Consider the following 56,426-nt stretch of genomic DNA (forward strand, 5'->3'; position numbering starts at 1 on the left):
GCCGCCTCGGTGAGCGAGACGACACGAAGCAGTTCCTCGGCGCGCATCTCCGCCTCTTGTTTCGTCATCTTGAACAACCGCCCTTGCAGGACGAGCAGTTCCCGCCCGGTCAATACTTTGTCGATCCCGGTCTCTTGTAGGGCGACCCCAATCGATAGGCGAACGTCTTTCTCTTGTTTGACGACATCGAATCCGTTCACCCGCGCCTTACCCTCGGTCGGACGGACGAGCGTCGTCAACATTTGCACGGTCGTCGACTTCCCGGCCCCGTTCGGTCCTAAAAATGCGAAGATTTCCCCTTCCTGGACCGAGAACGAGATGCCATCGACGGCAGGGACATCTCCGAACGTCTTGACGAGTGACTCCACTTCAATCATCCTCACACACCTCCTGCCCTTCCTTTCCCGTTCTGCGTGCATTATAAATATGTAGGAACACATCAAAAAAGCCGCGGACATCACGTCCGCGACTCGAGAGAATTAAGGTTTCATGACCATTTTCGGTTTTTTCTTCAAGGAGTGGATGCCTTCGACGAAGCGGACCGTCCCCGACTTGGCACGCATGACGACCGAATGTGTCTGACCGCCCTGTCCGGTGAACTGAACGCCGCGGAGAAGCTCCCCGTCTGTCACGCCCGTCGCCGCGAAGATGCAGTCTTCGCCTTTGACGAGGTCGTCTAGAAGCAAAATCCGGCCCGTGTCGGCGATGCCCATGTCTTGGCAACGCTTCTCTTGGGCTTCGTCTTCAGGAAGCAGACGGCCTTGGAAATCACCGCCGAGGCACTTCATCGCGACGGCCGCGATGACACCTTCCGGCGCTCCGCCCGAACCGAGCAATAAATCGACCCCCGTTTTCGGGAACGCCGTGTTGATGGCCGCGGCCACGTCACCGTCTGGAATCAATTTGATGCGAGCACCGGTCGCCCGGACGCGTTGAATCATCTCTTCGTGACGGTCACGATGTAAAATCGTGACGACGACGTCTTCGACGTTCTTGTTCTTCGCCTTGGCGACGATGGCGATATTTTCTTCAATCGAATTATCGAGACTAATCAATCCGGCCGCTTCCGGACCTACGGCAATCTTGTCCATATACATGTCCGGCGCGTGCAGCAAATCACCGGCATCGGCGACAGCGAGGACGGCGAGCGCTCCCCACGTTCCGGTCGCGACGATGCTCGTCCCTTCGAGCGGGTCGACGGCGACGTCGAGACGTGAGCCGTATCCATTCCCGACTTTCTCACCGATATAGAGCATCGGCGCCTCATCCATCTCACCTTCACCGATGACGACGACCCCTTTCATCGGGATCGTATCGAACACTTCACGCATCGCGGTCGTCGCCGCGTCGTCCGCTTCTTCTTTCAAGCCTTTACCCATCCAGCGAGCCGAAGACAGCGCTGCCGCTTCTGTGACCCGGACCAATTCCATTGATAAACTACGTTCCACCCGAATTCTCCCCTTTGTTACTCGGACACCTCATCGACCCAGGCGAGGGCGCCGAGTTGTTTTAGTTTGCCGACGAAATCGACATAAGAATCGTTCAATTTTTCCGCATGGATCACCGTGGATTCGCCACTCGCCTGAAGTCCTGCCAAGACGAGTGCCGCCCCGCTCCGTGCGTCCGCACATTCCATCTCCGCATTGGCGAGCGTCGACCCACCACGGATGACGGCCGAAGCGTCCTCGAGCGTGATCTGTGCGTTCATCCGTCGCATTTCCGCGATATGGCGGAAGCGTTGGGCGTACAGTTTATCCGTGACGACACTCGTCCCGTCTGCTTTCAACAGCGCGGCCGACATGATTGGTTGCAGGTCGGTCGGATATCCCGAATAGTGGAAGACGCGAATATCGATCGGACGGAAGGCGTTCGCCCGTACTGTGATCGATTCCTCGTCCACTTCGACTTCAGCCCCGTAATCCATCAACTTTTGGATGACACCTTCTAAGTGGGTCGGGATGACGTTTCGAACCGTCACTTCCCCTGCCACCGCACCAAAAATCATAAATGTCCCGGCCTCTAAGCGGTCAGGAATGAGTGTGTGCGTGCAGCCGTGTAATTTGTCGACCCCTTTAATGCGAATCTCGTCGGTCCCTGCCCCGATGACATGTGCCCCCATCGAAGTGAGCATCGTCGCGACGTCGACAATTTCCGGGTCGATGGCCGCGTTCTCGATGACGGTCGTCCCGTCTGCGAGTACGGCCGCGAGCATGGCGCTCACCGTCGCCCCGAACGAACGAAGGTCGAGATAAATCCGATTCCCTTCCAACTTTTCAGCGTTCACATGATAGAGTCCCGATTCGTTCTCGACTTTAATCCCGAGACGTTCGAGTGCTTTCAAATGTAAATCGATCGGTCGTGGACCAATCGCATATCCACCGGGAAGCCCGACGGCCCCTTTCCCAAAACGAGCCGCAAACACCCCGAGCAAATAGACAGCGGCTCGGACTTTACGCGTTTCTGAGCCGAGTAGCGGCATGGCGACAGCGTCTTTCGCATGAAGCGTCATCCGCTCCCCGTCCCGTTCAATCGCGACCCCGAGTTCTTGTAATAGACTGAGCATCACTTCGACGTCCTCGATCACGGGGACGTTTTCAATCGTCACCGGTTCTTCCGTCAACAGTGCTGCGACGAGACAAGGCAAGGCGCTCTGTTTGGCACCGCTAATGTCGACTGTTCCTTCAAGCTTTTGCTGTCCTACGATATGGAGAATTTCCACGATGATCAAACCTTTCTGCGACAAACTTATTTGGATTGAGCGTTGTTCCAATCCGCTAAGAATTGCTCGATCCCTTTGTCAGTGAGCGGATGTTTCATCATCTGTTCGATGACTTTGTACGGCACCGTGGCGATGTCAGCGCCAAGAAGGGCTGCTTTCGTCGCGTGAACCGGATGGCGAACGGAAGCCGCGATGATTTCCGTCTCGATCCCATGAATAGCAAAGATATTGGCAATCGTCTCGACAAGGTCGAGGCCATCTTGACCGATATCGTCGAGGCGACCGATGAATGGCGAGACGTATGACGCGCCGGCCCGAGCCGCAAGTAAGGCTTGGTTGGCGTTAAAGATGAGTGTCACGTTCGTCTTGATGCCGAGCTGTGAAAACGTATTGACCGCTTCCATACCTGCTGGCGTCATCGGTACCTTGACAGTAATATTCGGCGCGATGGCCGCAAGTTCCTTTCCTTCTTCCACCATACCCGCTGCGTCGAGCGCAATAACTTCCGCGCTGACTGAGAGATCCCCGACGATCTCACAGATTTCGCGTAGCCGTGTATGGAAATCGACGCCTTCTTTGGCGACGAGCGATGGATTCGTCGTCACGCCCCCGATGACGCCCATCTGATGAGCTTTCTTGATGTCTTCCACGTTTGCCGTATCAATGAAAAAACGCATGTACAATTCCTCCTCGAATGGTGTTGTGATCGCTTACACTTCTTATTATGAGGAAATTGTCATGGAATTGCTACACCCTTTACGTCAATGCGGCGATGGCGAACATCGATCCGATGAGTAAACCAACGCCGACAAGCGTCCCCACTGCCGTCCATCGTTTCACGTTTTTTTATTTTGTCTCAAACTCTTGATACGGCCCTTTCTTCAAGCGCTCCGATCCATGCGTCTCGATCCAAAGTCCGACCGCGGTCTCTTCGTCGGTCACGAGGTTGCCTGTATACGTGAACGGGATGATTTCTTCGGGTCGACGGAGCATGTCGAACCGCTCCCGCCGTGTCGCGATGTTCGCCCCGATCCAGTAGAGCCGTTTCGGTGTATAGAAAACTGGCACGCTATCTCCGATAAAATACTGAATCCACTGTTCGAACGCGGCGAGATCGCGTTGGTCGAACAAGATTTCCATTGAATCCTCCTCGGTCATGATGGCGAGCATCGGGCACAACTCAATCGTCCGTCGTCTATAGGGATGCGGCATGGCCGCTTCTGTCTTTCGGACGATGGCCGGGAAGAAGACGACTTGCTTGATCGCATCGAGCGGGAACGATTGCTCGACTGACTCACCTAGCTCGTGCCGATACGTCGTCCCCTCAATATGTGTCGCGGTCACTTGATAGTGCGATTGGTGCCGCTCTTTCCAGAACAGCTGGCGAAACAGTTGCAAGAACCGATACACGCCGTAACCGCCGAGTGCAGTGAGTGACAACAGCGGAATCAACCACGGTTTCGGATTCATGAGGATGAGAATGACCGGCAGCGCGGCAAAGGCCAACGTTATACCAATTATAATGATGGGACCGACGATATAAAAAATGCGCCAAAATGATTCTGTCGAACGTTCTTGATACTTCATGCAAACTCCCCCTTTTCATCTATATACGGTACCCTAACCGCTTACGTTTCAATAAAAAAAGCCGGTTCTCACAGGGAGAACCGACTGATGTGACAGGATTATGCTTGGTTGCTTGAACCGAACTCACGCATTTTTCCAGTAACGACGTTGTAGATCGCTTCGACACCAGGGCCGATGACTTTACGTGGGTCATATACTTTCGAGTCCGTGTTGAGCTTCTCACGTACGGCACGAGTCCATTCTTGTTGGCACTCTGTGTTAACGTTGATTTTGCTGTGACCGAGCTCGATTGCTTTTTTGATTTGGTGCTCAGGAATACCTGAACCGCCGTGAAGAACGAGTGGAGTTTTAGTCGCTTCTGCGATTTCTTCCATCTCTTTGAAGCCGAGTTTTGGCTCGCCTTGGTATTCTCCGTGTACAGAACCGAGTGCTGCCGCAAGAGCGTCAACTTTCGCTTCTTTAACGACACGTACACACTCGTCGAGGTCAGCGTATTGTACGCCGCCGACAACGCCGTCTTCTTCGCCGCCGACTGTGCCGACTTCCGCTTCAACTGAAGCGCCTTTAGCGTGTGCATATTCAACGACTTGTTTCGTCATTTCGATGTTCTCTTCGATCGGGTGGTGTGAACCGTCGATCATAACAGACGTGAAACCAGCGTCGATCGCTGCTTTACACTTGTCGAAAGATGAACCGTGGTCGAGGTGGATTGCAACTGGAACAGTGATGTTGTAGTCGTGCATGAGACCTTCAGTCATTTTAACAACTGTTGTGAAGCCACCCATGTACTTCGCTGCACCTTCTGATACACCGAGGATAACTGGTGATTTCTCGTCTTCCGCAGCGCGAAGAATCGCTTGCGTCCACTCGAGGTTGTTGATGTTGAATTGGCCGACTGCATACTTGCCTTCGAATGCTTTGTTAAGCATTTCTGTCATTGATACTAATGGCATAATGACATCCTCCTGTCTGTTCGCTATTGTGCACTATGGGAAAAGTGCTCCCGTGCAATTCGTTCCCATTATAACACACGTCGAAACGTGTGCCTATGCTATTCGGGCATAGAAATGGCTCTGCGCAAGCGTTTACATATGTCATCTTCGTGACGAATCACTAGATTTTTAGGACTTCTTTCACTTTTTCAATCATGCCATAAATATCGAACGGCTTTTCGAATTGCGCGGTGATGCCCAGGCGTTGCACTTCTTCGAGTGTCGATTTCTCGCCGAACGCGGTCATGATCATGACCGGGGTATCAATGTCTCGTTGACGCATGTTTCGAAGCACCTCGTGGCCGAACATGCGCGGCATGTTCATATCGAGCAATACTAAATCATATCCGTTCTGTTCAAGCATTTCCCAAGCACTCAGTCCGTCATTCGCCGTGTCGACCTCAATGCCGAGGTTTTGGAACACCTGCGCCAACATCAACCGAATCCCGTCTTGGTCGTCTGCGATCAACATCCGTGACATCCATCTACCTTCTCTCCATATTTTGCAATACTCTAACCATACCAAATCCAATTTCATTTGGCGACGCGACTATTTTGAAATCAAGGCAACGGTATTGCTACCGGTTCATCGGTCTGTTCGTCCTTCAGCTGGGCCGGCACTTCCGACTCGGCTACCGGTTCGTACGCGGTCACCCGTCCCTCATCTTTGACATATACTTTCAAAAAATCACCTTCAGCCAAGCGCGTCGGGTCCTGGAACGTAATCGGGCGTTTTTTCCCATCTTCGTCATAGCCGATCATCTCATACGTGTATGTCGTTCCTCGGTCGATCACTTCCGCACTCGGTACTTTCGCGTAGTAGACGTCGGCAAAGAGCCGATTCGTGTCGACGAATTGCCAGCCGAGAAATAAGATGAGAACGATGCCACTAATCGTAAGTCCTCGTTTCATCGCATATCCCCCACTCTCCTCGTTTCCATCTTGTTCAATACCATCGTGTCCCCATTTCTAAACACTCGGCACGCTGATATACTGAACACATGAAACGAATGGGAGTTACATGATGAAGCAATATTTGTTATACGTGTTGTTCGTCTTGGTGCTTGGAAGCATGGTCGCACTTGTGGTGAACGTCTTCGGGGAAGACAAAGAAGAGACACCGCTCGCCGCGGCCATCGAGACCGATCTCGAGGAATTGCCGGAGACGTTCGCCGTCTTGTCCGAGACGTTCGATGAGCCAATCGCAGACAGTGACATCGCCCGCATCAAAAAGCTGGCTTCTAACCCGGACCTCGACGAAGCGGACGTGCACGCGCTCGGCACAATCGATGTGATCTTCGAAGGACGACCGACCACGCTGACACTCGAAACAGAAGTGTACCGTGAGGACGGTATATATCTTTATCTTTATTTTCTCGGCGAACCGGACGTCGTCGAGGCGCTCGACGAACGCATCATGGCGTACTATGAAGAACTGGGCATATGAAAAGGAACCTCGCCGCGGCGAGGTTCCTTTTGGTTCATTTCATTATTCAACGGTCACTGGGACAACGGCGAGATCAATCTCTTTCTCGACTTCGGCCCGTTCTTCGGCGAGACGAGCGTCCGACCATTTGAAGACATCAGCCATGCAACGGAGCACGCCGTCTTTATAGTCGCGGACGAAATCGATGTCGAAGAACATCGCCCCGGTCCGGCGTACGAGGAAGTCGATGGCCCGAACGACCGACTCTTCTTCAATGCCGTACATGAGTTGTGCATAGACGTACTCTGGAAGGTCGTACGCGTTCGAGTCCATCCGCTCGATGACACGATCGATGTTCGATCCGTATAGACGAACGAGCTGCTCGGCTTTGACGTCATCGAGACCAAGGTTTTTCAGTTCAGCCTTCTTCTTCGTCAAGAAGTCATCGAACCCTTTCGAGCCACCGACATGGCCGCCCGACATCGGCATATGCTTCGTACGCGAGGCGAGGAAGACGATGCCCTCTTCTTGTTTGAGCAGTTTCGCCACCAAATCGACGACCGTCTCTGACATCTTGCGGTAACCCGTCAACTTCCCGCCGGCGATTGTAATCAAGCCACTCTCTGACTGCCAGACCTCATCTTTACGTGAAATCTCAGACGGGTCTTTGCCTTCTTCATAGATGAGCGGACGAATCCCGGCCCAGCTCGACTCGACGTCGTCTGCCGTCACGTTGACATCTGGGAACATATAGTGAATCGCCTCTAAAATATAGTCACGATCCTCGGTCGTCATACGTGGGTGAGCCTTGTCCTTATCGAAGAACGTGTCCGTCGTCCCGACGTACGCCTTGCCGTCACGTGGAATCGCGAACACCATCCGTCCGTCCGGTGTATCGAAGTAAATCGCTTGCTTGAGCGGGAATTTCGATTGGTCGATGACGAGGTGAATCCCTTTCGTCAAGCGGAGCATCTTCCCTTTGTTCGAGCCGTCCTGTTCGCGGAGCACGTCGACCCAAGGACCGGTCGCATTGATGACTTTCTTCGCATAGACCTCATACGTCTTGCCGTCGATTTGGTCCTCGACGTGCACGCCGACGACTTTGCCTTGCTCATAGATGAGACCGGTCACTTTCGAGTAGTTCATTAAGAGGGCACCGTGATTGGCCGCCTCTTTCGCAACTTCAATCGTCATCCGAGCGTCATCCGTCCGATATTCGACGTAATATCCGCCACCGACAAGACCGTCTTTTTTGACGAGCGGTGCTTTTTGAATGACTTCATCCGGTTTCAACATCAACCGGCGCTCTGCGCGTTTAACGCCGGCCAAGAAGTCGTACACCATCAAGCCGACTGCGGTCGAAAGTGGTCCGAACGTGCCGCCTTTATGCATCGGCAACAGCATGCGCTCCGGTGTCGTGACGTGTGGCCCGTTCTCATAGACGATCGCCCGCTCTTTACCGACTTCAGCAACGAGTGCGACTTCGAACTGTTTCAAATAACGTAAACCTCCGTGGACGAGTTTCGTCGAGCGGCTCGACGTTCCGGCCGCGAAGTCTTGCATCTCGAGTACGGCCGTCTTCATCCCACGGGATGCGGCATCGAGCGCAATCCCGGCACCAGTGATGCCTCCGCCGACGACGAGAATATCATGGCGTTCCCCCGTCAATTGTTCGTATCGTTTGGCACGTTCTTTCGCTGAGAAATTTCTGATTTCCATCTTGTCCCCTCCTATAATGAATCCGGTCAGATGTATATGAAAAGAGACCACAACAAAACAAGGCTTCGCCCCCCATGTCGTGGTCTCTCTGTAGTCTCCAACCGGTTATCAACTTTTCTCCTGTATTATACCCTATTCTCACGTCTTCAACCATCGACCCGCTCACCGAGTGTGCAACCTGCCCCTCAGAAAGCGTCCTGCTCGCAATTTCGAAAAGAGACGACTAGACTTCAAGGTATCACCAACAAGGAGGAGTTTTTATGAAACGCATGTTACAACCTTTCCAATTTAAAAACGGCGTCGAGCTCCACAACCGGCTCGTCCTCGCGCCGATGACGCACTATTCGTCTGAACCGACGGGTGAAGTGTCAGAGCACGAACTCGCCTACTACCGGAAGCGGGCCAAGAACGTCGGACTCGCCATCACGGCATGTGCTTACGTGACCGAGGACGGCAAAGGGTTCCCGAACGCTTTCGGTGTGAACGACGACAAGTTCATTCCAGGGCTGCGCCAGCTCGCCGAAAGTCTAAAAGCGGAAGGCGCGAAAGCGATTCTCCAAATCTTCCATGCGGGACGCATGTCTCCTCCGGAACTCGTACCGAACGAACAACCGGTAAGCGCAAGTGCCGTCGCACCGGTCCGTGAAGGGGCCGCCACTCCACGTGCCCTCGAGACCGAGGAAGTCGAAGCCATCATCGAGGCGTTCGGCGATGCGACACGTCGTGCCATCGAGGCCGGCTTTGACGGCGTCGAGATTCATGGGGCGAACACATACTTGATTCAGCAGTTCTTCTCACCCCACTCGAACCGACGCGACGACCGCTTCGGCGGCGACGTGAACGCACGTCTCACATTCCCGCGTGAAGTCATCCGCTCGGTGAAACGTGCGGCCGAAGGCACAGACGACTTCTTGATCGGTTACCGCTTCTCACCGGAAGAAGTCGAAAAGCCGGGTATCACGCTCGACGATACGGACGTATTGATCGATATGTTGCTCGAAGAAAACCTCGATTACCTCCACGCCTCGCTCTGGAACTTCAACATCGGTTCAATGCGGAACGAGAACGTGACGGAGCGGTCGATTGATCGCATCGCCAAACGCATCAACGGTGCCATCCCGCTCATCGGAGTCGGACAGCTCCAGCGCCCAGGTCAAGTCGAAGACGCACTGAACGTCATCGACCTCGCCGCGCTAGGTCGCGAACTCATCATCGACCCGGATTGGCTCGAGAAAGTGAAAGACGACCGAGAAGACGAGATCGAGACCGAACTCGACTTGAACAAGCAAGCCGAACTCGCCGTACCGGCTCCGCTCTGGAACGCCATCACGACACGCGCCGGCTGGTTCCCAATCAAAGACCAAGCCGTCAAATAAACCATGATCCGCAGACTTCGCGTCTGCGGATTTTTTTGTTTCCACCCAATCCATCGAGCGGTGTGAGAAATAAGATATGCTATGGACACAATTCCGTCACATTTTTCATCTTTTTCACCACTCCTTTCGTGTTGACCTAACTTTGCAAGCCTTCTCCCCCTTCGTAAGCTAAGGACAGGAACCGTTTCCTCCATGAGACTGCTGGACAAGCCACGCTTGCGCCACGACTGTCTGTTTGACCGTCTTTTGAAAGGGGCATATGATGTATGACAAAAAAGCCAATCGATCTCGATGCGTACAACAAACAGCTCAATCAACACCAACAGCGGACGAAACAAATCGCTGAAACGTATCGACAAAAAAGCAAGGAACTCGAACACCACCTCGAATCATCCACTCGTTCCCGTGAAGAAACGCTCGCACGAGAAATCGCCGAGTTGAAACAAGCGACCAAGCGGAACGTTCCACGCGATAAATAAACAGTTCCGAACTGTACGACGAAAGAAGTGAATCATCCGGTGGAAAACAAAATCAAGCGCCAATTTCTGAATCACCTGCATCGTGACAAAAATTTGTTCGATGACTTTCAGCATGTGGATAACTTTTATACGCTCGACCAACAGATCGTGAGCGCGCTCCGCAGCGCCCACCCGATTCGGGCCGAGCAACTGCTCGAGACGCTAACGCTCGACCTACTGAAACTCCCGGTCGCGGATGAATATATGAGTGTCCGTTTCTATTACCGCGGTCTCGTCTATCACGTCATCCGCTTGATCCCGGTAGACAATCCGAACGTCCAAACCGCACTCAATTACACGAGCGCACTTCTCACCTTAATCGATGAACTGACGACGACGCTCGATTTTCTCTACGCCATTCCCGTCATTGTCGACCATTTGACGAAAATGATGGCGTTTCTCTCCCCTCCCGTCTCGACCAATCCGAATGTCACGACGGCCATCCATTTGATTGAAGACCACTTGAAAGAACCGACGTTGTCACTCCCGTGGATCGCCCAGCAAACCGGGTTGTCGAACAATTACTTGTCGGCTCTGTTCAAACAGGAAGTAGGCGAGAGTGTACCGGAACGAATCCGGCGGCGACGCATCGACGCGTCCATCGCCGACTTGCTCGGGACGAACTTACCGATCTGTGCCATCGGCGAGAAATATTGTTTCGCCTCGTGCACGGCCTATATCAATACGTTCAAGACATATAAACAAATGACCCCGCTCCAATACCGCCAACTGTTCCACATATGAAAAGCGCTAAGCCTCTACCGAGTCTTAGCGCTTTCTGTCATCCATTCTTCTCGCAACATGCCCATGCGAATCGAGTCGTAACGCACGTCGTCGACGACGCGCACCTGACGAATCCGACCTTCGAGTTGCATGCCGACCTTCGTGGCCACTTTCATCATCCGCTCATTGCCGGACCACGTCGTCAATCCGACCCGGACCGTCGGCAACGTCTCGAACAAGTGCGTGACCCATAGCTTGAGCGCCCGCGTTCCGATGCCCCGATTCCAGCGATCGGCTTGATGGAGGATGATCCCGACCTCGAGCCAGTTCTGACCCGCATCTTCATAATAGAAGGAAACCGTCCCGTAGACGGTCCCATCGACCTCGATGACCCACATGTCGTCACGCCCGACGTGCTCGTCGGCGCTCTCGCGATACACCTCATACGTCTGCGCCCGATGTTCAAAATACGGCGCGTCCCACTTCTTGAATTCTGGTGCCTCATCCTTATACATCAATTCCCATAACCGATCCAAGTCGCGTACCTCGATCGGTCGAATCAGTAACTCCTCATCAAGAATCATACCCTCGTCCTCTCTATCAGTGCTGCTATACTCTTTCAAGGAATCAGTTCGAATTCCCTTTTTTCCGCTTTCGCCAGACGAGCGCCAAGATGACGAGCAAGAGACTCGCCGTCACCGAGACGATGGCGAACGGACTCGCACCGGTGATGAACAATTCGCCGAGCGAGACCGAATAGGCGAGACCGAACGACGTGACGAGCTTCGCCCCAATCGCAATCAACGCGAATCGAGGGAACGGTACTCGGCTGAACCCGGCCGCGAGACAAATGATCTCGTCAGGCAAGATTGGAATGATGAACAAGACAAGTAAGACACCGAGACCATATTTGTCCACATACCGGTCATACGTCGCGAGCTTGTCAGCATCGATGAGACGCATGATTCGTTCTCGTCCGAACCGGGCAAGTCCGTACATGACGAGAATGCCGAGCGTCGTCGCGACGCTTCCAATCAAGGCCGCTCGGAGCGGCCCAAGGGCGACACTGCCAATCGGGACACTGACCGCTTCCGGGACCGGGAGCGCGATCGGTTGCAGGAAGCTGAAGGCGGCGAACAACCACATCGCCTGGTCCTCGTACTGTTCGAGCAGCCGCTCGAGCCCGTAAGAATCGTATAAAACGAGACCGAACGAGACGTAATACACGAAGACGAACAATAGGAACAACGTGAACGTGACTTTGAGCATCTGTTTCAAGTACGTATTCGACCCTTCACGAATCGATCGCAACAGACCGATCGAGAGTGCGAGCAACACGATCCCGGTCCATCCAAGTTGATAAGGGAGCAATAGCGTCGGCAAGACGACGAACGGCAACAGGCTGAGCGCGACGAGCGCGCCTCCGTATCCGATATACACCATCATTCGTTTCTGCATGTCGCATCGCCCTCTCCCCATTCTACTCTTAGTGTACCCGGATTCCTGCCTCGATGTATCCATCTGGGGCTACGGAATGTATCAGCCTTTTGCCCGAGAAAAAAGGCCACAGTCTGATGAGAGACTGTGACCTAACACTCACTCGCCGAGTGAAGCTTGGATGAAATCGTGGAACAAGCGTTGTGGACGCTCCGGACGCGAAATGAGTTCTGGATGGAACTGTGACGCGACGAACCACTTGTGCTCTGGAATCTCGATGATTTCGACGAGACGGCCGTCCGGGCTCGTTCCTGAGAACTTGAACCCTTCCGCTTCGAACGCCTCACGGTACTCGTTGTTGAACTCGTAACGGTGACGATGGCGCTCGTAGACGAGCTCTTGATTGTAAGCCGCATGTGCTTTCGTGCCTGGCTCGAGCTTACATGGATAGAGGCCGAGACGGAGCGTGCCGCCGAGGTCCTCGATATCTTTTTGCTCTGGGAGAAGGTCGATGATCGGGTAGTCCGTCGTCGGATCGATCTCCGCCGAATGGGCGCCATCGAGCTTCAAGACGTTGCGGGCGAACTCGACCGTCGCAAGCTGCATGCCGAGACAAATCCCGAAGAATGGGACGTTGTTCTCACGGGCATAACGTGTCGCTTCGATTTTCCCTTCGATTCCGCGTTCTCCGAATCCGCCTGGGACGAGAATCCCATCAGCATCCCCGAGAATCGTCTCGACGTTTTCCGCCGTCACATCTTCTGCGTTGACCCAATCGATATCGATGTCCGCGTTGAAGGCGTAACCGGCGTGTTTGAGCGATTCCGCGACCGAGATGTACGCGTCACGAAGTTCAACGTATTTCCCGACGAGGGCGATTTTCACCTTCTTCTCGAGGTGCGTGACCGTGTGCACGAGCTCTTTCCAAGCCGTCATATCCGCAGCTGGCGTGTTGAAGCCGAAGTAGTCGTTGACGAGTTGGTCCATCCCTTGTTTTTGAAGGTTGAGCGGTACTTCATAAAGGGTTGATGCGTCTTGTGCTTCGATGACCGCTTCTTTGCGCGTGTCACAGAACAAGGCGATCTTTTCACGCATATCTTCCGGAATGTCGTGCTCGGTACGGAGGACGATGATATCCGGTTGAATCCCGTAACTGCGAAGCTCTTTGACGCTGTGCTGCGTCGGTTTCGTCTTCATCTCACCGGCAGCGCGAAGGTAAGGGACGAGCGTACAGTGGACGTACATGACGTTCTCTTTGCCGATGTCGTTCTTCACTTGACGAATGGCCTCAATGAACGGAAGCGACTCGATGTCCCCGACTGTTCCACCAATCTCTGTGATGACGACATCTGCGTTCGTCTCGCGACCGGCGCGGAAGACACGGTCTTTAATCTCGTTCGTGATGTGCGGGATGACTTGGACCGTACCCCCGTTATAATCGCCACGGCGTTCTTTTTTCAAGACCGTCGAGTAGATGCGACCTGACGTCACGTTGGCGTTTTGCGACAAGTTGATGTCGATGAAGCGCTCGTAGTGACCGAGGTCAAGGTCCGTCTCAGCGCCGTCATCTGTGACGAACACCTCGCCGTGCTGGTACGGGCTCATCGTCCCTGGGTCGATATTGATATATGGGTCAAACTTTTGAATCGTCACGTTCAAACCTCGGTTTTTGAGTAGACGTGCGAGCGAAGCGGCTGTGATCCCTTTACCGAGTGAAGATACTACCCCACCTGTTACGAAAATATACTTTGTCATCATCATTCTCCTCTCTTGAATGCCACAACGGGAAACGAAAAAACAAAAAAAGCAAAAGTGCCCCCACTGAAATGGAGGACACTTTTGCTGCATCGTTACGTGCTAAACTAGCCCATGACTAATTTACGTCAGAGACGATGCAGTCGTCAAGTCATTATTTTTTCTTTTTTTCAACTATCAAAAAAGAAAAAGAGACACGCCTAGCCGGGACAAATGCCCGGCTTTTTGCGGTCTCTTATAAATCATCCTCGTCTTCAAGGTCGAGGTCGTCGTCCAAGTCTTCGTCCTCGAACTCGTCAAGGCCTTCCACTTTTTCGGCTTCATCCTCGGCATCGAACTCAGATGCGTCAAAATCTTCACCTTTTGCAAAGACGTCAAGGTCGTCTTCAATGTCGACGATGCCTTCATCTGTCTCATCGATCCCTTCTTCGAACTCATCGAGCTCACCGCGTTGGCGTGCTTCGATGACGAGATCTTCGTCTGACTTATCGAACGGATACCAAACACGAAGCGCCCAACGGTTAGCTCCCAAGTTGACGAATAGTCCGTCGATGTTCATGTCCGTGTAGAGTTGCGCGATTTTCTCGAGCTCTTCCTCTTCACTTGCGAACGTATAGTTTTGTCTGATCAGCTCACGGATCTCATCAAATGACACTGGTTGCTCGCCAGTCTTTTGAAGAATTTCGTAAACGAAATCAATCAACGATTTATTCATTAAAGGACACTCCTTTTCCGTCACTAGTTAAACATCACTCCTCATTATAAACAAAACCGATATGAAAAAGCTAGAGGAAATTATTTTGAAGTTTCAACGTTTTTTTGGATGCTTAACCAATAGAGCGTAATCAATCCAACGTTGAAGATCCACGTCAGTCCGAGCACCCCAAGCATCCAATCGCGTGGGACTTTGAAGGACAACTCCGCATTGACCGACTGGCCGGTATATAGACCGTAGCCGAGCAATCCGACCATGAGCGCGGAATACGCGACGACCATCCCGAACCGTTTCCATAGTTGCAACAGCAACGAGGCAAACTCTTTATTGCCCCCATACGATGCATATAGATAGACGTGACCCGCACTCGCATACATCGTCTGGACGTACCCACTCACAAACAAGACCGGGATGAACACGAGCGGCTCCAAGAATCTGAGGAAGAATAGCAACGACGTGGCGAGCAGGACGTAATACGGATGACGCGCCACATCGAACACACGGTTCAATAATATCCAGCCGATGACGCCCGCCAAGAACGGCATGAACACATAGAACAAGAGCACTTGAAACGAATATAGCGCCAGACTGACGAATACGGCGCCAATCAACGTCCAACCGCCGAACAATCCGACGACGAACGAGAGCAACTGGACTTGCCGTGTTTTGGTCGCACTGACGTACGTTCTCGTCCGCTCCTGGAACAATACCCATCCGACGTACCCGAGCAGAATAATCATCAATAAAAAGATTTCCACGTACCCGCTCGCCCCTTCCAACAGGCTGAGGAGACGGCTCACCAACGTGAACACGGTGACGGTGATGAAGGCAAGCACGAACTTCCCGGTCGCCCACGTCCACGTCGCCGTTTTCTCGAGCGGCAACTTTCTGACAAACGACCATTGAAGAACGAGACTGACGAGGAATAGAAGGACGGCCCCGTTATACGATTGCGTCAGGATATAGGAGAAGGCGACAATCCAAGCAATGAGCGTGAGCACAAGCGGTAACGAACTCCCTTTCTCATCTGACGGTTGTTTTGGTGCCGATAATTCGCTTAGCTGTGACAGAATCGTCGTCATAATCGACCCGACACCGATTGATCCGACACCGACAAGAAAGGCGCTCAATTCGATGGCCCAGCCAAACGGCCACAAGAAGCAGACAAGGCCCGCGACCAAGACGGATAATGCCAACAAGAATGTCCGTTTCGAGCCTAGCCGCCCGATGACATACACCCATAACAATAGCCCCGACATACTCGCCACATAAAAAATCATGAACGGGATTAATCGTCCTGAGCCTTCTTCCACTGCCATAAGTGATAAAAATAAGATTTGAGGCAAAATTTGACTGCTGAGGGCACTGACAATCGTCAATAACATGACCGTGTTCTTCAAACGGAACATCTCATTTCTCAAAAATGGCCGAATCCATCTCTCTTTCTTCTCTTTCCCGCTTCTAGTGCGAAAACAACCAGCTTCATCGCACATCGATTTCTCAGTTTTTTCACATGTTTGCCGATATAAAGGAGAACGCTATTTTAGCTGTATGAGAAAAAGGAGAATGAATCATGGCACTGTTCCGTAAAGCAAAACCTGCCGCCTACGCCGCGTCGATCGGCTTTCCCGATGTGGCGACGATCGCGCAACCAAACGACCCGAATTTGAACGTACGCACCCATTATATGGGCTATACGGCGTCGCAAGTGAAACAACTTCAAAACATGGCCCCGCTCGTCGAAGCGGTGTTAGATGACGTACTTGAAAACGTGCTCGACCACTTGATGTTGCAACCCGAGATGGTCCAACTCGCCAACGCCTCATCGACGCGTGAGCGTCTGAAAAAAGTGTTCGCCGACTACTTCCGTAGCCTGTTGACCGGAAAGATCGATGACAAGTTCCTCGCCATGCGCAAGCGGATGGGGCAAACGCATCATCACTTCTCGGTACCGGTCGTCTGGTTCCTCGCGACGTATTCCGCCTTCAACACGTTGCTCATCCCAAAAATCGTCGAGGCGTATCAACACGACCCGGCCACGATGACTGAGTCGCTCCTCGCTTTGTCTCACGCGATGAACTTGGACGCTCAAATCGTCACCGAACAATATGTCGACGCCCGCCTCGATGAAATCGAATCGGCGAACGTCGCTCGGGCGGCGCTACTTCATGACGTGAGCCGCGTCAGCACAGAAGTCGCGACGACGATGGAACAGACCGGTCACGCCATGTCCGAGACGAGCAAGCGGGCCCATCAAGTCTTGTCCGAGACCGAACAGACGGAGAAGATGAGCCGCCACTTGATGAACTTGACGCATACGAACGGCGAACAAATCGAACAGATGGAGACCGAGTTCAAGCAATCGGCGACGTACGTCGATGCCTCGCTCGAACGGATCACCGCCCTCAAGGACGGTTCACAAGACATCGTCAGCATGACCCGGAGCATCGAACAGATCGCCAATCAGACGAACTTGCTCGCCTTGAACGCATCGATTGAAGCGGCCCGGGCCGGTGAGCACGGTAAAGGCTTCGCCGTCGTCGCCACCGAGGTGCGCACGCTCGCCGAGAACGCCAAACAGCTGAGCAGTCAAATCAACGTCCTCATCCATGAGAACGAGACGAACATCGCCGCCCTGCTCGATCAGATGGGACAGATGCATCGGACGAACGACGAGGCGATGCGTCAACTCGGTGCCGTCAAAGCAGGCTTCTCGACCGTCAAAGACGAGATGGGCAATTACGTCCTGTCGTTCGAACGGAACAAGCAAGACCTCGGCCAAATGGTCGAGACGATCTCAGCCATCAACGAGACGACGCAAGGCTTATCGCACTTGACGTCTTCTTTACTAGCTACGTCCGAAATGCACTGACGACAAAACAAGGCACGGTCCGCGGACTGTGCCTTGTTTGTTATTGAACGAGTGGTTCTGGTACTTCAATCGGAGCGAGGGAGCGATCAAGCAATTCGACGACGTCGAACGTGCCGACCGTCTCATCGACTTCTTTCGCTTTCGTCCCGTCCGAGAGCATCGTCAAGCAGTACGGACACGCCGAACCGATGACAGTCGGCTTCGTCTCGAGCAGCTGCTCGGTCCGAGCCACGTTGACACGCGTCCCGACTTTCTCTTCTTGCCACATGAGACCGCCGCCAGCGCCGCAGCACATGCCGTTCTCACGGTTCCGTTCCGCCTCAACGAGTTCGACACCCGGGATGCGTTCCAAGACGAAACGTGGGGCGTCGTAAATGCCGTTATAGCGCCCGAGGTAGCACGAGTCGTGATAGACGACCCGCTCGTTCACGGAGAAGTCCGGTTTGACCCGGCCCGTATCAAGCAGCTCGGCGAGGAGCTCTGTATGGTGATACACTTTCACACCCGTGAGCCCGAAGTCCGGATACTCGTTTTTGAACGTGTTGTACGCGTGCGGGTCGACCGTGACGATTTTCGTGACCCCATACTTCTCGAACAGCTTGATGTTCGCTTCGGCAAGCTCTTGGAACAACAGCTCGTTCCCGATGCGGCGCGGCGTGTCCCCTGAGTTCTTCTCTTCGTTCCCGAGAATGGCGAACGAGACACCGGCCTTGTTCAAGACGCTCGCAAAGCTTTGCGCGACTTTTTGGCTGCGGCTATCGTATGAGCCCATCGCCCCGACCCAGAAGAGGAATTCGAACTCTTCACCGGCCTTCTTCTTCTCTTTCGCCGTCGGGATGACGAGTTCTTCCCGGTCTTTGCGCCAATTCTCGCGCTCTTTCCGGTTCATCCCCCACGGGTTGCCTTGACGTTCGATATTGGCGACCGTACGTTGCGCCTCTGGATCCATCTTGCCTTCCATCATGACGAGGTAACGGCGAAGGTCGATGATCTTGTCGACGTGCTCGTTCATGACCGGGCATTGGTCCTCACAGTTGCGACATGTCGTACATGCCCAAATCTCTTCTTCGGTGATGACGTTGCCAATCAACTCGTCGGCGACGAGCATACGCCCGTCTTGAGCCGCGGCTGCGATCTCGGCCCCTTGCGTGTTTTGGAACATGAGCGCCGGTGCCCACGGCGATTTACGCGTGATGGCGGCCCCTTTCATGTTCATGTGGTCGCGCAGTTTGACGATGAGGTCCATCGGCGACAACATTTTACCAGTCCCGGTCGCCGGGCAGACGTTCGTACAGCGTCCGCATTCGACACAGGCATACAAGTCAACGAGTTGTTTTTGGTTGAAGTCTTCGATTTTATTGACGCCGAAGACGATTTCTTCATCCGACTCCTCCGCCTCTTCCATCGCTGAGAAGTCGACCGGTGCGAGACGACCGACTTGGTGCGTCCGTCCGAGCCAGACGTTGAGCGTCCCGGCAATCAAATGGGCGTGCTTGCCTTGCGGGATATAGATCATGAAGCTGAGCAAGAACAAGAGGTGAAGCCACCAGAAGACGACGAACAAGGCGAAGGCGACCCCTCCCGGTACCCAAGCGAACGCCGAACCGATGAGCGTCGCGACCGGTTCGCCCCACATCGGGAGTTCTTCTTTATAGACGAGGTAGAACCCGTTCCCGAACAAGACCGATACCATCAACCCACCGATGAAAATGAGGGCGAGACCGGCCAGAAAGTTTCGTTTTAAACGCACGAGTTTCTCGACGTAACGGCGGTAGAATCCCCAAACGACCGCGACGAGAATCATGAGCATGACGATTTCTTGCATGAACGTGAAAATCGGATAGAGCGGACCGAGCGGGATGTGCGGGAAACGCGTCCCGACAGCAAGTCCTTTCCAAATGAAGTCGATGGCCCCGAACTGGACGAGGATGAACCCATAGAACATCATGACGTGAATGATGCCGCTCTTCTTGTCTTTCAACAGTTTCTTTTGGCCGAACACGTTGATCATGACCTGTTCAAGCCGTTCCTTATTCGTTTGGCTCCACTCTGCCTTTTTCCCGAGCTTGATGAACGTATAGCGCTGGTACACCAACGATGCGAACAAATATAGTCCATAGCCGAGGACGAGCAAGAATAGAATCCAGTTGACGATTAAAAATGTAGACATCCCCAAAACCCCCCCTTATGAAAACGGATTCAATCTTGAGTTCAGTATATCAAACAATGAATGAACAGTCATTCATTTTATTGGAGAGGTCAAAAATTGAGCCCATGTTTTAAAAATAAGAGGATACCGCCATACCCGACGACGGCGAGGACGAACGTCCGGAAGTGAAGGTTGCGGTCGGCCGGGAGCTCGAACTTGACGATGTTCAGAATCATCGCCCCGGCGACGAACGCGAACAAGATGGCCTCGACGTGCGAGGCGAGGTCGATAAAGCGGGAGAAGAAACCGCCGGCAAGAATCCCGCCGCTCAACAAATAACGCCCTTGCCGGATGTACCGTTCCCCATAATGGCGATACAAGTCGTGGCCGACGGCGAGGAAGTGGACGCCGAGCGCCGTCGCGTAGAAGCTGCGTGCGACGAACGAGACGGATGATGCCGTGACGACGTAAGCCGAGAACGACATATATGCCGTCAACAGCGTCACTTGGAGCCAGTACGACACGTTCTGGTCAATCGTCTCGTCTTTGAAATGGGGCGTCCGGACGACACGCATCGTCCCGTAAAAGACGGTGAAACCGAGCAGGCTGATGACATAAATCTCCGACGGCAAGGCCAGGTCGAGCCAATCGACTTGAAGCGTGTCTTGCCGCTTGTTCAAGGACGGCAAGAGATACATGAAAAAGTATGTGATGGCGATCCCGCTCGAAAACGAGAACCATTTTTGAGACGGCACCCGGTCTCGCGGAAACAGATAAATTCCAAAAAAATTGATGAGCGCTAAATAGACCACGATCCAGTTCGCCATCTCATGTCACCCCTTCAGTTCAATCCAAAACCGCTCGACAATTTTCCCGCCTTCCGCTGTGAACGGCGTGTCCGGCACGCCGCCATTGTTCAAAATGACTCGGCGTGACGCTTCGTTCGTCCGGTCGCACGTAATCAACGCCCGCTCGATCCCGAGTTCTTTCGCTTTCTCGAGTGCGAGCTCGAGCTGTTTCGTAGCGAGACCACGTCCGCGGGCACTCGGCTTGATGCCGTACCCGATGTGTCCCCCGAAGTTGAGGAGGTTGTCATTCAATTCGTGACGGATATTCGCCGCCCCGAGCAACTCGTGCCCATCCGTCAGCCAATACGTCGTGCTCGGCACCCAACTGACGTTGTTCACCCGTACTTCTTTATCACGAATTTCTTTGACGTACGTCGCAAAATCGGACGCGTCGCGGTCGACGGCGTTCGGGACGATCGTTTCGGAGCGTTCCCGCCATTCCTTTAAAAAATCGAGCACGTTCGCTTCCTGCTCCATGGATGTCTTCACTAGTCGCAACATAACGCTTCCCCCTGTTTTTATGCATAGAAAAGACCGCAAAGCGGCCTTAATCTTCGAGTCCTAATCGTTTTGGCATCTGCGGGGCGAGCTCACGTGCCTCGTCAAGACGGCCCGCTTCGACGAGCGTATGGAACCGTAAAAACTCCTCGTGCGTCGCGTCACCGATGGCGGCTAAGTAGTCGATGTAGCGGTCGTATACCGATCTATCTTCCGGTCGCGCCTCGATCAAGGCGACGTAAAGCCGGACCGTGTCTTCCCCGTAAAGAAGCGGGAACTCATCGTTCAATTGGAGCAATTTATCGACCGAGTCCATATCGACGCCGGTCTCGTTATCGTAGTGCCCGACGACCTGTTCGGCGTGGTCCTCGAGGCGGCCGCGCCACTCTTCATATTCGTCCTCATTCGTCTCGAGCATCTCGAACCAATCCTCGTTCAACATCTCTTCAATCTTTCTCACGCGTTCTGCAAAATTCATGCGAACTCTCCTCCTTCAAACGTCCACGTGACGTCGACTACATAGTTACCTGCCAAGTCATCGTTCATCGACAACTCGTAGGCGAAGCGGCAACGTCCGTCCGCGACATCGAGCCGCTCCGTCGTCGTCGCCATCGTCATCGACATGTATGGGTTTTTATATAGGCTTTGGGTCAAGCGCCCTTCAATAAAGGAATGATTCATCTCAATCGGTCCTTTACAGATGAGCGCGAGCCGGCCCGTCGTATATTTGATCGTTGTCGGCACGACGCCGTCTTCTCGTTCTTGATCGAACGTCAAGACGAAGCCGGTCTTCAATTCATAATAGAGCCCGTCGACTTGCAGCTCAATCGGCTCCTCGATTTCACTGATCATTGTCTTTTGGCGCACACGTACGCGTTTCGGTTCAATTGCCATGGTGATTCCCCTTTCCGCTGTCCCATCGTACCATATCTCGCGAACGGTCCGGAATCGGTAACTTTTTCTTTCCCGGTTCGCGGACCGTTCACACTACAAAAAAGACAGGGTTCCCCCTGTCTTTGAATCAACTTAGCTTATAGACGCGACCTTCGAACGGCTTCAAATGAAGCAGTGTCGTCTCGTCATGCGGCTCGAGCGGCATGTTTTTCAAGACGACGTCTTCTGAGCGAAGCGTGATCTCCGTCGCAAAGATGGCTTCTTTCCCTGTCAAATTCGTCATGACGAGGTATTGCGAGTCACCGAGCGTGCGTGTGTACGCGTAAATCTCTGGGTGCTCCGGCAAGACGATGTCATACGTCCCATAGACGAATGTCTCATCTTGCTTGCGAAGACGAATCATCTCTTTATAGAAGTTGAGAATCGAGTCGTCGTCTTCGAGCTGGGCGCCGACGTTGATGTCCGTGTAGTTCGGGTTGATGCCGAACCACGGCGTCTCCGCGAACGTGAAGCCCGCGTTCGGGGCGTCGCTCCACTGCATTGGTGTGCGCGTGTTATCACGTGACGAGTTCCACGTGATGTCCATCATCTCGTCATGGCTCTTGCCGTTCTCGAGACCGATGTAATACCGGTTGCGCGTCGCGATATCATCGTACTGGTCAATCGAGTCGAACTTCACGTTCGTCATGCCGATCTCTTGGCCTTGATAGATGAACGGCGTCCCTTGCATGAGGAAATACATCATCGCGATCGACTTGGCGCTCTCTTTCCAGTAGCGCTCGTCATCACCCCATGATGACACGGTCCGCGTTTGGTCATGGTTCTCGACGTAAAGGGCGTTCCAGCCATCTGCTTCGAGGCCTTTTTGCCATTTCGTGAGGACGTTCTTCAAGTGGACGACGTCGAGCTTCGACTCGGCGTCTTCACGCCAGAGACCCATGTGTTCGAATTGGAACACCATGTTCATCTTGCCTTCCTTCTCGCCGACCCAAAGGTGGGCATCGTCAGGTGAGACGCCGTTCGCTTCGCCGACAGTCATGATGTCGTGCTTGTTGAACGTCTCGTCGCGAAGTTCTTCTAAATAACCGTGAATCCCGTCGACGTTCATATGCATCTCGAACGATGGCACGAAGTCGAGACCTTCCGGGTTCGGCAAGTCGCCGAATGACGGGTGTTTGCGGATGTGGCTGATTGCATCGACACGGAAACCGTCAATCCCCTTGTCGAGCCACCAGTTGATCATGTTGTACACCGTCTGGCGCATCTCGGCGTTCTCCCAGTTCAGGTCCGGCTGTTTCTTCGAGAAGACGTGCAAGAAGTATTGTTCCGTCGTCTCGTCAAACTCCCAAGCCGACCCGCCAAAAATTGACTCCCAGTTGTTCGGTTTCGAGCCGTCGGGTTTGCCGTCACGCCAAATGTACCAGTCACGCTTCGGATTGTCTTTTGAGCTCTTCGATTCGATGAACCATGGGTGCTCATCCGACGTATGGTTGACGACGAGGTCTAACAGCAATTTCATGCCGCGCGCATGGACTTCCGTCAACAGACGGTCGAAATCTTCCATCGTCCCGAACTCGTCCATGATGTCCTGATAGTCGCTAATGTCATAGCCGTTGTCATCATTCGGCGATTTGTACATCGGACAAATCCAGATGACGTCGACGCCGAGGTCTTTCAAGTAATCGAGTTTGTCGATGATGCCTTGAATATCGCCAATCCCGTCCCCGTTCGCATCATAAAAACTGCGCGGGTAGATTTGATAAGCGACAGCTTCTTTCCACCAGTTTCGTTTCAGTGTTTTCGTTTGTGTGTGTTGGTCACGTTGTAAAAGTTGCATGTGTCAATGATACTCCCTTGTCCCTAAACTCACTGCGCATCCTATATACTAATATCAGTGCTGTTGTCTCTTTATCTCGTTAGCGCAATCGTTTGCACGATTGCAGTAAGTTTATCTTACCAAAAATCATTCCACGACACAAAGATGTTTTCAACAGCTTACTCATCGTGTACCCTACACGAATTTGAAATGAAATGAAAGTGAGGCGACTTACATGATTCGTTTGGCCACACAGGCCGATCTCTCGGCAATCGATCAACTCATTTTAACGAAAGCGCAATCGTTTCGGGCCGCTGGAAAAACGCAATGGCAAAAATATTTAGAGCCGAGTCGGACCGATTTTGTGACCCATGACGTCACGAACGGAACCGTCTATGTATACGAAGCGAACGGAGACATCGCCGGGTCGGTCAGCTTGATCCCACCGACGTCTTGGGACGAGAACTTGTGGGACGATCCTGACGCGGCCGTCTATTTACATCGCCTCGTCGTCGATGACCGGATGAAAGGCCGACAAGTCGGTGAACAGTTGATGCGTTATGCGCTTGCAGCGACGTCAGACCGAGTTCGCCTCGACTGTGTCGCCACGAATCACTTCTTGAACGCCTATTATCCTCGCTTCGGCTTCAATTATGTCGGCGAACGAGATGGATTCTCTTTGTTCGAAAAAGAGGCTTGACCTTGACGCGACGTCAACGTGTACGCTGACTTCAAGGAGGTGAGGACATGTACACGATTCAACAACTCGCGACACTCTCTGGCACGACCACAAGGACGTTGCGTCATTATGACGCCGTCGGTCTGCTCGTCCCGGAACGTGACGTCAACGGCTATCGGCGCTACTCGTCGCATGATGCCGAGCGCTTGCAGACGATTCTGCTGTATCGTTCGCTCGACTTCCCGCTCGAGACGATTCAAGGCTTACTCGAAGCCGAACCGTTCGACCGGACCCGTGCCCTCGAGGAGCAAGTGACCGCCCTGCGCGCGAAAGCCGCCTATTTTGCGACACTCGCCGAGACGGCGGAATCGACGCTCACCTCACTGAGAGGAGGAATTCCAATGGAAGACAAATCGTTGTTCAAGGGATTATCGTTTGACGAACTGAAAGCCCATGAAGCGAAGCACGAGGCGGAGACAGAAGAACGTTGGGGCGAGAGTGAGGCGTACAAGACGTCACGTGCGCGCGCCGACAAGCGATCGAAAGAAGACTGGGAAGCGCTCAGTCAACAACAAGTCGATCTCGTCAAGCCGCTCGTCGACTTGTTCACTGCCGGCGTCCCGGTCGAAGACCCGCGTGTCCAAGCGGCCGTCCGGGCGAACCACCTGTTCATCAATGACCAGTTCTATGACTGCTCGCTCGACATGTTCAGCGGACTCGGTCAGATGTACGTCATGGACGAGCGTTTCACCGCGTTCTATGACAAGTACGCGCCAGGACTGGCCGTCTATTATAATGACGCCATCCAACACTATTGCATCACCCAAAGCTAAACGGCCAAAGCATCGCGCTTTGGCCGTTATTTTGCCGTTCGACGGTCATACACATCTTCCTTTAGCAATGACTCGATTTGACGTCTCAAGAGCGGGAGCGCCGTCGTGAGCTGCAAGTACGGATACGTGGCAAAATTATCCGTCCCGCCGATGTAGAGCACGGCCCGGTCGACCACGGACCAGCCCCGCTCGGTCCACTGTTCGATTCGTGCCTCACAGACGTCCGGTTTGGCCCGGAACGCCCAGTACGCTTGGAGTTGTCCTTCTGCCATCGTCGGTGCGACCGTCAATACCGGGCAGTCGAAGCGGGCGAGGACGCTCGGGTCAATCGGCCCCGTCTCATGGGTGACGATGAGCTGCGGGTCGAGACGATCGAGCCACATCGTCGTCTTCGTATCGTTCAATGAGGTGACACGTAGAATGTGGTGGAACGGAATCGGCTCATCGCTCAATGGATAGCGACCTTTCAGTTCTCGGATCCGCGTCCGGCTCGAAAGGCGCATGACAGGCGACGTCAGCCGGACGTATACATGCGTCAGCCAATGCTTGATGGATTCCGGACGATGCTCGCTCGGCCCATCTTCCTGAACGACATGGGTTACCCCTAAGTTGCGGATCGCATGATAGACGTAGGCAGATGTCCGGTGTTCTCCAATGAGTAGTACGATCGGTCGGCCCATTTTGTCCCTCCCCTTTCTCTTCCTCCGAACGCCTCTCATCCGTGTCGCTCCTGCGTCGAGACGACGGCCGGGCGGCAACGGTCCGCCACTTCTTCCATCGATAAACTTTCAAATTGATACGTTTGATGCAACGTTTCATAATGGGCGATGATTTCACCCAACAAGGCCATGTTTTCGGATACCTGTTTGCCGAAGTTGTGCGGGTGCCACCAAAGATGGAACACTTCCCCCCGTTTGGCCGCATGCGTCATGCTCCGTTTGATGCGCCGCACTTTGAGTCGGTCGAGGAAGCGAAGCGCCGGCACGTAAGGTCGCAGGAATCGGCTCGATGGGACGTTATAAGGAGATGATTGCCGAATGGCTGCCCACGAGACCGTGTGGTGCCCCGTCAAATTGACGTAGGCATCAAGCAGACGAAGGGCCCGTCGGCCTAACCCCTCATCCCCTCTCGCATCGGCCCGATAAATGTAATGGGTCTCATTGCCGCGATAGACATCGATTCCGACTTCTTGCGCCGCTTGGAAATGCGCCGGGCTCGATTGATTGCGCGGATAGACGATGCTCTGAATGGGTAAGTCGCGACGTGCGGCCACCCGCTTCGCCGCCTCGAGATCGGCCTTGAACGCCTCGATGGTCACTCCTTCTTCTAAACAAGATAGATGACAATACGTATGCGTCCCGATGGTTTGACCAGGCGTCGCCGCGATTTGATCGACGAGTGATTTCCCGAAGTGATACGGGTCGACCGCCTCGTCCGCCCCGACGTGCTGCATCCAATTGTATGAAGAATATTCGGGATGCCGATACGTCGGTTGAATCGTCGGCAAGTCTTTCAATAGCTCTGCTTCGTCTCATAGAACAGGAATCCGACCGTCGCCCAAGTCGCATGAATCTGGTGTGCGGCAAACAAGTCGAGCAAGCTCGGTACGACTTGCCGGACCCCGAGTAAATTATCGCCATACGCCTCAATCGTCGTACCGTCAAACGTGCCCCAGTTCAATTCAAAATCTAGTGAGATGACAAACGCTCCGTTCATCGAGACCCCTCCTCTGTCTTCACTTCTTTCCTTCACACGACTCACGAAGCTCTAGTTCGGCGAGCGCCCGTTTCCAGGAGCCGTACCGACGGGATACTTTGGCGACACTTGGTCGTTTATGTTGTTTCGCCCATTTTTGATAGGTGATCGCGTTGAATGGCACGACGACCCGACTTGCTTCTAGCAACGATTGAACGATTTCTGCTTTTTCACGTTCTGGCTGGACGGTAAAATGGAGCTCCTCTAAACGCTCTACCGTTTTCACGGCCAGACTCCAAGACCCGAAATGGGAAATAATATCACCTAGGGAAGGACCGGGATGATCTTTGACCCATTGTTGGTAATGGGTGCTCGTCAACTTCCCTTCCTGTTCAAGTGCGAGCCGAAGCGCTGCAACGAGTTCTTGTTGGGTATAGTGCTTTCGGGCTTCTAAGAGGCCGGCTGCTTTCAAGGCGCCGGTCCATGACCCGTAAAAATTGAGAACGTCGAGAAATGTCGGGACGTCCCGGTCTCGGCTCCAGAGCTGATATTGTTTAACCGTGAGGGTCGGAGTCAGAGATGCAGCGGCTCGAAGCGCTTGAATGATCTCTGCTTCCCGGTTCATCGTTCGTCCTCCTCAGACACTTTGTTCCGTGACGATCGAGCGCGTATCGAGCACGGTCTGGATGACTTGCTGTTGTTCCCCGAGGGTCAAGTCGGATCCCGATGGAAGGCAGATCCCATTCTCGAACAGACGCCGACTGACATCTTCTCCATCGACCGTCACATATTCGGCATCGCGATACACCGGTTGCAGATGCATCGGTTTCCAGACAGGACGGGATTCGATGCCGGCACTGGCGAGTCGCTCCATCACCGTGTCTCGGTGCAAGTCTGTCTGATCCAACTGCATGGCGGTCAGCCAACGATTGGCCCGTGAGTGTGGGACTTCTTGCTGATACGTCGTCCCGAGCTGACGGAACATATGCTCATAGCGAGCGAACACGCGACGTCGTGCTTGAACGCGCTGCTCAATCACTTCGAGCTGTCCCCGACCGATCCCGGCCGAGACGTTGCTCAATCGATAGTTATAGCCGACTTGTTCGTGCTCATAATGCGGTGCGTCTTCCCGAGCTTGCGTGGCCAACTTGAGCGCCAACTGTCTCGTTTCCTCATTCGGCACCATGAGCATGCCGCCGCCTGATGTCGTAATGATTTTATTGCCGTTGAACGAATAAAACCCGATGTCCCCGATGGTTCCCGTCATTTGCCCGTGCCACGTCGAGCCGAGTGATTCGGCCGCGTCCTCGATCAATGGGACACCGAACTCACGACAGATGTGGCGAATCTCACCGATTTTCGCGACGACGCCGTACAGGTGGACGACGATGACCGCTTTCGGAAGCTTTCCTTTCGTCGCGGCTTGGACGAGCGCTTTCCGAAGCGCGTCTGGCGACATATTCCACGTCGTCGTTTCCGAGTCGATAAAGACCGGAATGGCGCCGACGTAACGGATTGGATTGACCGATGCGACGAACGTGAGTGACTGACAGAAGACCGTGTCCCCTGTCCCGACGCCGAGCGTAAGTAGCGCCAAATGGAGGGCAGCCGTCCCTGAGCTTGTCGCCAAGGCGTGAGGATGGTCCGCATATGCAGCCACTTCCGCTTCAAATGCATTGACGTTCGGGCCGAGCGGCGCAATCCAATTGCTCGCGAACGCCTCTTCGATGTAGGCCATCTCACGGCCCGACATATGGGGCTTCGATAATAGGATGTTCATTTGATGCCCTCCTTCATCATGGTTTTATACGAGATATACCAATCGACGACTTGCTCGAGTCCTTCAAACAGCGATGTGCTCGGGCTGAAGCCGATCAGCGTGTCGAGCGTCGGAACGGCCGACTGCCGAAGTACCGACTCGCGCATCGGCAACGACGTCTTCGCCGATTTGTTGAGGATATGTCCGATGTCGGACAGTAACGTTTGGACGTTCACGTAGTCGGAGGCCGGGATTTGGAAATATCCGACTGGCGACATCCCGGTTTGAATCAAGCGAAGCAAGCGGACGACCGATTCGACGACATCATCGATATAGGAGACGTTGATGATATCCGTCGCGTAATACCCTGAGAGTCGGACACCGCGGTCGACGGCGACAATGGCCTTTGACACTAGCGTCGAGGCATCATCCCAAGGTCCGAAGACGTCTTCTGTGAACAGATGGATCACCGGACGTTCCCCGTCCTCCTGTTTTACAGGCAAGTCGAACGTGATGAACGATTCAACCGGGACCCGCTTCGTTTGGATGGCGATGTAGCGTTTCATCAACTCGTAACGTTCCAGCGGCTCTTCACTTCCGTTATGGCGACGGGTCGAACATAAGATGATGTGTCTCGGTTCGTGTCGATTCAAAACGCTGCGCATGACTGTCTTGTTCGCGAGCGTTGAACGGATCAAATGGAACTGCGGGTGGGTGAGAACGTAGAGCCGCTGTTTGGCGATTCGCGTCTTGTGCCGCCCTTCATCGTCAATGCCGACGACATCAAACCCTTCCTGCAATAGCCGACGTGCGATATGAAACCCTTGGAAACTGGCTACCCCGACAATAAGAACCGTTTGATCGACCATCATTCTCCCCCTCTTCACTCGTTATGACCTTCAATTTCCGTCAGCGAGGCGTGTCCCGGCGATATGAGGACGCATTCGCTTCACGCCATGTGTAAAGAGACGATCGATGTCTCGGTCGAGGTCGTCACTATTGGCGATAAAGAGCAACAGGTAGGTCAGGGCCTCTTGGTCGTCTCGTAACGTCTCAATCAGGTGCAGCACGGAAGCGACGGTCGTGAAGGGACGGGTCCGGCCGACAAAGATTTTGGGGAAGACGTTCGCTTCTGGACCAAGTTCGCTCGCGGCGAGCAATTCTTCATATAACTTCTCACCCGGACGAATGCCGGTGACTTCAATGTCGATCTGTTCGGTCGTAAAACCGCTCAACTCGATCATTTTCTTCGCCAAGTCGATGATTTTGACCGGCTCGCCCATGTCGAGCACGAAAACCTCTCCCCCTCTGGACAAGACGCTCGCTTGGATGACAAGCCGGCTCGCTTCCGGGATGGTCATGAAGTAGCGGGTCATCTCAGGATCGGTGACGGTGACCGGTCCGCCCCGGAGAATCTGTTCTTTAAAGAGCGGTACGACCGAGCCGCGACTGCCTAAGACATTTCCGAAGCGTACGACTGCGAAGATCGTCTCGCTCGTTCGGGCTTTCTCTTGGACGACCATCTCGGCGATTCGTTTTGTCGAGCCCATCACGTTCGTCGGATTGACCGCCTTGTCGGTCGAGACCATGATGAAGCGGCTCACGTTATGCCGGGCCGCGACATCGACCATATGTTTTGTCCCGTAAATATTGTTTTTGACGGCTTCGAGCGGATTGTCTTCCATGAGCGGCACATGTTTATGAGCGGCGGCATGATAGACGATGTCCGGCTGGTACGTACGGAACACATCTTCGAGCCGAGCTTCGTCTTGCACATCCCCGATGACCGGGTGCAGAATCGTCTCCGTACCGAGCCCACGCAACTCTCGCTCGATCAAGTAAATGCTGTTCTCCCCATGACCGAGGAGAATCATTTCTGCCGGGGCGAATTTAATCAATTGGCGACACAACTCCGAGCCGATTGATCCACCGGCGCCAGTGACGAGCACAGTCGCGCCTTCGACATGGCGAGATATTCCAGATATGTCCAATTGAACCGGCTCACGTCCTAGCAAATCCTCGATTTTCACTTCGCGAATCTCGTTGATGGAGACTTTTCCGGTCGCCAGTTCCGAAATCATCGGCAAGGCGTGGGATTCGGCTCCTGTCTTCTCGATTCGTTTCAGCAAGGCGAGACGCCGTGTATAAGGCAAGCTTGGAATGGCCAAAATAACCACTTCGATACCATGTTCTTGAATGATGCGTTCCAAATCGTCCGTCATCCCGAGGACCGGGACACCGTGGACGTAGAGTGCCTGCAGTTGCGGGTTGTCGTCGAGCAGACCGACGACGCAGAGGACGGTCGTCCGATGCTCCTTCAACTCGCGGACAATCAACTGGCCGGAATCCCCGGCTCCGATGATGAGTGCTTTTCGTCCCGGATGGTTCGAATGGGGTTTGAACACGTCAAACACATGGTTGCGGGCTAAGAAGCGGGTGAACAAGATGAGGTTGAATGCGAGCAAACCTTGTACGGCGATAATCATCCCAAGGCCAGCCCCGAAGTGGAACTGGTTGTAGGCGTACAACACCAAGTCACTGCTCAGTAAGGCGATGGCGACTTGTTTCATCTCATGGACCGAAGCGTAACGCCAGTCGATGCGATGAATCTTCAAGACGCTCCCGACGAGACTGAAGCTGACGATTTTAATGGCGACCATCATCAACATCTCGCTCGATTCGAGTGCCGCGTACGACGTGATCGTGGAGAACATCAGTTCAAACGTCGCGTACAATACAAACGAGACGATCAAGATGTCGAGACATAAAAAGAGCAAATTGCGTTGATTCTTCCGATAGACGTTCACGAGTGTTGCCATGGTAGTTCGCACCTCCAAGAGTCTGAGTTGTTCGTTCGTGGTGTAAGTTGGAATGCGCAAAAGATGCGTCGATGCTAGTAAACTACCCGACTATCCTCAACAAGTTTAAAGATAAAACGAGCTTTTTCTCATTAACGACATAGATGCGAAAAAGGAGTTCACGAAATTATTATCATGATTTCATTCACATAATGAATAATTGTCGGACAAACGGGAAATGGAAATACATATAACCCGAATTGGGTATCGTTTACATTATTTTGAACTTAGCTAAAACGCCACATAAGGAGGTAGAAATCGATCGTAAGCATCCTTTTTGACTAGCTCGTTGACTCTTCAACCAATACATGCTGTTCATTCACACCAAGAGACCTTCCGAGACGCTCGCTGCGTCTCCCTCCAAAGGAGAGACACCAAGATGAAAAAATGGACACGCCCTCAAATCGTACAAGCGTTGCAGTTAGCTGCTCAAGAACATGCCGAGCTCGATTCGAAACGGTATAGTGTATGGTCGCAAACCAAAAATGTCCCGTCCCTTTCCACCGTCATCCATCAGTTCGGGTCTTGGCGCGAGGCGCTCGCCGCTGCCCAAATCCAAATGTCGTTCCATTACTACTCGGATGAAGACATCCTCCGCGCGTTGAATCAAGCCGCCGAGGAGTTACCGCTCTTCACGAGCCAAACGTATCGGGAATGGTCGAAAGTGACGCGCTCCCCGTCGCTCACGTTGATCAGCAGCCGTTTCGGCTCTTGGTCGAACGCGCTCCGGGAAGCGAAACTTCAGACGACCGCCGCGAAAAACAATGAAGAGCGCATCATCCAAGCCTTGATTGAAGCGTCCGAAGAACTCGAACGTCTCACGTCCCAGCACTACGCCATCTGGGCCCAAGAACGCGGTTATCCGACAGTCGCGACGATCGCCCGGAAATATGGATCTTGGAGCTACGCCTTGTTCGTCCTCGACATCGCCCCGCCGAAACGGAAATGGGACGAAGAAGATGTCATCGAAGCCCTCCGCGTCGCGAAACATGAATTGTCACACTTCAGCATTCTCCATTACCGGAAATGGGCCGAGGGACGCAACGTGCCGAGCACGTCGACCATCAACGCCCTCTTCGGCAGTTGGACGGCCGCATTAAAATGCATGGAAGAACAGACGATCACCCAATAACAAAAGCCCTGTCTCATCGTGAGACAGGGCTTTTGTTCAAGTGACGATCGAAATGAATAGCGGGATGCCGATGAGCAAGTTGAACGGGAACGTGACGGCGAGGGCGAGCGTCAAATAAAACGACGGCTCCGCCTCCGGGACCGATGCTTGGAGCATAGCCGGTGCGGCGATGTACGACCCGCTCGCCGCGAGCGTCATAAGCAGAATCGTTCCCCCATCAGACAGTCCAGCCATTCCGGCAGCGAGAAAACCGATGGCCGCGCCGACGAGCGGAAACGTCATCCCGACGACTAAAAACCTCATCCCGTACGACGGTAGCGTCTTCAGCTGATGACCGACCTTTACGCCGAGGCTGAGCAAGAACAACAGCAACACGCCTGGGAACAAATCGACAAAAAACGGGGTTAATGCCGACGTATCCGGGGTGACCAGCCCGACGATGAGACCAGCCAAAAGCAGCAAGATGCTTTTCGAGAGCAGACTGTCACGGATGACGGTGAGCGATTGGGTCGGTGCCGCCGTGATGCCGAGGACGCGGCTTTGATTGTATAACAACAGTGCGACGACGAGACCCGGAATTTCGAGGACGACGACGAGTGTTGTCATGAACGGCTCATAACTGATGCCGAGACGTTCGAGCTGCGCCGTCGCGGCGACATACGTCACGAGCGAGACCGAACCGAACGTCGCGGCCATGGCAATGCGCTCCGGAAACGTGAACTTCAAGAACGCTCCAAGGCCGAACGCGACGAGCGGAAGTACGAGACCAAGCACGAGCGTGACGGCGAGCGGGAACGCCAACTCGTCCATCGATACCGAGGCGAGCCCCATCCCTCCTTTCAATCCGATGGCAAGCAGTAAGTATAGGTTGAGCGTGATGCTGAGTGACTCAGGAATCTTCAAATTCGATTTGCCGAGAGCGGCAATCACACCTGTCACGAATAGGAGCACCGGGGCGCTCGTCAATAAAAACATCAATTGTTCCATCTTTTCCTCCTGGACGACAAAAGCGCACACCAAAGAAAGGTGTGCGCTGCATGCCGACGGCTCGAACACGTTCGCTCCGTCTAGCCGACAACTGTCGGATGTGTAGTTAGTCAGCTCCGGGTCAGGACGACGGGGATGTCTCGCGGACACCACCAATCCTGAACCGTCTCTGCTTCTAGTGTAAAAACGTCGTCACGGCTTGTCAATCCCATTCTCCCATGGCGCATCGAGGCGAAAGACGATGAGGCGTTCCCCTGTCTTCGTGCTGATGTCCGTATGGAGCGAAACGAGTCGCCGCCCGAGTACGTCGTGCACGATGGCCTCGAGCTGAGGCCGACCGGATTCGACGAGGTTGTTGCGGTACTTCTTCAATTGCTCACGTCCGGCCGATTTGGCGGCCAGTTCGTACTCGGCCGGGGTCAAGACGCCTTGGAGCGTCACAATCGCCAGGTCGCGGAGCAAATCTGCTTTACACGTCAAGGAACCGCGTCCGAGATACTCTTTCTCCCATTGGGTGATGCGAGCACTCAGCTCCATCTCGAGCTGACCTTTTTTCGGCATCGTTACTTCACGAACCCGATCATCATCTCGCGAAGGATCTTCGCGGCGGCGATGGCCGTCATGTCCGACTGATCGTACGCCGGTGACACTTCGACGAGGTCGGCCCCGATAACGTCGACGTCGGCGTTCGCGATAGCGTGGACCGCTTCAAGCAACTCTTTCGTCGTGATGCCGCCGATCTCTTGCGTGCCCGTTCCCGGCGCTGCCGATGGGTCGAGGACGTCGATGTCGATCGTGACGTATACTTTCTTCCCGGCGAGCGTCGGCAACACGCGTTTGAGCGGTTCGATCACTTCATATTTATACATGTTATAGCCGACTTCTTTGACCCAGTCGAACTCTTCTTTCATCCCAGAACGAATTCCGAACGAGTAACAGTTCGACGGTCCGATGAGTTCGGCCGCTTTTTTGAGCGGTGTCGAGTGCGAGAGCGGCTCACCTTCGTAGTCGTCACGGAGGTCCGTGTGCGCATCGAGGTGCAAGATGACGAAATCATCCCCGTACGCATCATGCATCGCCTTGATGACCGGCCATGTGACGAGGTGTTCTCCCCCCATACCGAGTGGGAACTTGCCTTCTTTGATGATATCTTTGACGAACGATTCGATCATGTCGAGTGATTTCTGGGCGTTTCCGAACGGGAGCGGGATATCGCCGGCGTCATAGACAGCTGCTTCCGTCAAATCACCATCAAGATAAGGACTATATTCTTCAAGTCCGATCGAGACTTCACGGATTCGGTTCGGACCGAAACGTGAGCCTGGACGGAAACTGACCGTCCAGTCCATCGGCATACCGTAAAGGACCGTCTTCGCGTCCGTCACTTCCGGCAAGCTCGCGATAAACACTTTACCTGAGTAGGCTTCATCGAAACGTTTAATCATTTCGTCAAGTCCTCCACAAATTTCGGAAGAACGAAGGCCGCATTGTGAAGCTTCGGCGTATAGTACTTCGTCTCGATGTCATGGAAACGCTCGGCCGGCACTTGTTCTGGGTCGTACTGCTTCGAGCCGATCGTGAACGTCCACATGCCGCTCGGATACGTCGGTACGTTGGCCGTGTAGAGCTTCGTGATTGGGAAGATTTCTTTCACGTCACGTTGAACCGTTTGGATGAGCTCTGGCGTGAACCATGGGTTGTCCGTCTGTGCGACGAAAATGCCGTCGTCTTTGAGCGCTCTCGAGATGCCGGCGTAGAATCCTTTTGTGAACAAGTTGGCCGCTGGGCCGACCGGTTCTGTCGAGTCGACCATGATGACGTCATACTCGTTCTCTGATTCGGCGATATGCATGAAGCCGTCACCGACGATGACTTCAACACGCGGGTTGTCGAGTTCGCCTGCGATATTTGGTAAGTATTTCTTCGAATATTCAATGACTTTCCCGTCGATGTCGACGAGAACTGCTTTTTCGACTGATGGGTGTTTCATAATCTCACGGATGACGCCACCGTCTCCGCCACCGACAACGAGCACATGCTTCGGATTCGGGTGTGTGAAGAGTGGGACGTGAGCCACCATCTCGTGATAGACGAATTCGTCCTTATCCGTCGTCATGACCATTCCGTCAAGCAACAACATTGTTCCGAACTCGTCCGTTTCGACCATTTCTAGTCGTTGAAACTCCGTTTGTTCGCTCTCATAAACGTGGTTTACACGGAACGTGATTCCGTAATCTTCTGTTTGGTGCTCCGTAAACCATAATTTTAATTTTTGGTCCATCGATAGAACCCCTTTCTGTTCAAAAAGTTGTTCGTATGCGAGTGGCGTTTTGAGGCGCTTCTTATTCATACGATAGGAAGTATACAAAAACTGTACCCATTTTGCACGATTTTTTTATTTATTTACCTCGATGTGTGAGTTTTAGGTGAGTTTTGTCCGATAAACTGATTAGAGAGTATTTCGATTATTTGAAAGGAGGGATCCTATGTGGTCTCCTTGTACCGCCTGCTCCACGACCATCCCATTTTTTGAACGGGGCCTCGTCGTCGTCAATGACAAGCCCCACCCGTACGACTCGTTTGACGAATTGACGGAACGCCTCGCCGCTGTCGAGGAAGACGTGTACTGTGTCGACCCGGCCACAAAACGCCAGACCGCCGTCGTCTCGGCGAGCGACCTGCTCGAACAAATCGCCAACCGCGACACGATCGAATTGATTCAACACGGTGACTTCGAGAGCCACTTGCAACCGATCATCCATCTCGACACCGGAGAACGGTTCGGCTACGAGGCTCTTCTCAGAAGCCAGAACAACGTCTCACCGGGCGAACTGTTCCGCGCGGCCAACCGTTTCGGCCTGCATTCCAAATTCGACCAGCGCGCTCGCGCCGAGGCGATCAAAGCGACGTATCACGCCGTCGAGCCGCACGAGAAGACGTTCATCAACTTCTTGCCCTCGACGATCTACAACCCGGATTACTGCCTTCAGCACACGTTCGAGATTATCGACCGATACGGACTCAGTCCCGATCGTTTCATCTTCGAGGTCGTTGAGACGGAGAAAGTCCAAGACGTCGCCCATTTGCAACATGTGTTCTCTACATATAAGAAGCGTGGTATGAAAGTCGCCCTCGATGATGTCGGCGCTGGCTTCTCGACGCTCGATATGTTGAAGCGACTTGAGCCCGACTATGTCAAAATCGACCGGTCGTACATCTCTTTCTGCGACCAAGACGCCGAGAAACGAGCGTTCTTGAAAAACGTACGTCAATTGACACGCTCAATGGGCATCACCATCCTCGCCGAGGGCATCGAACGCTCCGAAGAAGTCGACGTCTGTCGCGAACTCGGGTTCGACCTCGCCCAAGGCTATTACTTCGGTAAACCGTCTCCTTATGCGCTTTGACGCAATGAAGGCCTAGAGCACCCGCTCTAGGCCGTTTTTTTAATCCTCGTCTTCCTCTTCGTCCATATCTTCTTGCATCTCGGTATCTTCGTTGTTCATCGGTTCTTCCTCTGCTCCCCCGCAAGCCCCGAGGATGATGCCCGTCGCCAACAGCGACGCAGCCAATGCACCTTTCTTTTTCATCATGAACACCCCTTTTTACGTTGTGTCGTACAGTACGGTTAATTCCCTCGCGCTTCATGCTGAAACGTTTTTTAGGTTAAGAACGTGTAAACGGTGGAATGAATCTAGTGATGACAACTGAACAGAAAGAAGGTGTACTTGTTGAAACGACGCGTCTGGCAACTCCTCATCATGATTGTACTCGGCATCTTCCTTCTTGGTTTGCTTTACTCGATCGATGGGCTCATCCCGTTCCTAATTGGGGCCGCCATTCTCATTCCGCTCATCGTCGGCTGGCATATCTTATTTGACCATGTCCAACCGCAGGCCAAGCTCGCCTGGCTGCTCGCCGTCTTGTTCATTCCGTTCCTCGGTGCCCTCGCCTGGGTACTGTTCGGCCGAACACCTCGACGACACCGACGCATCAAACGGACCTCGACCGAGATTCGGATGTTCCGGCAAGCAATCGAGGCCGAACGGATCGAGACGGCAAACGACGTGTCGGATCGCTTTCCTCTCACGCGCACACTCGAGAAGCTCGGCGCGACCGGTGCGGATGGTCACACGTCGACGAAACTGCTCGTTAACGGCGAGGAAAAATTCGATGCGGTGATTAAAGATATCGAGCAAGCGACCCATCATATCCACGTCCAGTATTATCTATTCCGGACCGATGAAATCTCGCTCAAGATTCGTGACGCTCTCATTAAACGATCCAACGAGAATGTCACCGTCCGTTTTTTGTATGACGGCCTCGGCAGTCAAGAGATTAGCGAAGCGTTTCTCGAACCGCTCCGCGAGTCCCGCGTCCACGTCGAAGCGTTCGACCCGGTCGTCCACCCGCTCCTCGTCTTTAACGCCAACTTCCGCAACCATCAAAAGTTGATCGTCATCGATGGGCGAATCGCTTACACCGGCGGACTGAACGTCGGGGATGAATATCTCGGGAAATATAAAAAGCTTGGATTTTGGCGTGATACCCATCTGCGCCTCGAAGGACCGCTCGTCCGGGAACTTCAGCGTTTGTTCGTCGAGAATTGGCTGTATGCCGGTCATGAAGACGATACAGAACGCTGGGACTTGTTCGCCGACAGCAAACATTTACCGGAGTATTTCATCGATGACCCGCAACCGGACAACGGGGCGACCCAGCTACTCGTCACGTCTCCTGGAAAAGATGTCACGATCCGAGACGGGCTCATTACGCTTTTGATGGAGGCGAAGGAGTCGATTTGGATTACGACACCTTATTTAATTCCGCCTCCCGAATTGCTCGCGCTGTTAGAAGTCGCCGGCCGGCGTGGCATCGATGTGCGAATCGTTGTCCCCGGAAAAGGAGACGAATGGTTCAGCTTCCATGCGACCGAATATTATTTCGAACAACTGCTCAAACGGAACATTCGGATTTATAAATACAATCGCCATTTCATCCATGCAAAAACCGTCCTCATCGATGGCAAGATTGCGCTCGTCGGGACGGCTAATTTTGATTTTAGGAGCATGTATTTGAACCACGAGATGACAATCGCCCAGTATGAGACGTCGTCCATCCAACAGCTGCAAGAAGCGTTCTTGAAAGACTTTGATGAGTCGATTCTCATCGACTGGTCAATGCTTCGCAAGAAATCGAGCGGCAAACGTTTCATCGAAGCGTTCTGTCATATCTTCTCGCCACTCCTTTGAGACAAACGCCAAACCGCATACAGGACGATGAGCAACGCGATGAGACCGAGTTGCCAGCCCGCGGCCACGTGTAAGACCGCCGCGACCGCGAGCGCCTCGATCAACAATGCCGGCACTTTCCCAATCGTGCTCGCTACGGCGAAGGACGGGAGCGACATTCGGCTGAACGCGGCCGACAGCGTGACGAGTCCGGACGGTACGAACGGCATCAGCCTCAGCCCGAGGACAAGAAACCATGCCTCAACGCCATCTGCTTCGCGGAGCCGTTTCAAACGCTCCCCATCCGGTGACGTGAACCGGTGGAGCGCTTTGCGATAAAGAATAAAACTGAGCACAGCACCCACGGCCTCGCCGACGATAGAGACGGCGACACCCGGTCCAAATCCTAGCAGTTGCACGTTCAACGCCGTCAAAAATGCGCTCGGTAATATACCGGCGACGGCGATGAGTGTATTCAATATAAGGCTGATGACAATGAACAACGGGAGCGGTAACACTTCCCATTCCATACAATTCCCTCACTTCATTTGAAAAGGCTGGCCCGTCAACGACGGGTCAGCCTTCTGTTTATTTTGCTTCGACTTCATCCCACGCGTCTTCGTCGACAGGTGGAAGGTGCTTCTCTTCAAGTTTCGAGACAACGACCGCGCATGTCGCGTCGCCGGTAATGTTGACCGACGTCCGGAGCATGTCGAGGATACGGTCGACACCGATGATCAGGGCGATTCCTTCGACCGGTAAGTTGACCGACTGCAAGACGAGCGCGAGCATGATGAGCCCGACACCAGGTACACCCGCCGTCCCGATTGAGGCGAGTACCGCTGTGATGACGACCGTCACGAGTTCGGTCATCGTCAAATCAGCCGCGAATACTTGGGCGATGAAAATCGTCGCGACCCCTTGCATGATCGCCGTCCCGTCCATGTTCACCGTCGCGCCGAGCGGCTGAACGAATGAGGAAATGGAACGCGGCACGCCGAGTTTCTTCTGGGCGAGTTCCATCGATACAGGGAGCGTCGCGTTCGAAGACGACGTCGAAAACGCGAGCGTGATCGCTTCGTAGAAGTTTTTAAAGAAGAAGACCGGACTCATCTTCCCGAGCAGGACGAGCGCCCCGCCGTAGACGAGTACCGAGTGTAAAAATAGCGTCAAGACGACCGCGAACATATACCACGCCATCGCTTTGACAGCATCGAAACCGATCCCTCCGATGGCCGAGGCGATCAAAGCGAACGCGCCGTATGGGGCGAGCTTCATGACCAAGTGAATCAAGTGCATCATGATGCGGTCGCCTTGTTTGACGAAACGGCGCCACGTTTTGGCCCGTTCGCCGAGAGCGATCATCGCAAATCCGATGAGAGCCGCAAACACGATGATTTGAAGCATGTTGCCTTCAGCGAGCGCTTGAATCGGGTTCGTCGGAATCATGTTGACGAATGTCTGCACGATGTTTGACGACTCTTCAGCCGCACCCGATTCGAATTCAAGGTTTGCCGTTTGGAAGTCACCACGTTCTCCCGGTTTGATGACCGAAGCGACACCCATCGCCAAGATGATGGCGAGCGCTGTCGTCGTCAAGAAGAAGAGGAGCGCCTTCGATCCGACCCGCCCGAGCTCTTTCGGGTCCCCGAGACCCATGACGCCGAGAATGATCGAGAAGAAGACGATCGGAACGACCAGCATTTTAATCAAGTTCAAAAATACGGTACCGACTGGGGAAAGGATATACGTATTGACGATGTCATATACGTTACCGGACAGACCGGCGAGCCCTAGCCCGACAAGGACCCCTAAGGCGAGGCCAATTAAAATTTTCTTCGTTTCACTCATCGTGTCACCCTTTCTTTTTTGCACAGTGCGTTTAGTATAGCATAATGCTGAATATTCATACAATTACGGTGAAATCACAACATCATAACAAGTTCATGTTCCCATCTTCACTCGAACGAAAACAAAAAAGATTGGAGACCAAAACGGTCCAATCTTTTCACTCGGCATCGAGACGCGCAAGTTCGGTTTGAAGTTCGGTCGATTGCTCCCAAATCTCAGGACGATGTTCTTTCAAAAACGCGGCTAGCACGTTGCGTGACGGAGCGTCCATCATATCGATGAGAATACGGCCTTTGAGCGATTTGTCCATCTGGTTGACGTGGTACGGCAACAGCTTGTATCCGCGCCGTGCCTCAAGGTCGACCGACATGTCACAGGCCGCGACACCGCCATAATAGAACCCTTCCGGCTTTCGACCGACCGTGACCCAGACGATCCAGTACGGTTTGCCGTTCGGCACCGCTTCCGGATCCGTCAAAAACTTGATGCGTTTCTCGATCGCCGATTTAGCATGCATGGCTCCCATATCGATGACCGCGGTCCCCGCCTCGACATCGATGATGACGGGAGACATATTGTTCAAACTGAGCGAACCGACCCCAAAACCTCCGTGGCCATCGGTCGAATCGTCAGCGACGATGTTAAAATTAATCTCTTTCATAGACTTCCCTCCCTCTCTACTGTACACAAAGACGAGGGAATGTGGCAATCCGGAACGTCAGCACCATTCAATCCGAAACGTCGTACCCGGTCCGATGGCACGGATGAGCGGCCGGTCTGCCTCGATGACCCGGCCGAGAACGTTGACTCGTGCATCAGGCGGAAGATCCCGTTTCGTCACTTGCATCTCGCCGGCGTAGCGCCCGTAATCCGCATTATCGACCGTGATCGTCCCAAGCGGACGCGGTCTCGCATCCATCGGTTCAAGCAAGCGGTCCCCAGGTCGGCCGTAAGCCCGAGACTCGACCGAACGGACGACGTCACGCGCCGGGTCCATCCGGTTCGTCTGGACGCGATAGAAAGCAGCCTCAATCGTCGTCTCTGCTTCGGCCCGGAGGACGAGCATCCCGTCGGCGTTTGAAGCGAACTGTTCAATCGTCTCGTCAGCAAGTCCCGGATCACCGATTAAAATGCGATCGACCGAATCGGCGAGGTCCAAGTAACAAGCGAACGTCGATAACGTTCGATGGTCTTCGAGCGTCGGCAACCGTTCGAACAGCGGTCCTCGGAGTGACCCATCTCCCGGGATGAACGCTTGAACGCTCAATCCTTGGCGTTTCAACCAATCGTTCTTGTCGTCGAACCAGTCTCGATCAAGCCCCGTCTCCGGACGGGGATAGAAGTTGTGCCACGCCTCGACGTTGTCCGTCACGAGACCGTGCCGCCTCATCTCCGCGAGCTCACTTTCTGTGAGCGTGCTCGCGTTCAAGGCGACCGTCATCCGCGCCGACAAGTCGGCCACTTGTTTCGGGGTCACCCCGTAATCGACGCGCAGTCCGGTCACGCCCCACTCGACGAGCGTGTGGGCATCATCCCACGTTTTGCCGAGCGCGGCAAGCGACGTTGGCGCGATGTCGGCGAACAGCTCCATATCGAGTTCACGTGCGAGCATGCCGAGCTGTCGCAATCGTTCCGTATATACGGATGGATCGTCCTCTGGAATATGTAGGGACGTGAACATCGACGTAAAGCCAATCTCACGCATGCGTCCGACCCATGCCTTGAAGTTTGATGTGAGCGGTTCGCTCAAATATACCGATAATCCTTTCATCAGAAAACCTCCTCTTAAATGAAAAGGCGACTCCAAAGAGCCGCCTCGGTTGTTAAATTCCGTCCGCCATCTCTTCTTTGAATCCGAAGAAATATGTGAAGACGAAGCCTGCCGTGTACGAAATGACAAGACCTGCGATGTACGTCAAGTACATGCCGTTGTCGATGAGCGGTGTGAGCGAGAGACCCGAGACCCCAATCCCGAGTGCTGCCGTCTTCATCGTCGCTTGGAAGGCGCCGCCGACCGCTGCGCCCATACAAGCCGTCAAGAACGGACGACCGAGCGGAAGCGTGACCCCGTAGAGGAGCGGCTCACCGATGCCAAGGAATCCGACCGGGATCGCCCCTTTGATGATGTTACGGAGGCGTTGGTTGCGCGTCTTCACAAAGATGGCAAGTGCTGCCCCGACTTGTCCGGCCCCGGCCATCGCCAAGATCGGCAAGAGTGCCGTGTTACCGACCGTGTTGAGCAACTCCAAGTGAATCGGTGTGAGTCCGTGGTGCAATCCGACCATGACGAGCGGCAAGAAGAATCCAGCAAGAACAGCCCCTGCGACCGGTCCACCGACTTCGAGCACGGCGTTAAGACCTTGCATGATCCCGTCTGACAACACGCCTGCGACCGGCATGATCGCATAGAGCGCCGTGAAACCGACGACGAGTACCGTGAGAAGCGGTGTGAAGATGATATCAACCGCTGTCGGCATGAAGCGACGGACATGTTTCTCGATGTACGTCATGAGCCAAGCGGCAAAGATGACCCCGAACAGTCCACCCCGCCCAACGACGAGCGGTTCCCCATAAATGGTGATGTCCGCGAGCACCGGGTTGAAGAGGATCCCCCCGGCGATGGCACCGAGTACCGGCGTCCCGCCGAACTCTTTTGCCGTGTTCCAACCGACGAGAATGGCGAGGTAGGCGAATACCGTGCTACCGAGCAACAAGAGGATTTGCATCCACGTTTCCGTCGGGTCGACCCCGGCGTTCTTCGCGAAGTTGGCTCCTCCGTTAATGATACCTGAAGCGACAAGTCCTGGAATGAGCGGAATAAAAATATTCCCTAAGCGACGTAAGAAGCGCTTGAACGGCGACTTCTGTTTGTCTTTCACTTTTTGACGTTCGATGGCGGCCCGTTCGTCCGGCGTCAAGTTCGCGTCGACCGATTCTTCTCCGATGGCGAGCCCCGTCTCGCGGCTGAGATGATCCGCCACACGGTTGACCGTCCCCGGGCCAACGACGATTTGCAACGTCTCATCATCGATGACACCCATGACACCATCGATTTGTTTCAAGGCGGCAAGATCCGCTTTCGTCGGATCTTTGAGCGCCAAACGCACACGTGTCATACAGTGCGCGAGTTGACGAATGTTGTCTTTCCCCCCGACATGCTCGAGTATCGCATGCGCAAGAACCTCTTCTTTCTTCATCTCGAATCCCCCTTATAGTGCGTCACGGACGAATCCGTTCGCACGCTCTAATCGCTCGACTGCCTCCGCATGCGGGACATCGGCTAAAATCATGACGATCGCCGTCTTGACGTGCCCACCGGATGAATCAAAATAACGCGCGGCCGTCTGTTCGTCGACCCCTGTCGCTTCCGCAATCATCCGTTTGGCCCGCACCTCCAACTTCTCGTTCGTCGGCTGCACGTCGACCATCAAGTTTTGATACACTTTCCCTACCCCAATCATCGACGCCGTCGAAATCATGTTGAGGACGAGTTTTTGCGCCGTCCCCGCTTTCAAACGGGTCGAACCAGTCAACACTTCCGGTCCCGTCTCGACCTCGATTTTATACTCGGCGTGATCGCTGATTTTTGATCCTTTGTTACATGATAACGCAGCTGTCGTCGCCCCGACTTCACGGGCGTAATCGAGCCCGCCGATGACGTACGGTGTCCGGCCGCTCGCGGCGATTCCGACGACCGTGTCCTTCTCGCTCAAGTGAAGCGCTTTCAAATCATTGACTGCCAAATCCTTGCTGTCTTCTGCTCCCTCGACGGCTTTGATGAGCGCACGCTCGCCTCCGGCGATGAGTCCGACGACCATGTCCGGTGATACGCCGAACGTCGGCACACATTCTGCCGCATCCAAGATACCGAGCCGTCCGCTCGTCCCTGCGCCGATATAAATCAAACGCCCGCCTTGTTTGAAGGATGCGATGGCACGCTTCGTCACTTCGGCAATGACCGATAGCTCTTCTTTAATGACGTGGGGGACCGATTGATCTTCCTCGTTCATCACCGCGAGGAACTCCTCGACCGCCATCTCGTCCAAGTGCATCGTTCGTTCATTCCGTCTTTCAGTAGCCAGTTTGTCTAACATCGCCACCATCCTTTCTTCTCTCTGATTTCATTGTACTAACTTGAAATTAAAAGTCAAACTTATTTAAAAAAATAAGGAAGTAAAATTTCATAAAAGAAATGAGGATGCCGCCCAGTCCATAGAAAAAGCCCAGCCCATATCGGACCGAGCCCTTCATTCGACCAGCTTCTTCATCACGTGGACGTGGTCGCCCCGTGCTGTGACGGAATCTTTTTCGTACACATAACCTTGTCGTTCCCAAAAGTGATGTGCCCGTTCATTGTGCGGCAAGACACCGAGCCGAAACACCGTCTGGAAAGGGCGCATATACTCCTGTTCAAGTTGCTCATACAGCCGTTGTGCGACGCCGGTACCATGAAATCGTTCGTCGACGACGAACAGGCCGAGCCAGAGCGATCCGTCGACTGGATGTTCTTTCAACAAATCAGCGACCGCGATGACGTTTCCTTCTTCAAACACGAGGCTGACGGTCCCTTCGGCTTCAAAGTCGGTCAAATTCTCGTCTCGAAACGCTTCAGGCGTCTGTCCGTTCAAGCTCGCGAACGCCGACTGCCGCAATAAGAACGTCGCGACCTTGTCGCGCCACGTCGCATCATAAACGTGAATCATCGGCGCAACTTCACCATCTCGTCACGCGCCTCGGCGTAACGGTCAATCAAACTTTCGCCTTTTCGGTGCAACAGACCCATATAGAGCGTATCGATGATTGTCAACTGGGTCATCCGTGACGCGATGCTCGCGATCCGGAAGTCACGTTCGACGCTCGGCGTGCAAAGACGGACGTCCGCCTCCCGATAGAGCGGAGATTTATCGAGGTCCGTGATGGCGACGACCGGCACCCCTTTCTTCTTGGCGAAGCGGACGAGTTCGAGCACGTCTTTCGTCCGACCCGACGTGCTGATGGCGACGAAGACGTCGTTCGGTCCGAGATGCGGGATGAGTGACAACATGTAATGGAAATCTTGCGACGTCTGGGCCGCATAGCCAAGTTTCGTGAATTTGTACTGGGCGTCGTACGCCGCCGTCGATGAACCGCCGACCCCATAAAACACGACCCGGTTCGCTCGGGCAAACGTATCGATCGCATGCTCGAGCTCACGCTTGTCCATCGCCTCGGCGCATGCCTCGATGGCCATCTTGTTCACATGGATGACTTTTTGAAACGAATCGTACGGTGTGTCTTTCTGCTGTAACACGTTGAAGTCGGTGAGTGTCGTCTCGGTGATGGCCAAGTCTTTGACGAGGGCGAGCTTGAACGCCTTGAAGCTGTCGATGCCGACGACGCGGGCGAACCGGACGATACTCGCCTCTGACACATCCGTCTTTTGAGCAAGTTCTTTCGTCGTCATGTTCGGAACGAGCGTCGAGTGGGTCAAAATATAGTCTGCGATTTTCTTCTCGACAGACGTCATCTCACTTTTAGCGAGTTCGATTTTTTTGAGTAAGGATTCCATCGGGTCATCCCCTTCCTACTTCTAGTTTCTGTTTCCATGATAGCGGATTCTTTCTGCACAAGCCAACTTGGATATGAAAAAGGCCAAGCCGAAGCTTGACCTGATCGTTATAAGTTTTTGGCATTAAACGTATCGCCGCCTTGAATCGTCCCGTTTTGGAACCCTTTGTCGAACCAGCGTTTCCGCTGTTCGGACGTCCCATGGGTGAACGAGTCTGGCGTCACATAGCCGCGTGCCTGTTTTTGAAGCGTGTCATCCCCGATTTGGTGCGCCGCGTTCATCGCCTCTTCGACATCCCCGGCCTCGAGGTAGCCCATGCCTTGGGCGTGGTGGGCCCAGACGCCCGCATAATAATCGGCCTGAAGCTCGAAGCGGACCAAATATTTATTGAACTCGGTCTCACTCATCTCGTTACGGAGCGGCATGATTTCATCGGTCGTGCCGAGCAACGTCTGGACGTGGTGGCCGACTTCGTGGGCGACGACATACGCCATCGCGAAGTCACCCGGTGCGTTGAAACGTTGACTGAGTTCATCATAGAAACTTAAATCGATGTATAGTTTTTGGTCACCGGGACAGTAGAACGGTCCGACAGCTGATCCTGCGATACCGCAGGCAGATTCAACCTGGTCTTTATACAAGACGAGCGTCGGTTCCCGATACGTCAATCCGTTCTCAGCGAATATATCGGTCCATACTTCCTCGGTATCCCTTAGCACGACCGACACGAAGTCCGCCATCTCTTCCTCCCGTGCCGAACCTTGATACGTCTCGGACGACTGTGGTTCGCCGATCCCGATGTTGTTGACAATGTCTGCCGGATTGCCCCCGTTCAGCAACGTGAAGACGATGACCAAGATGAGACCGAAGCCTCCGCCAATCCCGGCAATCCCTTTCCCTCCGACACGTTGTCCCCGTCGATCTTCGACATTACGACTTGCTTGTCTACCCTTCCATTTCATCCGCCTGTTCCTCCTACGTCTAGTCTGTCTTGTTCCATACCCCGTTTTCACATATTTCGCACCTGCATTTTTTCTTTGTACCGTCCGCTCAATCGATTTTCTGCTTTCCACCCGCCCCACCTTTCACTAGAATGAAAGGGAACGAACTAAAAGGAGGAAATGTTATGCCATACGTAACTGTTAAAATGCTCCCAGGCCGCACGGTCGAACAAAAACGTGCGTTGATTGAAAAAGTGACGGACGCCGTCTCGGAGACGACGAACGCCCCGAAAGAAAACATCACCGTCTTCATCGAAGAAATGGACGCGACGCACTACGGTCAAGCCGGCGTTATGCACGCGGACAAGAAGTAACCAACACGACCGCCCTTCCAAATCGGAGGGCGGTCGTTGTTTAGTCTTCTAAATTCACTTCAAACCGCTCGCTCGGGACGGTCGGTTTAATGAGATGACGCGTCGCCCGCCAAATGTGATAGCCAATCCGATCGAGCCAGAGGAGAGCTTGCACCTTTTGAATCGTTTGGTCCATCTCGAGTTGATTGGCCGCCGTCTCCTCGAGCAGTTCGGCCCGGTGCGCTTTTCGATATTCGGCGAGCTGTTTCGAGGCCGTCTTCCACTGCCGAGACTCTTCCGGGGGCGTGTGATGGTTGAGCGTCTCCAACATGTCGAGTTCATGCAAGACGAGCTGGCGCGCGACTAGGAAGTCTGTATCCCGAAGGGCGTCGACCGGGTCGACTTCACGCATGACGAACAGCCACCGCTCCAAGTGATCAATCGTATGAAGCAGCGACAAGTGTTGCCCATAGTCATTGCGGCCCCGCCCTTCTTCCAATTGAATCGTGCTCAAAAAGACACGCACGTCCCCGAGCGTCTTCTCCACGAGTTGGAGCTCGTCGTCGCGCTTTCGTCCTTCCGCTAGCAACAGTTTCGTCTCTTTGGCGAGATAGCGCTCGATTTCAATCAACGAGCGTCGGGCCGCTTCGAGCGCGACCGTCGGGATGCGGGCCATGTTCGGGTTCAAGAACCGGGTCAGCTTCTCCGCTCGGCTCGGGACCCACTTCAGCAACCGACGGCTGAACGCCTCGTGGAACGGCAAAAACGTGAACACACCAAGCAGATGGAACGACGTGTGGAACAAGGCGAGCCGCAACAGTTCATTCCAATTGAGACGGTCGGCCACACCGTTGACGACGCCGAACAAGAGCGGGAAGGTTAGCCAGCCGATAAGTAAAATCGAGCCGTGGACGAGCACGTGCGCCAAGACGATGCGGCGGGCCGACTTCCAACCTCCGATCGACCCGAGCGCGACGACGAGACTTGTCCCGGCACTTTGCCCTAAGACGAGCAGACACGCTTGGGCAAGGGTGACCGTATCGGTCGCGAGCGCCGTCATCGTCAAGACGAGACCGATGCTTGAAGACTGCAATAAAACAGTCATCAACAGGCCCGTACCGAGAAGCGCAAGTTGGTGGAGCGGTGTGTCCGCTTCCCAACTGGCGAACGAGAACGTGACAACTTCCCGCATCGCCTCTTGGAGCGTTCCGATGCCGACAAAAATGAGGCCAAGTCCGACCATGAGCATGCCGATGCGTTTGACGCGCCGTCCAATCAAGCGCAGCGCCATGCCGACCCCGATGAGCGGGAGCAACAGCTCGCGGATATCGACGTTATAACCTAGGAGCGCCACGATCCATCCGGTCGTCGCGCTGCCCGCGTTCGCGCCGATGACGAGTGTAAGCGCTTGGGTGAACGTCAGCAGGCCGGCACTGACAAAACTGATTGTCATGAGCGTCGTCACGGTCGAGGACTGAAACAACGTCGTCATCGTCGCTCCGAGAAAGGCACCCGAAACAGGTCCTTCAGCCAAGCGATTCAATCGTTGCCGGAGGCGTTCCCCGGCCATGCTTTTCAACGTATCCGTCAACAGCATCATCCCGAGTAGGAAGATGCCGACTCCCCCGACCAATGTGCCGATCCCCATGGTGTCACTTCCTTTTCAACGATTCAATCGCCTCGTAACGTTGACAACATCCATGTTTTTTCTGATGCGTGATCTTTCAAGTTGAGCAGTACGTCCTCCGGATAATAGATTTTCTCGTCGGACTGTCGTGAGTTTAAAATCGATTGGACGAGCATCGACACTTCCGAAATTTCCCGGCGGTCGCCATCATTCATCTTGAGATAGATGCCTTCGTATGTCCCGTGCCCTTTATACAAATCATATGGCAATTGGCTGAGCTGATCCTCGAGCAAGTAGTAGCGGGTCGGTAAACCGATTGCCTCCATCGTTGAACGCAAGCGGTCCATATAGCGGACGCGGTTCGCTTCCGGGAAGTTCTTATATTTCAACAAACGACGGTTGACGAAGCGGCTGGCGAGGTCGGCCAAAATCGGGTCCGCCTCATCCATCCATTCCTGAAAATAGAAATAGACGATCGTCTCATCGAGCTTCAAATAATGCTCGAGCGTCATGTCTTCATGGTTAAAAATCGGCAAGAAATGCTTTGGGGTCATCTCGAAAGAATAACCCGATTCGAATAGTTCTTGCGCCCGTTCGAGTACGGCTTTGAGCAATAAATCGCTCGATCGCGTCGCCGGATGCAAGTAGACTTGCCAATACATTTGATAGCGACGCATGATATAGTCCTCAATCGTATGCATCCCCGACTGTTTAACGACGACTTGATCTTCATCGGGACGCAACACTCGCAACATCCGCTCAAGATCGAACTTCCCATAACTGACACCGGCGAAATGGGCGTCGCGGAGCAGATAGTCCATCCGGTCGACATCGAGCTGCGAGCTCAGTATATTGACGAGCAAGCGGTTCGGGTGCGTCTTATTGATGATGGCCGCTACTTCTTCCGGGAAACCAACGCCCATCTCCGACAGCACTTTGTTCACTTCCGTGTCGCCGAGGATGATTCGTTCGGTCCATACCTCGTGACGAACGGCGAAGACGTGCTCGAACGCGTGTGAGAACGGACCGTGGCCGACATCGTGCAGGAGCGCCGCTGCGAGCAACAGCTCCCGGTCGCGGTCGTCCCACTCTGGATACTCGTGAAATTGGTCAATCAGCTGCCGGGCGATCTCATAGACGCCAAGCGAATGATGGAACCGGGTATGTTCGGCGCCATGGAACGTCAGAAATGATGTCCCGAGCTGTTTGATGCGCCGTAAGCGTTGAAACTCTTTCGTGTTGATCAATTCCCAGACGAGATGATCATAGACATATATATAGCGGTGAACCGGATCTTTGAACACTTTCGACCCGGATAATTGACCTCGTGAAGTGTACATGACGTTGCCCCCTACATTTTATTAATGATTGGATTCGACTTCTAGCGAGTTGTTCCTCCCATGCTATAATGGGGAGGAAATTATTTATTGAAAAGGAATTATGTATATGACCCATCCATTATTACAACAACCGACCTACCGTGTCATCGATCAGTCCTCGCTCGGTCCTGCGTTTCAAGCCGAGCAATCGTTCGCGACGGACGACACGCTCTGTGCGTCGACCGCAACGTCTGGTGCCGTCCTCAGGGCCTGGGTTCATCTAAACACGGTCGTGCTCGGCATTCAAGACGCCCGCCTGCCTCACTTGTCAGACGGCATCCGTTTTCTACATGAACATGGATTCCGTCCCGTCGTGCGAAATTCAGGAGGGCTTGCCGTCGTCTTGGATGAAGACGTATTGAACTTATCCCTGATTTTACCTGAAAAAGACGGGATTCAAATCGATAGCGGCTACGAGGCGATGACGTCGCTCATCCAACTCATGTTTCAAGACGTGACGACAGACATTGTCGCTGGCGAAATCGTTGGGTCTTACTGCCCCGGCAGTTTCGACTTATCCATCGGCGGCAAGAAGTTCGCGGGCATCTCACAGCGCCGTGTCCGTGGCGGTGTCGCCGTCCAAATTTATTTGAGCGTTCGCAAGAGCGGGAGCGAACGCGCCGCCCTCATCCGTGATTTTTATGAGCGCGCCATCCAAGGCGAAGCGACAAAGTTCACCTACCCGGCCATCGTCCCTGAGACGATGGCGTCACTCGAGGACCTGCTCGGTATCCCGCTCACCGTCGATGACGTGTTTCGCCGCGCCTACACCGTCCTTAGTGACGTGAGCCGGCTCATACCTGGCCCTCTCGATGCGGAAGAGCAGGCGACGCTCGTGACCCAGCTCGACCGGATGTGGAAGCGCAATGAACCGATCCGTGAGATTGAACAACAATTAATAGAGGAGTGACCGCATGTTTAAAATCATAACCGATACCGGCGCCGATTTGACCCAAGACCAGATCGTCGAGTACGGTCTCGAAATGCTACCGCTCGGTGTCGTCATCGACAACGACGAATTTTTAGACGGTGAGACGATTCAACCGAAAGACGTGTACGACGCGATGCGTGCCGGGAAGACGCCGAAGACGTTCCAAATCGAGGCGGCCCGCCTCGAACAATGTTTCCGTCAACATCTCGAATCGGAAATCCCGTTCCTGTATCTCGCCTTCTCCGGTGAGCTCTCAGGCACCTATCAGACGGCCGTCATGGTCGGAAACCTACTTAAAGAAGAATACCCGAACAGCACGTTCCATATTCTTGATACGCGCGCCGCCTCGGTGGGCCAAGGATTGTTCGTCAAAACGGTCGCCGAGTATGGTCAAGACCATACGTATGAAGAGACGGTCGCCTACGCGACGTCGCTCGTCGGCAAAATCCGTCATTTGTTCACGGTCGAATCGCTCGAGTATTTGATGCGCGGAGGTCGTGTCTCGAAAGCGAGCGCGTTCATCGGGGATTTGTTGACGATTCTACCGCTTTTGACAGTTGAAGACGGCAAGCTCGTCCCAATCGAGAAGGTGCGCGGTCACAAGAAAGTGTTACGCCGCATCGTCGAATGGATGACCGAGTCGAAACCGCTCGTCGAGGGTGGCCACGTCTTCATCGGCCACGGCGATGATCCAGTCAAAGCCGACCAATTCGAGGCGTTGTTACGGGAACATGTGAACCCAGCGAGCGTCACGAAGACGATCGTCGGTTCGGCCATCGGGGCGCACACAGGCCCAGGCTTGCTCGTCGTCGGCTATTTTGAAGCATGACGAAACGACGCGTTTGGCTCACGATCGGATTACTCCTGATTATTGGAGCATATGCGTTGTTTCACATCGATGAAGCCAATAAACGACGGTTTCTTCAGAATTATTTGCAGGAACATCATGCACTTTCTAATTCGTCTTATTCATCGCATGCCAGTATCACTCAATTCGGTACCATGTTCCATGTCACGTTAGTTGATGAACCGGACATCATGTACGACTTTTTTGTCAAACGACGCGATGGTGTCATGCATGTCGTTTACAATTTTAATTTGGAACAAGGACACGGTCTCCGTGACCGCGAGTTCGAAACCGTCAACTACGCCATCCTTGATACGTTATTCAAATGACAAACCGCGAGCACCCTCATGGGCGCTCGCGGTTTTTTGTTCATTTATTCCAGTTGCGGAATCCGTCACCGAATTCAAGGTGGAGATCGTCGCCGAACACGCCGTTCTCGAACGTGGGTACGTCGACCGGGAGTTTGCCCGTCGGTTTGACTTCGCCGAAGATGGCGCGAATGCCGGCCGGGAGGTTCGGTCCTGCCGATTTGGCATTGCCCGCCTCTGAATCCGGTCCGTTCGGGTCACCTTTGAAGCCGTAGATGATGAGCTGGGCCGGTGCGTCCGGCTGAACCGCCACATCGTACGGGTTACGCAGACTGAGCAAGACTGACTTCTTGCCCGTCTCGTTGGCGTAACGGAACACTTCGGCCGGCACGTAGTTGTCAGCCGACGTCGATTTCAGCTTGGCGCTGTTGTTCACGTTCGAGCCGACGATGATATAGTCGGCCGCGTCGAGTTTTTCTTTCAATGCCGGGTTTTGATCCAAGTGCTTCGTCGATGCCGTATAGTTCGCGGCGATGACGTTCACGTCTTTCATGTTGCCGGCGTTCTTCTCGAGCGACTTGATCGTCTTGATCATGCTGTCCGTCTGGTCTTTCGCCGGTGACAAGACGAGGACCGTCTCACCCTTTTTCGGTTTGAACGGAAGCGTCTTGTCGTCGTTCTTCACGAGCGTGACGGCCGCCTCGGCGATTTCACGTTCTTTCGCTTTATGCTCGGCACTGCCGACGACCGCATTCGCCTCAGCGAGTTTCGCCTCGAGCGTCGTCGTGTCGACCGATTCTTGCCAAATGCCGCGTTCCGCTTTGAGCGTCAAAATCCGCTCGACCGCTGCATCAATCTTCTCTTCTGACAGGCGTCCATCCTCGACGGCCGCCATGACGTCTTCAAAGATCGTCTCGAGCTTCACGACGTCCGCGTTCGACCGTAAAATCGTCGGCATGAGCGCGATATCCACGCCCGCATCGAACGTCTTGATGACCGCTTCGGCTTCCGTGAAGTTATCGGCAATCGCCTGCATGTTCAAGGCGTCCGTGATGACGATCCCGTCATAGCCCATGTCTTCCCGTAACACGCCCGTGATGACGTCGTCCGAGAGCGTCGCCGGGAGCGGGAATGTGCCGCGCGGCGAGTTGACGACCTCATCCTCGATTTGTGGCATCCCGATGTGTGCCGTCATGATCATATCGATGCCTTCGGTGATGGCTCGTTTGAACGGCAACAGTTCGAGACCGCGCAAATCTTCGAGCGATTTGTCGACGATCGGAAGTCCGTAATGCGAGTCGACCGCCGTGTCACCATGACCTGGGAAATGCTTCGCCGTCGCAGCGACACCTTGGTCTTGAATTCCTTGTGTCATCGCCGAGCCGAGCTCGCCGACGAGTTCTGGGTCGCTCGAGAACGAGCGTACGCCGATGACCGGGTTGGCCGGGTTGTTGTTGACGTCTAGCACCGGACCGAAGTTGACGTTCACCCCGAGAGCGTTCAACTCCGAACCGATAATATTCCCCGCGTCGTATGCGTACTGGCTGCTCCGTGTCGCCCCGAGCGCCATGTTACCCGGCAAGTTCGTGCCCGTTCCGAGACGTGTCACGATTCCACCCTCTTGGTCGATCGTGATGAAGAGCGGTACGTCGTTGCTTTCGTCTTGTTTGACGACTTCTTGGAGGTCGTGGACGAGTTTCGTCGTCTGTTCGGTCTCGGTCACGTTTTCCGCGAACAAGATGACACCCCCGAGGTCAAACCGATCGACGACGCGCGCCACATCTGTCGCGAGTGCCGTATGGTTCGCCCCGTTCCATAATCGGAAGTCTGGCATGATCATTTGACCGAGCTTTTGTTCAAGCGTTATCGACGCGAGCTTGGCGTCCACACGCTGCTCAATCGACGTTGCTGGCGTCTCCTCCGCTACGACCGCAGTCGCCATCGGGACCGATGAGACGAGTAATGCTGTCGTTAGCCCCAGTGTCGCCGTCCAGTTCAATGCTTTGTTCATGTTCCCCACTCCTTTTTTGAAAGTTTCCCCGACCCCCAAACAAAAAGGCATGGAGGAAGAAGCGTTGCCTCACCAACGCTCGTTCACCCCATGCCTGATCGTATCAGTTACATATGGTCCTTATTCAGGTGGTCAACGTCAGTATAGCAATTCAAAAAATGGGAAACAACATTTCACATGAAAGCGTAACCATTTTGAAATATATGTTCTGTTTTGACACACATCCAAGCTGTATTGGCAAAGCCAATAATTTCGCTGGTTCGAATTCGTCCTCATCTTTGGTAAACTCTTTTTGTTAGGGGTTAACTTTCAAAAAGGGGGAAATCATCTTGGCACGAGGGGAACTGAAACGAAAGCCGGAATGGTTAAAGATTAAACTGAACACGAACGAGACATACACCGGTCTCAAAAAGATGATGCGCGAGAAAAATCTACATACCGTCTGTGAAGAGGCGAAATGTCCGAACATCCATGAATGCTGGGCCGTCCGCCGCACCGCGACGTTCATGATTCTTGGAAGCATCTGCACCCGCGCCTGCCGCTTCTGCGCGGTTACGACGGGCAAGCCGAACGAACTCGACTGGGAAGAACCGAAACGCGTTGCCGAGTCGGTCCGCCTCATGAACCTGAAGCACGTCGTCATCACGGCCGTCGCCCGCGACGACTTGAACGACTACGGAGCGACGGTATTCGCCGAGACGGTCCGCGCCGTCCGTGCCATGAACCCGGAGACGTCAATCGAAGTGCTCCCGTCCGATATGATGGGTGACTTCTCGGCGCTCCAGACGCTCATCGATGCCGGCCCGGACATCATGAACCATAACTTGGAGACGGTCCGTCGTTTGACACCGAGAGTCCGCGCCAAAGCGACGTACGACCGGACGCTCGAATTTTTAAAACGGTCGAAAGAACTGAACCCGGACATCCCGACGAAGTCGTCCATCATGGTCGGACTCGGCGAGACGAAGGAAGAGTTGATTCAAGCGATGGACGACCTCCGGGCCCATCACGTTGACATCCTCACGCTCGGCCAATACTTGCAGCCGACGAAGAAGCACCTCGACGTCGAGCGCTACTACCATCCAGATGAGTTCGCCGAGCTGAAAGAGATCGCGTTGGCGAAAGGCTTCTCCCACTGTGAGGCCGGACCGCTCGTGCGTTCCTCGTATCACGCGGACGAACAAGTCCACAAGGCACGTCGTCACACGATGTTGCCAATCGACTAAGAGAAAGAAGAGACGTTTATGATTGGAACGACATGGCATTTGCTTCATACCGCCCCGCTGTCCCCAGCCGAGAATATGGCTATCGATGAGGCCATCGCCGGCTGGGTCGCGCGCGGTGACGTAAAACCGACACTCCGTTTTTACGCCTGGGCCCCGCACGCCATCAGCGTCGGGCGCTTCCAACGG

The 56,426-nt window shown here is 53.9% G+C and carries 60 protein-coding genes (2 of these 60 cut by a window edge); 16 read left to right on the forward strand and 44 right to left on the reverse strand.

What is annotated here, in order from left to right:
- The 8 genes from KNP78_RS04665 to KNP78_RS04700 form a co-directional block, all read right to left on the reverse strand.
- Positions 1-377, reverse strand: the 5' portion of a protein-coding gene (locus KNP78_RS04665; RefSeq protein WP_034779257.1) for a daunorubicin resistance protein DrrA family ABC transporter ATP-binding protein. Its footprint begins 550 nt before the window's first position; only the first 377 of its 927 coding nucleotides appear in the window; the start codon lies at positions 375-377; its stop codon lies off the left edge, out of view.
- Between the two features lie 102 nt (positions 378-479).
- Entirely contained in the window at positions 480-1,448 is a 969-nt protein-coding gene (gene glpX / locus KNP78_RS04670) for a class II fructose-bisphosphatase (protein WP_029594665.1), read from the reverse strand.
- 17 nt (positions 1,449-1,465) lie between these two features.
- A complete protein-coding gene (gene murA, locus KNP78_RS04675) occupies positions 1,466-2,719 on the reverse strand; it encodes a UDP-N-acetylglucosamine 1-carboxyvinyltransferase (protein ID WP_214823351.1) in 1,254 nt (417 codons plus the stop codon).
- Between the two features lie 26 nt (positions 2,720-2,745).
- Positions 2,746-3,396 (reverse strand): fructose-6-phosphate aldolase, encoded by a 651-nt coding sequence (fsa, locus tag KNP78_RS04680; protein WP_034779261.1) that lies wholly within the window; start codon positions 3,394-3,396, stop codon positions 2,746-2,748.
- A 169-nt stretch (positions 3,397-3,565) separates the two neighbouring features.
- The gene (locus tag KNP78_RS04685; protein WP_214823352.1) at positions 3,566-4,306 is read right to left on the reverse strand and encodes a hypothetical protein; all 741 of its coding nucleotides are present in this window, start codon (positions 4,304-4,306) and stop codon (positions 3,566-3,568) included.
- Positions 4,307-4,404: 98 nt separating this feature from the next.
- A complete protein-coding gene (gene fba / locus KNP78_RS04690; RefSeq protein ID WP_021066099.1) occupies positions 4,405-5,259 on the reverse strand; it encodes a class II fructose-1,6-bisphosphate aldolase in 855 nt (284 codons plus the stop codon).
- 160 nt (positions 5,260-5,419) lie between these two features.
- Complete coding sequence (locus tag KNP78_RS04695; protein WP_251128451.1) at positions 5,420-5,779, reverse strand: response regulator; 360 nt, start codon at positions 5,777-5,779, stop codon at positions 5,420-5,422.
- Between the two features lie 80 nt (positions 5,780-5,859).
- Positions 5,860-6,210, reverse strand: coding sequence for a YxeA family protein (locus KNP78_RS04700; RefSeq protein WP_034779268.1), 351 nt, complete (start codon positions 6,208-6,210; stop codon positions 5,860-5,862).
- Positions 6,211-6,322: 112 nt separating this feature from the next.
- On the opposite strand from KNP78_RS04700, the gene KNP78_RS04705 reads away from it, so the two are divergent.
- Positions 6,323-6,745: a hypothetical protein gene (locus KNP78_RS04705; protein ID WP_214823353.1), complete on the forward strand. Its 423-nt coding sequence runs from the start codon at positions 6,323-6,325 to the stop codon at positions 6,743-6,745.
- Between the two features lie 42 nt (positions 6,746-6,787).
- On the opposite strand, the gene KNP78_RS04710 is transcribed toward KNP78_RS04705, so the two are convergent.
- The gene (locus KNP78_RS04710; RefSeq protein ID WP_034779272.1) at positions 6,788-8,443 is read right to left on the reverse strand and encodes a glycerol-3-phosphate dehydrogenase/oxidase; all 1,656 of its coding nucleotides are present in this window, start codon (positions 8,441-8,443) and stop codon (positions 6,788-6,790) included.
- 260 nt (positions 8,444-8,703) lie between these two features.
- On the opposite strand from KNP78_RS04710, the gene KNP78_RS04715 reads away from it, so the two are divergent.
- The 3 genes from KNP78_RS04715 to KNP78_RS15785 all read left to right on the forward strand — a co-directional run bounded on the left by KNP78_RS04715 (position 8,704) and on the right by KNP78_RS15785 (position 11,081).
- Positions 8,704-9,819 carry an NADH-dependent flavin oxidoreductase gene (locus KNP78_RS04715; RefSeq protein ID WP_034779275.1) on the forward strand — a complete coding sequence of 372 codons (1,116 nt, stop codon included), beginning with the start codon at positions 8,704-8,706 and terminating at the stop codon, positions 9,817-9,819.
- 266 nt (positions 9,820-10,085) lie between these two features.
- The gene (locus tag KNP78_RS04720; RefSeq protein WP_034779277.1) at positions 10,086-10,298 is read left to right on the forward strand and encodes a hypothetical protein; all 213 of its coding nucleotides are present in this window, start codon (positions 10,086-10,088) and stop codon (positions 10,296-10,298) included.
- Between the two features lie 114 nt (positions 10,299-10,412).
- On the forward strand, positions 10,413-11,081 hold the full coding sequence (locus KNP78_RS15785; RefSeq protein WP_214823354.1) for a helix-turn-helix transcriptional regulator: 669 nt from the start codon (positions 10,413-10,415) through the stop codon (positions 11,079-11,081).
- Positions 11,082-11,095: 14 nt separating this feature from the next.
- Here KNP78_RS15785 and KNP78_RS04730 read toward each other — a convergent pair whose 3' ends face one another.
- The 5 genes from KNP78_RS04730 to KNP78_RS04750 all read right to left on the reverse strand — a co-directional run bounded on the left by KNP78_RS04730 (position 11,096) and on the right by KNP78_RS04750 (position 16,367).
- Positions 11,096-11,644 (reverse strand): GNAT family N-acetyltransferase, encoded by a 549-nt coding sequence (locus KNP78_RS04730; RefSeq protein ID WP_214823355.1) that lies wholly within the window; start codon positions 11,642-11,644, stop codon positions 11,096-11,098.
- Positions 11,645-11,687: 43 nt separating this feature from the next.
- Positions 11,688-12,518, reverse strand: coding sequence for a TVP38/TMEM64 family protein (locus KNP78_RS04735; RefSeq protein WP_034779281.1), 831 nt, complete (start codon positions 12,516-12,518; stop codon positions 11,688-11,690).
- Positions 12,519-12,656: 138 nt separating this feature from the next.
- A complete protein-coding gene (locus tag KNP78_RS04740) occupies positions 12,657-14,252 on the reverse strand; it encodes a CTP synthase (RefSeq protein WP_034779284.1) in 1,596 nt (531 codons plus the stop codon).
- Positions 14,253-14,487: 235 nt separating this feature from the next.
- Entirely contained in the window at positions 14,488-14,967 is a 480-nt protein-coding gene (gene rpoE, locus KNP78_RS04745; protein WP_214708420.1) for a DNA-directed RNA polymerase subunit delta, read from the reverse strand.
- 80 nt (positions 14,968-15,047) lie between these two features.
- The gene (locus KNP78_RS04750; RefSeq protein WP_251128452.1) at positions 15,048-16,367 is read right to left on the reverse strand and encodes a hypothetical protein; all 1,320 of its coding nucleotides are present in this window, start codon (positions 16,365-16,367) and stop codon (positions 15,048-15,050) included.
- Positions 16,368-16,540: 173 nt separating this feature from the next.
- Between KNP78_RS04750 and KNP78_RS04755 the strand changes: the two genes are divergently transcribed.
- Positions 16,541-17,839 carry a methyl-accepting chemotaxis protein gene (locus KNP78_RS04755; protein ID WP_214823357.1) on the forward strand — a complete coding sequence of 433 codons (1,299 nt, stop codon included), beginning with the start codon at positions 16,541-16,543 and terminating at the stop codon, positions 17,837-17,839.
- 40 nt (positions 17,840-17,879) lie between these two features.
- Here KNP78_RS04755 and KNP78_RS04760 read toward each other — a convergent pair whose 3' ends face one another.
- From KNP78_RS04760 to KNP78_RS04785, 6 genes are all read right to left on the reverse strand, one after another.
- Complete coding sequence (locus tag KNP78_RS04760) at positions 17,880-20,009, reverse strand: (Fe-S)-binding protein (protein WP_214823358.1); 2,130 nt, start codon at positions 20,007-20,009, stop codon at positions 17,880-17,882.
- A gap of 89 nt (positions 20,010-20,098) precedes the next feature.
- Positions 20,099-20,815: a hypothetical protein gene (locus KNP78_RS04765; RefSeq protein WP_214823359.1), complete on the reverse strand. Its 717-nt coding sequence runs from the start codon at positions 20,813-20,815 to the stop codon at positions 20,099-20,101.
- Positions 20,816-20,821: 6 nt separating this feature from the next.
- Positions 20,822-21,337 carry a GNAT family N-acetyltransferase gene (locus KNP78_RS04770; protein WP_214823360.1) on the reverse strand — a complete coding sequence of 172 codons (516 nt, stop codon included), beginning with the start codon at positions 21,335-21,337 and terminating at the stop codon, positions 20,822-20,824.
- A 46-nt stretch (positions 21,338-21,383) separates the two neighbouring features.
- Positions 21,384-21,812, reverse strand: coding sequence for a hypothetical protein (locus tag KNP78_RS04775; protein ID WP_138858750.1), 429 nt, complete (start codon positions 21,810-21,812; stop codon positions 21,384-21,386).
- The gene (locus KNP78_RS04780) at positions 21,809-22,228 is read right to left on the reverse strand and encodes a YwiB family protein (protein ID WP_214708410.1); all 420 of its coding nucleotides are present in this window, start codon (positions 22,226-22,228) and stop codon (positions 21,809-21,811) included. The genes KNP78_RS04775 and KNP78_RS04780 overlap by 4 nt, the downstream gene beginning before the upstream one ends.
- A 127-nt stretch (positions 22,229-22,355) precedes the next feature.
- A complete protein-coding gene (locus tag KNP78_RS04785) occupies positions 22,356-24,065 on the reverse strand; it encodes a glycoside hydrolase family 13 protein (RefSeq protein WP_214792178.1) in 1,710 nt (569 codons plus the stop codon).
- Positions 24,066-24,279: 214 nt separating this feature from the next.
- On the opposite strand from KNP78_RS04785, the gene KNP78_RS04790 reads away from it, so the two are divergent.
- A complete protein-coding gene (locus tag KNP78_RS04790; protein WP_034779301.1) occupies positions 24,280-24,744 on the forward strand; it encodes a GNAT family N-acetyltransferase in 465 nt (154 codons plus the stop codon).
- Positions 24,745-24,791: 47 nt separating this feature from the next.
- Complete coding sequence (locus KNP78_RS04795) at positions 24,792-25,556, forward strand: MerR family transcriptional regulator (protein WP_214823361.1); 765 nt, start codon at positions 24,792-24,794, stop codon at positions 25,554-25,556.
- 26 nt (positions 25,557-25,582) lie between these two features.
- On the opposite strand, the gene KNP78_RS04800 is transcribed toward KNP78_RS04795, so the two are convergent.
- Genes KNP78_RS04800 through KNP78_RS04830 form a run of 7 tightly spaced genes read right to left on the reverse strand, consistent with a single transcriptional unit; the run spans position 25,583 to position 31,829 of the window.
- Entirely contained in the window at positions 25,583-26,236 is a 654-nt protein-coding gene (locus KNP78_RS04800) for a hypothetical protein (RefSeq protein WP_214823362.1), read from the reverse strand.
- Positions 26,237-26,271: 35 nt separating this feature from the next.
- Complete coding sequence (locus KNP78_RS04805) at positions 26,272-27,072, reverse strand: polysaccharide deacetylase family protein (RefSeq protein ID WP_214823363.1); 801 nt, start codon at positions 27,070-27,072, stop codon at positions 26,272-26,274.
- A complete protein-coding gene (locus KNP78_RS04810) occupies positions 27,069-27,272 on the reverse strand; it encodes a polysaccharide deacetylase family protein (RefSeq protein WP_214823364.1) in 204 nt (67 codons plus the stop codon). The genes KNP78_RS04805 and KNP78_RS04810 overlap by 4 nt, the downstream gene beginning before the upstream one ends.
- Before the next feature lie 19 nt (positions 27,273-27,291).
- Entirely contained in the window at positions 27,292-27,876 is a 585-nt protein-coding gene (locus KNP78_RS04815; RefSeq protein WP_214764378.1) for a hypothetical protein, read from the reverse strand.
- A 12-nt stretch (positions 27,877-27,888) separates the two neighbouring features.
- Positions 27,889-29,031 (reverse strand): aminotransferase class V-fold PLP-dependent enzyme, encoded by a 1,143-nt coding sequence (locus KNP78_RS04820; RefSeq protein WP_214823365.1) that lies wholly within the window; start codon positions 29,029-29,031, stop codon positions 27,889-27,891.
- The gene (locus KNP78_RS04825) at positions 29,028-29,879 is read right to left on the reverse strand and encodes an NAD-dependent epimerase/dehydratase family protein (protein ID WP_167491737.1); all 852 of its coding nucleotides are present in this window, start codon (positions 29,877-29,879) and stop codon (positions 29,028-29,030) included. The genes KNP78_RS04820 and KNP78_RS04825 overlap by 4 nt, the downstream gene beginning before the upstream one ends.
- Before the next feature lie 30 nt (positions 29,880-29,909).
- Positions 29,910-31,829 carry a polysaccharide biosynthesis protein gene (locus tag KNP78_RS04830; protein WP_034779317.1) on the reverse strand — a complete coding sequence of 640 codons (1,920 nt, stop codon included), beginning with the start codon at positions 31,827-31,829 and terminating at the stop codon, positions 29,910-29,912.
- A 418-nt stretch (positions 31,830-32,247) separates the two neighbouring features.
- Between KNP78_RS04830 and KNP78_RS04835 the strand changes: the two genes are divergently transcribed.
- Positions 32,248-33,000 carry a homing endonuclease associated repeat-containing protein gene (locus KNP78_RS04835; RefSeq protein WP_034779320.1) on the forward strand — a complete coding sequence of 251 codons (753 nt, stop codon included), beginning with the start codon at positions 32,248-32,250 and terminating at the stop codon, positions 32,998-33,000.
- A 36-nt stretch (positions 33,001-33,036) separates the two neighbouring features.
- On the opposite strand, the gene KNP78_RS04840 is transcribed toward KNP78_RS04835, so the two are convergent.
- From KNP78_RS04840 to speE, 4 genes are all read right to left on the reverse strand, one after another.
- A complete protein-coding gene (locus tag KNP78_RS04840) occupies positions 33,037-33,987 on the reverse strand; it encodes a sodium-dependent bicarbonate transport family permease (protein ID WP_214823366.1) in 951 nt (316 codons plus the stop codon).
- 192 nt (positions 33,988-34,179) lie between these two features.
- Positions 34,180-34,548 (reverse strand): Na-translocating system protein MpsC family protein, encoded by a 369-nt coding sequence (locus KNP78_RS04845; RefSeq protein WP_021066069.1) that lies wholly within the window; start codon positions 34,546-34,548, stop codon positions 34,180-34,182.
- 2 nt (positions 34,549-34,550) lie between these two features.
- Positions 34,551-35,432, reverse strand: coding sequence for an agmatinase (gene speB, locus KNP78_RS04850; protein WP_214823367.1), 882 nt, complete (start codon positions 35,430-35,432; stop codon positions 34,551-34,553).
- Entirely contained in the window at positions 35,429-36,268 is an 840-nt protein-coding gene (speE, locus tag KNP78_RS04855; RefSeq protein WP_138858739.1) for a polyamine aminopropyltransferase, read from the reverse strand. The genes speB and speE overlap by 4 nt, the downstream gene beginning before the upstream one ends.
- Before the next feature lie 205 nt (positions 36,269-36,473).
- Here speE and KNP78_RS04860 point away from each other — a divergent pair, with 205 nt between their 5' ends.
- Complete coding sequence (locus KNP78_RS04860) at positions 36,474-37,394, forward strand: EAL domain-containing protein (RefSeq protein ID WP_214823368.1); 921 nt, start codon at positions 36,474-36,476, stop codon at positions 37,392-37,394.
- A gap of 39 nt (positions 37,395-37,433) precedes the next feature.
- On the opposite strand, the gene KNP78_RS04865 is transcribed toward KNP78_RS04860, so the two are convergent.
- Positions 37,434-37,577, reverse strand: coding sequence for a hypothetical protein (locus KNP78_RS04865; protein ID WP_161787553.1), 144 nt, complete (start codon positions 37,575-37,577; stop codon positions 37,434-37,436).
- 132 nt (positions 37,578-37,709) lie between these two features.
- On the opposite strand from KNP78_RS04865, the gene cls reads away from it, so the two are divergent.
- Positions 37,710-39,239 (forward strand): cardiolipin synthase, encoded by a 1,530-nt coding sequence (gene cls / locus KNP78_RS04870; RefSeq protein ID WP_214823369.1) that lies wholly within the window; start codon positions 37,710-37,712, stop codon positions 39,237-39,239.
- On the opposite strand, the gene KNP78_RS04875 is transcribed toward cls, so the two are convergent.
- From KNP78_RS04875 to ypfJ, 9 genes are all read right to left on the reverse strand, one after another.
- Complete coding sequence (locus tag KNP78_RS04875) at positions 39,215-39,748, reverse strand: TVP38/TMEM64 family protein (RefSeq protein ID WP_214708382.1); 534 nt, start codon at positions 39,746-39,748, stop codon at positions 39,215-39,217. The two genes, cls and KNP78_RS04875, sit on opposite strands and share 25 nt — an antisense overlap.
- Positions 39,749-39,806: 58 nt before the next feature.
- Complete coding sequence (locus tag KNP78_RS04880) at positions 39,807-41,069, reverse strand: dicarboxylate/amino acid:cation symporter (protein ID WP_138858736.1); 1,263 nt, start codon at positions 41,067-41,069, stop codon at positions 39,807-39,809.
- A 157-nt stretch (positions 41,070-41,226) separates the two neighbouring features.
- Complete coding sequence (locus KNP78_RS04885; protein ID WP_034779343.1) at positions 41,227-41,730, reverse strand: YwhD family protein; 504 nt, start codon at positions 41,728-41,730, stop codon at positions 41,227-41,229.
- Between the two features lie 57 nt (positions 41,731-41,787).
- Positions 41,788-42,840 carry a DUF871 domain-containing protein gene (locus tag KNP78_RS04890; protein WP_214823370.1) on the reverse strand — a complete coding sequence of 351 codons (1,053 nt, stop codon included), beginning with the start codon at positions 42,838-42,840 and terminating at the stop codon, positions 41,788-41,790.
- 52 nt (positions 42,841-42,892) lie between these two features.
- Positions 42,893-44,266 (reverse strand): PTS transporter subunit EIIC, encoded by a 1,374-nt coding sequence (locus KNP78_RS04895; RefSeq protein ID WP_034779348.1) that lies wholly within the window; start codon positions 44,264-44,266, stop codon positions 42,893-42,895.
- 12 nt (positions 44,267-44,278) lie between these two features.
- A complete protein-coding gene (gene murQ / locus KNP78_RS04900) occupies positions 44,279-45,172 on the reverse strand; it encodes an N-acetylmuramic acid 6-phosphate etherase (RefSeq protein ID WP_034779351.1) in 894 nt (297 codons plus the stop codon).
- 144 nt (positions 45,173-45,316) lie between these two features.
- On the reverse strand, positions 45,317-45,772 hold the full coding sequence (locus KNP78_RS04905) for a GNAT family N-acetyltransferase (protein ID WP_214823371.1): 456 nt from the start codon (positions 45,770-45,772) through the stop codon (positions 45,317-45,319).
- On the reverse strand, positions 45,769-46,617 hold the full coding sequence (locus KNP78_RS04910) for a MurR/RpiR family transcriptional regulator (RefSeq protein WP_034779356.1): 849 nt from the start codon (positions 46,615-46,617) through the stop codon (positions 45,769-45,771). Before KNP78_RS04910 ends, KNP78_RS04905 begins: the two co-directional genes overlap by 4 nt.
- Before the next feature lie 107 nt (positions 46,618-46,724).
- The gene (gene ypfJ, locus KNP78_RS04915; protein ID WP_034779359.1) at positions 46,725-47,579 is read right to left on the reverse strand and encodes a KPN_02809 family neutral zinc metallopeptidase; all 855 of its coding nucleotides are present in this window, start codon (positions 47,577-47,579) and stop codon (positions 46,725-46,727) included.
- A gap of 164 nt (positions 47,580-47,743) precedes the next feature.
- Between ypfJ and KNP78_RS04920 the strand changes: the two genes are divergently transcribed.
- Complete coding sequence (locus KNP78_RS04920; RefSeq protein ID WP_012727443.1) at positions 47,744-47,932, forward strand: 2-hydroxymuconate tautomerase; 189 nt, start codon at positions 47,744-47,746, stop codon at positions 47,930-47,932.
- A 40-nt stretch (positions 47,933-47,972) separates the two neighbouring features.
- Here the strand turns inward: KNP78_RS04920 and KNP78_RS04925 are convergent, their stop codons facing one another.
- Both KNP78_RS04925 and KNP78_RS04930 read right to left on the reverse strand, forming a co-directional pair.
- Positions 47,973-49,559 (reverse strand): Na/Pi cotransporter family protein, encoded by a 1,587-nt coding sequence (locus tag KNP78_RS04925; protein WP_034779364.1) that lies wholly within the window; start codon positions 49,557-49,559, stop codon positions 47,973-47,975.
- 23 nt (positions 49,560-49,582) lie between these two features.
- A complete protein-coding gene (locus KNP78_RS04930) occupies positions 49,583-50,878 on the reverse strand; it encodes an HD domain-containing protein (RefSeq protein ID WP_214823372.1) in 1,296 nt (431 codons plus the stop codon).
- A 100-nt stretch (positions 50,879-50,978) separates the two neighbouring features.
- Between KNP78_RS04930 and KNP78_RS04935 the strand changes: the two genes are divergently transcribed.
- From KNP78_RS04935 to KNP78_RS04945, 3 genes are read left to right on the forward strand one after another with little or no spacing between them, the layout of a single operon-like run.
- On the forward strand, positions 50,979-51,827 hold the full coding sequence (locus KNP78_RS04935; protein WP_214823373.1) for a lipoate--protein ligase family protein: 849 nt from the start codon (positions 50,979-50,981) through the stop codon (positions 51,825-51,827).
- Between the two features lie 4 nt (positions 51,828-51,831).
- A complete protein-coding gene (locus KNP78_RS04940; RefSeq protein ID WP_214792161.1) occupies positions 51,832-52,677 on the forward strand; it encodes a DegV family protein in 846 nt (281 codons plus the stop codon).
- Complete coding sequence (locus KNP78_RS04945; protein ID WP_214823374.1) at positions 52,674-53,024, forward strand: hypothetical protein; 351 nt, start codon at positions 52,674-52,676, stop codon at positions 53,022-53,024. Before KNP78_RS04940 ends, KNP78_RS04945 begins: the two co-directional genes overlap by 4 nt.
- Before the next feature lie 40 nt (positions 53,025-53,064).
- Here KNP78_RS04945 and KNP78_RS04950 read toward each other — a convergent pair whose 3' ends face one another.
- Positions 53,065-55,014: a glycoside hydrolase family 3 protein gene (locus KNP78_RS04950; RefSeq protein ID WP_214823375.1), complete on the reverse strand. Its 1,950-nt coding sequence runs from the start codon at positions 55,012-55,014 to the stop codon at positions 53,065-53,067.
- A gap of 326 nt (positions 55,015-55,340) precedes the next feature.
- Here KNP78_RS04950 and lipA point away from each other — a divergent pair, with 326 nt between their 5' ends.
- Together lipA and KNP78_RS04960 are read left to right on the forward strand one after the other, a co-directional pair.
- Entirely contained in the window at positions 55,341-56,240 is a 900-nt protein-coding gene (lipA, locus tag KNP78_RS04955) for a lipoyl synthase (RefSeq protein WP_328585781.1), read from the forward strand.
- A gap of 18 nt (positions 56,241-56,258) precedes the next feature.
- On the forward strand, positions 56,259-56,426 hold the beginning of the coding sequence (locus tag KNP78_RS04960) for a lipoate--protein ligase family protein (protein WP_214823376.1). 663 nt of this gene lie beyond the right edge of the window; 168 of the gene's 831 nt are visible here — the first part of the coding sequence; its start codon is at positions 56,259-56,261; its stop codon lies off the right edge, out of view.

The organism is Exiguobacterium sp. s28, from assembly GCF_018618135.1.
Taxonomy (GTDB): domain Bacteria; phylum Bacillota; class Bacilli; order Exiguobacteriales; family Exiguobacteriaceae; genus Exiguobacterium; species Exiguobacterium mexicanum_A.

Bases quoted from the DNA above. Each gene is read 5' to 3' on its own strand.
- fsa (WP_034779261.1), bottom strand. From the start codon at position 3,396: ATGCGTTTTTTCATTGATACGGCAAACGTGGAAGACATCAAGAAAGCT.
- KNP78_RS04685 (WP_214823352.1), bottom strand. From the start codon at position 4,306: ATGAAGTATCAAGAACGTTCGACAGAATCATTTTGGCGCATTTTTTAT.
- fba (WP_021066099.1), bottom strand. From the start codon at position 5,259: ATGCCATTAGTATCAATGACAGAAATGCTTAACAAAGCATTCGAAGGC.
- KNP78_RS04695 (WP_251128451.1), bottom strand. From the start codon at position 5,779: ATGTCACGGATGTTGATCGCAGACGACCAAGACGGGATTCGGTTGATG.
- KNP78_RS04700 (WP_034779268.1), bottom strand. From the start codon at position 6,210: ATGAAACGAGGACTTACGATTAGTGGCATCGTTCTCATCTTATTTCTC.
- KNP78_RS04705 (WP_214823353.1), top strand. From the start codon at position 6,323: ATGAAGCAATATTTGTTATACGTGTTGTTCGTCTTGGTGCTTGGAAGC.
- KNP78_RS04710 (WP_034779272.1), bottom strand. From the start codon at position 8,443: ATGGAAATCAGAAATTTCTCAGCGAAAGAACGTGCCAAACGATACGAA.
- KNP78_RS04715 (WP_034779275.1), top strand. From the start codon at position 8,704: ATGAAACGCATGTTACAACCTTTCCAATTTAAAAACGGCGTCGAGCTC.
- KNP78_RS04720 (WP_034779277.1), top strand. From the start codon at position 10,086: ATGACAAAAAAGCCAATCGATCTCGATGCGTACAACAAACAGCTCAAT.
- KNP78_RS04730 (WP_214823355.1), bottom strand. From the start codon at position 11,644: ATGATTCTTGATGAGGAGTTACTGATTCGACCGATCGAGGTACGCGAC.
- KNP78_RS04735 (WP_034779281.1), bottom strand. From the start codon at position 12,518: ATGCAGAAACGAATGATGGTGTATATCGGATACGGAGGCGCGCTCGTC.
- KNP78_RS04740 (WP_034779284.1), bottom strand. From the start codon at position 14,252: ATGACAAAGTATATTTTCGTAACAGGTGGGGTAGTATCTTCACTCGGT.
- rpoE (WP_214708420.1), bottom strand. From the start codon at position 14,967: ATGAATAAATCGTTGATTGATTTCGTTTACGAAATTCTTCAAAAGACT.
- KNP78_RS04755 (WP_214823357.1), top strand. From the start codon at position 16,541: ATGGCACTGTTCCGTAAAGCAAAACCTGCCGCCTACGCCGCGTCGATC.
- KNP78_RS04760 (WP_214823358.1), bottom strand. From the start codon at position 20,009: ATGTCTACATTTTTAATCGTCAACTGGATTCTATTCTTGCTCGTCCTC.
- KNP78_RS04765 (WP_214823359.1), bottom strand. From the start codon at position 20,815: ATGGCGAACTGGATCGTGGTCTATTTAGCGCTCATCAATTTTTTTGGA.
- KNP78_RS04770 (WP_214823360.1), bottom strand. From the start codon at position 21,337: ATGTTGCGACTAGTGAAGACATCCATGGAGCAGGAAGCGAACGTGCTC.
- KNP78_RS04775 (WP_138858750.1), bottom strand. From the start codon at position 21,812: ATGAATTTTGCAGAACGCGTGAGAAAGATTGAAGAGATGTTGAACGAG.
- KNP78_RS04780 (WP_214708410.1), bottom strand. From the start codon at position 22,228: ATGGCAATTGAACCGAAACGCGTACGTGTGCGCCAAAAGACAATGATC.
- KNP78_RS04785 (WP_214792178.1), bottom strand. From the start codon at position 24,065: ATGCAACTTTTACAACGTGACCAACACACACAAACGAAAACACTGAAA.
- KNP78_RS04790 (WP_034779301.1), top strand. From the start codon at position 24,280: ATGATTCGTTTGGCCACACAGGCCGATCTCTCGGCAATCGATCAACTC.
- KNP78_RS04795 (WP_214823361.1), top strand. From the start codon at position 24,792: ATGTACACGATTCAACAACTCGCGACACTCTCTGGCACGACCACAAGG.
- KNP78_RS04800 (WP_214823362.1), bottom strand. From the start codon at position 26,236: ATGGGCCGACCGATCGTACTACTCATTGGAGAACACCGGACATCTGCC.
- KNP78_RS04810 (WP_214823364.1), bottom strand. From the start codon at position 27,272: ATGAACGGAGCGTTTGTCATCTCACTAGATTTTGAATTGAACTGGGGC.
- KNP78_RS04815 (WP_214764378.1), bottom strand. From the start codon at position 27,876: ATGAACCGGGAAGCAGAGATCATTCAAGCGCTTCGAGCCGCTGCATCT.
- KNP78_RS04820 (WP_214823365.1), bottom strand. From the start codon at position 29,031: ATGAACATCCTATTATCGAAGCCCCATATGTCGGGCCGTGAGATGGCC.
- KNP78_RS04825 (WP_167491737.1), bottom strand. From the start codon at position 29,879: ATGGTCGATCAAACGGTTCTTATTGTCGGGGTAGCCAGTTTCCAAGGG.
- KNP78_RS04830 (WP_034779317.1), bottom strand. From the start codon at position 31,829: ATGGCAACACTCGTGAACGTCTATCGGAAGAATCAACGCAATTTGCTC.
- KNP78_RS04835 (WP_034779320.1), top strand. From the start codon at position 32,248: ATGAAAAAATGGACACGCCCTCAAATCGTACAAGCGTTGCAGTTAGCT.
- KNP78_RS04840 (WP_214823366.1), bottom strand. From the start codon at position 33,987: ATGGAACAATTGATGTTTTTATTGACGAGCGCCCCGGTGCTCCTATTC.
- KNP78_RS04845 (WP_021066069.1), bottom strand. From the start codon at position 34,548: ATGCCGAAAAAAGGTCAGCTCGAGATGGAGCTGAGTGCTCGCATCACC.
- speB (WP_214823367.1), bottom strand. From the start codon at position 35,432: ATGATTAAACGTTTCGATGAAGCCTACTCAGGTAAAGTGTTTATCGCG.
- speE (WP_138858739.1), bottom strand. From the start codon at position 36,268: ATGGACCAAAAATTAAAATTATGGTTTACGGAGCACCAAACAGAAGAT.
- KNP78_RS04860 (WP_214823368.1), top strand. From the start codon at position 36,474: ATGTGGTCTCCTTGTACCGCCTGCTCCACGACCATCCCATTTTTTGAA.
- KNP78_RS04865 (WP_161787553.1), bottom strand. From the start codon at position 37,577: ATGAAAAAGAAAGGTGCATTGGCTGCGTCGCTGTTGGCGACGGGCATC.
- KNP78_RS04875 (WP_214708382.1), bottom strand. From the start codon at position 39,748: ATGGAATGGGAAGTGTTACCGCTCCCGTTGTTCATTGTCATCAGCCTT.
- KNP78_RS04880 (WP_138858736.1), bottom strand. From the start codon at position 41,069: ATGAGTGAAACGAAGAAAATTTTAATTGGCCTCGCCTTAGGGGTCCTT.
- KNP78_RS04885 (WP_034779343.1), bottom strand. From the start codon at position 41,730: ATGAAAGAGATTAATTTTAACATCGTCGCTGACGATTCGACCGATGGC.
- KNP78_RS04890 (WP_214823370.1), bottom strand. From the start codon at position 42,840: ATGAAAGGATTATCGGTATATTTGAGCGAACCGCTCACATCAAACTTC.
- KNP78_RS04895 (WP_034779348.1), bottom strand. From the start codon at position 44,266: ATGAAGAAAGAAGAGGTTCTTGCGCATGCGATACTCGAGCATGTCGGG.
- murQ (WP_034779351.1), bottom strand. From the start codon at position 45,172: ATGGTGGCGATGTTAGACAAACTGGCTACTGAAAGACGGAATGAACGA.
- KNP78_RS04905 (WP_214823371.1), bottom strand. From the start codon at position 45,772: ATGATTCACGTTTATGATGCGACGTGGCGCGACAAGGTCGCGACGTTC.
- KNP78_RS04910 (WP_034779356.1), bottom strand. From the start codon at position 46,617: ATGGAATCCTTACTCAAAAAAATCGAACTCGCTAAAAGTGAGATGACG.
- ypfJ (WP_034779359.1), bottom strand. From the start codon at position 47,579: ATGAAATGGAAGGGTAGACAAGCAAGTCGTAATGTCGAAGATCGACGG.
- KNP78_RS04920 (WP_012727443.1), top strand. From the start codon at position 47,744: ATGCCATACGTAACTGTTAAAATGCTCCCAGGCCGCACGGTCGAACAA.
- KNP78_RS04925 (WP_034779364.1), bottom strand. From the start codon at position 49,559: ATGGGGATCGGCACATTGGTCGGGGGAGTCGGCATCTTCCTACTCGGG.
- KNP78_RS04930 (WP_214823372.1), bottom strand. From the start codon at position 50,878: ATGTACACTTCACGAGGTCAATTATCCGGGTCGAAAGTGTTCAAAGAT.
- KNP78_RS04935 (WP_214823373.1), top strand. From the start codon at position 50,979: ATGTATATGACCCATCCATTATTACAACAACCGACCTACCGTGTCATC.
- KNP78_RS04940 (WP_214792161.1), top strand. From the start codon at position 51,832: ATGTTTAAAATCATAACCGATACCGGCGCCGATTTGACCCAAGACCAG.
- KNP78_RS04945 (WP_214823374.1), top strand. From the start codon at position 52,674: ATGACGAAACGACGCGTTTGGCTCACGATCGGATTACTCCTGATTATT.
- KNP78_RS04950 (WP_214823375.1), bottom strand. From the start codon at position 55,014: ATGAACAAAGCATTGAACTGGACGGCGACACTGGGGCTAACGACAGCA.